At 73.9% G+C, this 56,915-nt stretch carries 54 protein-coding genes (2 of these 54 running past the window's edge); 35 read left to right on the forward strand and 19 right to left on the reverse strand.

The window, feature by feature from the left end; all coding sequences use genetic code 11:
- Both ABT354_RS10005 and ABT354_RS10010 read left to right on the forward strand, forming a co-directional pair.
- A protein-coding gene (locus ABT354_RS10005) for a S9 family peptidase (protein ID WP_351491437.1) crosses the window boundary here: on the forward strand, positions 1-58 show its end. 1,970 nt of this gene lie to the left of the window's left edge; 58 of the gene's 2,028 nt are visible here — the last part of the coding sequence; the start codon falls outside the window, past its left edge; it ends in the stop codon at positions 56-58.
- Entirely contained in the window at positions 55-996 is a 942-nt protein-coding gene (locus ABT354_RS10010; protein ID WP_351491439.1) for a S66 peptidase family protein, read from the forward strand. Before ABT354_RS10005 ends, ABT354_RS10010 begins: the two co-directional genes overlap by 4 nt.
- 91 nt (positions 997-1,087) lie before the next feature.
- Here ABT354_RS10010 and ABT354_RS10015 read toward each other — a convergent pair whose 3' ends face one another.
- On the reverse strand, positions 1,088-2,158 hold the full coding sequence (locus ABT354_RS10015; protein ID WP_351491441.1) for an adenosine deaminase: 1,071 nt from the start codon (positions 2,156-2,158) through the stop codon (positions 1,088-1,090).
- Positions 2,159-2,263: 105 nt separating this feature from the next.
- Positions 2,264-3,010 carry a GntR family transcriptional regulator gene (locus ABT354_RS10020; protein ID WP_351491443.1) on the reverse strand — a complete coding sequence of 249 codons (747 nt, stop codon included), beginning with the start codon at positions 3,008-3,010 and terminating at the stop codon, positions 2,264-2,266.
- Positions 3,011-3,184: 174 nt separating this feature from the next.
- On the opposite strand from ABT354_RS10020, the gene ABT354_RS10025 reads away from it, so the two are divergent.
- The 3 genes from ABT354_RS10025 (at position 3,185) to ABT354_RS10035 (ending at position 6,219) form a co-directional block, all read left to right on the forward strand.
- Positions 3,185-3,442 (forward strand): lipopolysaccharide assembly protein LapA domain-containing protein, encoded by a 258-nt coding sequence (locus ABT354_RS10025; protein ID WP_351491445.1) that lies wholly within the window; start codon positions 3,185-3,187, stop codon positions 3,440-3,442.
- Between the two features lie 92 nt (positions 3,443-3,534).
- A complete protein-coding gene (locus ABT354_RS10030) occupies positions 3,535-4,134 on the forward strand; it encodes a GNAT family N-acetyltransferase (protein WP_351491447.1) in 600 nt (199 codons plus the stop codon).
- A gap of 96 nt (positions 4,135-4,230) precedes the next feature.
- Positions 4,231-6,219 carry a DUF5107 domain-containing protein gene (locus ABT354_RS10035; protein WP_351491449.1) on the forward strand — a complete coding sequence of 663 codons (1,989 nt, stop codon included), beginning with the start codon at positions 4,231-4,233 and terminating at the stop codon, positions 6,217-6,219.
- Positions 6,220-6,223: 4 nt separating this feature from the next.
- Here the strand turns inward: ABT354_RS10035 and ABT354_RS10040 are convergent, their stop codons facing one another.
- The 3 genes from ABT354_RS10040 to ABT354_RS10050 form a co-directional block, all read right to left on the reverse strand.
- Positions 6,224-6,598 (reverse strand): VOC family protein, encoded by a 375-nt coding sequence (locus tag ABT354_RS10040; protein ID WP_351491451.1) that lies wholly within the window; start codon positions 6,596-6,598, stop codon positions 6,224-6,226.
- Between the two features lie 94 nt (positions 6,599-6,692).
- Entirely contained in the window at positions 6,693-7,502 is an 810-nt protein-coding gene (locus ABT354_RS10045) for a methyltransferase domain-containing protein (protein WP_351491453.1), read from the reverse strand.
- 169 nt (positions 7,503-7,671) lie between these two features.
- Positions 7,672-9,264: a bifunctional phosphatase PAP2/diacylglycerol kinase family protein gene (locus tag ABT354_RS10050; RefSeq protein ID WP_351491455.1), complete on the reverse strand. Its 1,593-nt coding sequence runs from the start codon at positions 9,262-9,264 to the stop codon at positions 7,672-7,674.
- Positions 9,265-9,636: 372 nt separating this feature from the next.
- On the opposite strand from ABT354_RS10050, the gene ABT354_RS10055 reads away from it, so the two are divergent.
- Complete coding sequence (locus ABT354_RS10055) at positions 9,637-10,878, forward strand: sulfite oxidase (RefSeq protein ID WP_351491457.1); 1,242 nt, start codon at positions 9,637-9,639, stop codon at positions 10,876-10,878.
- Positions 10,879-10,969: 91 nt separating this feature from the next.
- On the opposite strand, the gene ABT354_RS10060 is transcribed toward ABT354_RS10055, so the two are convergent.
- The 3 genes from ABT354_RS10060 to ABT354_RS10070 are packed head-to-tail and all read right to left on the reverse strand — an operon-like array spanning position 10,970 to position 12,865.
- On the reverse strand, positions 10,970-11,371 hold the full coding sequence (locus ABT354_RS10060; protein WP_351491459.1) for a hypothetical protein: 402 nt from the start codon (positions 11,369-11,371) through the stop codon (positions 10,970-10,972).
- A gap of 58 nt (positions 11,372-11,429) precedes the next feature.
- Positions 11,430-12,098, reverse strand: coding sequence for a DedA family protein (locus ABT354_RS10065; protein ID WP_351491461.1), 669 nt, complete (start codon positions 12,096-12,098; stop codon positions 11,430-11,432).
- Complete coding sequence (locus ABT354_RS10070; protein WP_351491464.1) at positions 12,095-12,865, reverse strand: MBL fold metallo-hydrolase; 771 nt, start codon at positions 12,863-12,865, stop codon at positions 12,095-12,097. The genes ABT354_RS10065 and ABT354_RS10070 overlap by 4 nt, the downstream gene beginning before the upstream one ends.
- Before the next feature lie 198 nt (positions 12,866-13,063).
- Between ABT354_RS10070 and ABT354_RS10075 the strand changes: the two genes are divergently transcribed.
- The 6 genes from ABT354_RS10075 (at position 13,064) to ABT354_RS10100 (ending at position 18,338) form a co-directional block, all read left to right on the forward strand.
- Complete coding sequence (locus ABT354_RS10075; RefSeq protein ID WP_351491466.1) at positions 13,064-13,468, forward strand: recombinase family protein; 405 nt, start codon at positions 13,064-13,066, stop codon at positions 13,466-13,468.
- Between the two features lie 174 nt (positions 13,469-13,642).
- The gene (locus tag ABT354_RS10080) at positions 13,643-15,775 is read left to right on the forward strand and encodes a phage holin family protein (protein ID WP_351491468.1); all 2,133 of its coding nucleotides are present in this window, start codon (positions 13,643-13,645) and stop codon (positions 15,773-15,775) included.
- An 80-nt stretch (positions 15,776-15,855) separates the two neighbouring features.
- Complete coding sequence (locus ABT354_RS10085) at positions 15,856-16,911, forward strand: zinc-dependent alcohol dehydrogenase family protein (protein ID WP_351491471.1); 1,056 nt, start codon at positions 15,856-15,858, stop codon at positions 16,909-16,911.
- A gap of 277 nt (positions 16,912-17,188) precedes the next feature.
- Positions 17,189-17,539 carry a hypothetical protein gene (locus ABT354_RS10090; RefSeq protein ID WP_351491474.1) on the forward strand — a complete coding sequence of 117 codons (351 nt, stop codon included), beginning with the start codon at positions 17,189-17,191 and terminating at the stop codon, positions 17,537-17,539.
- A gap of 73 nt (positions 17,540-17,612) precedes the next feature.
- Positions 17,613-17,771 (forward strand): hypothetical protein, encoded by a 159-nt coding sequence (locus ABT354_RS10095; RefSeq protein WP_351491476.1) that lies wholly within the window; start codon positions 17,613-17,615, stop codon positions 17,769-17,771.
- A gap of 147 nt (positions 17,772-17,918) precedes the next feature.
- Entirely contained in the window at positions 17,919-18,338 is a 420-nt protein-coding gene (locus ABT354_RS10100) for a hypothetical protein (protein ID WP_351491479.1), read from the forward strand.
- Here the strand turns inward: ABT354_RS10100 and ABT354_RS10105 are convergent.
- The 6 genes from ABT354_RS10105 to ABT354_RS10130 all read right to left on the reverse strand — a co-directional run bounded on the left by ABT354_RS10105 (position 18,328) and on the right by ABT354_RS10130 (position 24,642).
- Positions 18,328-19,134, reverse strand: coding sequence for a helix-turn-helix domain-containing protein (locus ABT354_RS10105; protein ID WP_351491481.1), 807 nt, complete (start codon positions 19,132-19,134; stop codon positions 18,328-18,330). The two genes, ABT354_RS10100 and ABT354_RS10105, sit on opposite strands and share 11 nt — an antisense overlap.
- Before the next feature lie 111 nt (positions 19,135-19,245).
- Positions 19,246-19,674 (reverse strand): SsgA family sporulation/cell division regulator, encoded by a 429-nt coding sequence (locus tag ABT354_RS10110; RefSeq protein ID WP_351491483.1) that lies wholly within the window; start codon positions 19,672-19,674, stop codon positions 19,246-19,248.
- Positions 19,675-19,789: 115 nt separating this feature from the next.
- The gene (locus ABT354_RS10115; protein ID WP_351491484.1) at positions 19,790-21,217 is read right to left on the reverse strand and encodes an FAD-dependent monooxygenase; all 1,428 of its coding nucleotides are present in this window, start codon (positions 21,215-21,217) and stop codon (positions 19,790-19,792) included.
- The gene (locus ABT354_RS10120) at positions 21,214-22,512 is read right to left on the reverse strand and encodes an MAB_1171c family putative transporter (protein ID WP_351491486.1); all 1,299 of its coding nucleotides are present in this window, start codon (positions 22,510-22,512) and stop codon (positions 21,214-21,216) included. The genes ABT354_RS10115 and ABT354_RS10120 overlap by 4 nt, the downstream gene beginning before the upstream one ends.
- A 5-nt stretch (positions 22,513-22,517) precedes the next feature.
- On the reverse strand, positions 22,518-23,066 hold the full coding sequence (locus tag ABT354_RS10125; protein WP_351491488.1) for a hypothetical protein: 549 nt from the start codon (positions 23,064-23,066) through the stop codon (positions 22,518-22,520).
- Between the two features lie 403 nt (positions 23,067-23,469).
- The gene (locus tag ABT354_RS10130; RefSeq protein WP_351491491.1) at positions 23,470-24,642 is read right to left on the reverse strand and encodes an MAB_1171c family putative transporter; all 1,173 of its coding nucleotides are present in this window, start codon (positions 24,640-24,642) and stop codon (positions 23,470-23,472) included.
- Between the two features lie 547 nt (positions 24,643-25,189).
- On the opposite strand from ABT354_RS10130, the gene ABT354_RS10135 reads away from it, so the two are divergent.
- A complete protein-coding gene (locus ABT354_RS10135; RefSeq protein WP_351491493.1) occupies positions 25,190-26,779 on the forward strand; it encodes an ATP-dependent DNA ligase in 1,590 nt (529 codons plus the stop codon).
- Positions 26,780-26,839: 60 nt separating this feature from the next.
- Here the strand turns inward: ABT354_RS10135 and ABT354_RS10140 are convergent, their stop codons facing one another.
- A complete protein-coding gene (locus tag ABT354_RS10140) occupies positions 26,840-27,766 on the reverse strand; it encodes a Rossmann-fold NAD(P)-binding domain-containing protein (RefSeq protein ID WP_351491495.1) in 927 nt (308 codons plus the stop codon).
- Positions 27,767-27,846: 80 nt separating this feature from the next.
- Between ABT354_RS10140 and ABT354_RS10145 the strand changes: the two genes are divergently transcribed.
- Positions 27,847-28,785 carry an AraC family transcriptional regulator gene (locus tag ABT354_RS10145; protein WP_351491497.1) on the forward strand — a complete coding sequence of 313 codons (939 nt, stop codon included), beginning with the start codon at positions 27,847-27,849 and terminating at the stop codon, positions 28,783-28,785.
- Positions 28,786-28,951: 166 nt separating this feature from the next.
- Positions 28,952-29,923, forward strand: coding sequence for a class I SAM-dependent methyltransferase (locus ABT354_RS10150; RefSeq protein ID WP_351491499.1), 972 nt, complete (start codon positions 28,952-28,954; stop codon positions 29,921-29,923).
- An 88-nt stretch (positions 29,924-30,011) separates the two neighbouring features.
- Here ABT354_RS10150 and ABT354_RS10155 read toward each other — a convergent pair whose 3' ends face one another.
- Positions 30,012-30,470: an RICIN domain-containing protein gene (locus ABT354_RS10155; protein WP_351491501.1), complete on the reverse strand. Its 459-nt coding sequence runs from the start codon at positions 30,468-30,470 to the stop codon at positions 30,012-30,014.
- 83 nt (positions 30,471-30,553) lie between these two features.
- A complete protein-coding gene (locus ABT354_RS10160; RefSeq protein WP_351491503.1) occupies positions 30,554-31,387 on the reverse strand; it encodes an aldo/keto reductase in 834 nt (277 codons plus the stop codon).
- A gap of 369 nt (positions 31,388-31,756) precedes the next feature.
- On the opposite strand from ABT354_RS10160, the gene pqqA reads away from it, so the two are divergent.
- The 13 genes from pqqA (at position 31,757) to ABT354_RS10225 (ending at position 46,678) form a co-directional block, all read left to right on the forward strand.
- Complete coding sequence (pqqA, locus tag ABT354_RS10165; RefSeq protein WP_351491505.1) at positions 31,757-31,858, forward strand: pyrroloquinoline quinone precursor peptide PqqA; 102 nt, start codon at positions 31,757-31,759, stop codon at positions 31,856-31,858.
- A gap of 11 nt (positions 31,859-31,869) precedes the next feature.
- The gene (gene pqqB / locus ABT354_RS10170) at positions 31,870-32,775 is read left to right on the forward strand and encodes a pyrroloquinoline quinone biosynthesis protein PqqB (protein ID WP_351491507.1); all 906 of its coding nucleotides are present in this window, start codon (positions 31,870-31,872) and stop codon (positions 32,773-32,775) included.
- On the forward strand, positions 32,772-33,578 hold the full coding sequence (gene pqqC, locus ABT354_RS10175; protein WP_351491510.1) for a pyrroloquinoline-quinone synthase PqqC: 807 nt from the start codon (positions 32,772-32,774) through the stop codon (positions 33,576-33,578). The genes pqqB and pqqC overlap by 4 nt, the downstream gene beginning before the upstream one ends.
- Complete coding sequence (gene pqqD, locus ABT354_RS10180) at positions 33,575-33,937, forward strand: pyrroloquinoline quinone biosynthesis peptide chaperone PqqD (RefSeq protein ID WP_502983377.1); 363 nt, start codon at positions 33,575-33,577, stop codon at positions 33,935-33,937. The genes pqqC and pqqD overlap by 4 nt, the downstream gene beginning before the upstream one ends.
- Positions 33,934-35,025, forward strand: a complete 1,092-nt coding sequence (pqqE, locus tag ABT354_RS10185) for a pyrroloquinoline quinone biosynthesis protein PqqE (protein ID WP_351491512.1) — start codon at positions 33,934-33,936, stop codon at positions 35,023-35,025. Before pqqD ends, pqqE begins: the two co-directional genes overlap by 4 nt.
- A gap of 275 nt (positions 35,026-35,300) precedes the next feature.
- Positions 35,301-36,602 carry a glycoside hydrolase family 88 protein gene (locus ABT354_RS10190; RefSeq protein WP_502983388.1) on the forward strand — a complete coding sequence of 434 codons (1,302 nt, stop codon included), beginning with the start codon at positions 35,301-35,303 and terminating at the stop codon, positions 36,600-36,602.
- Positions 36,603-36,607: 5 nt separating this feature from the next.
- Positions 36,608-37,435 carry a Tat pathway signal sequence domain protein gene (locus tag ABT354_RS10195; RefSeq protein WP_351491517.1) on the forward strand — a complete coding sequence of 276 codons (828 nt, stop codon included), beginning with the start codon at positions 36,608-36,610 and terminating at the stop codon, positions 37,433-37,435.
- 10 nt (positions 37,436-37,445) lie between these two features.
- A complete protein-coding gene (locus tag ABT354_RS10200) occupies positions 37,446-39,494 on the forward strand; it encodes a glycosyl hydrolase family 28 protein (protein ID WP_351491520.1) in 2,049 nt (682 codons plus the stop codon).
- A complete protein-coding gene (locus ABT354_RS10205) occupies positions 39,491-41,671 on the forward strand; it encodes a discoidin domain-containing protein (protein WP_351491522.1) in 2,181 nt (726 codons plus the stop codon). Before ABT354_RS10200 ends, ABT354_RS10205 begins: the two co-directional genes overlap by 4 nt.
- A complete protein-coding gene (locus ABT354_RS10210) occupies positions 41,668-43,416 on the forward strand; it encodes a carbohydrate-binding protein (RefSeq protein WP_351491524.1) in 1,749 nt (582 codons plus the stop codon). The genes ABT354_RS10205 and ABT354_RS10210 overlap by 4 nt, the downstream gene beginning before the upstream one ends.
- A gap of 71 nt (positions 43,417-43,487) precedes the next feature.
- Positions 43,488-44,594, forward strand: a complete 1,107-nt coding sequence (locus ABT354_RS10215; protein WP_351491527.1) for a PQQ-dependent sugar dehydrogenase — start codon at positions 43,488-43,490, stop codon at positions 44,592-44,594.
- 239 nt (positions 44,595-44,833) lie between these two features.
- Complete coding sequence (locus ABT354_RS10220; protein WP_351491529.1) at positions 44,834-45,394, forward strand: RNA polymerase sigma factor; 561 nt, start codon at positions 44,834-44,836, stop codon at positions 45,392-45,394.
- Positions 45,395-45,400: 6 nt separating this feature from the next.
- Positions 45,401-46,678, forward strand: coding sequence for a CU044_5270 family protein (locus ABT354_RS10225; protein WP_351491531.1), 1,278 nt, complete (start codon positions 45,401-45,403; stop codon positions 46,676-46,678).
- A 148-nt stretch (positions 46,679-46,826) separates the two neighbouring features.
- Here the strand turns inward: ABT354_RS10225 and ABT354_RS10230 are convergent, their stop codons facing one another.
- Positions 46,827-48,650, reverse strand: a complete 1,824-nt coding sequence (locus ABT354_RS10230) for an AMP-dependent synthetase/ligase (protein ID WP_351491533.1) — start codon at positions 48,648-48,650, stop codon at positions 46,827-46,829.
- Positions 48,651-48,951: 301 nt separating this feature from the next.
- Between ABT354_RS10230 and ABT354_RS10235 the strand changes: the two genes are divergently transcribed.
- Positions 48,952-49,347: a (2Fe-2S) ferredoxin domain-containing protein gene (locus ABT354_RS10235; protein WP_351491535.1), complete on the forward strand. Its 396-nt coding sequence runs from the start codon at positions 48,952-48,954 to the stop codon at positions 49,345-49,347.
- 79 nt (positions 49,348-49,426) lie between these two features.
- Here ABT354_RS10235 and fdhD read toward each other — a convergent pair whose 3' ends face one another.
- Positions 49,427-50,269, reverse strand: a complete 843-nt coding sequence (gene fdhD / locus ABT354_RS10240; protein WP_351492032.1) for a formate dehydrogenase accessory sulfurtransferase FdhD — start codon at positions 50,267-50,269, stop codon at positions 49,427-49,429.
- 290 nt (positions 50,270-50,559) lie between these two features.
- On the opposite strand from fdhD, the gene ABT354_RS10245 reads away from it, so the two are divergent.
- From ABT354_RS10245 to ABT354_RS10270, 6 genes are all read left to right on the forward strand, one after another.
- The gene (locus ABT354_RS10245) at positions 50,560-51,507 is read left to right on the forward strand and encodes a beta-ketoacyl-ACP synthase III (RefSeq protein ID WP_351491537.1); all 948 of its coding nucleotides are present in this window, start codon (positions 50,560-50,562) and stop codon (positions 51,505-51,507) included.
- Between the two features lie 68 nt (positions 51,508-51,575).
- Positions 51,576-52,184, forward strand: a complete 609-nt coding sequence (locus ABT354_RS10250) for an NUDIX hydrolase (protein WP_351491539.1) — start codon at positions 51,576-51,578, stop codon at positions 52,182-52,184.
- Positions 52,185-52,402: 218 nt separating this feature from the next.
- Positions 52,403-53,584, forward strand: coding sequence for an ROK family protein (locus tag ABT354_RS10255; protein WP_351491541.1), 1,182 nt, complete (start codon positions 52,403-52,405; stop codon positions 53,582-53,584).
- Positions 53,585-53,726: 142 nt separating this feature from the next.
- Complete coding sequence (locus ABT354_RS10260; RefSeq protein ID WP_351491543.1) at positions 53,727-55,244, forward strand: sugar ABC transporter ATP-binding protein; 1,518 nt, start codon at positions 53,727-53,729, stop codon at positions 55,242-55,244.
- 31 nt (positions 55,245-55,275) lie between these two features.
- Positions 55,276-56,391 (forward strand): ABC transporter permease, encoded by a 1,116-nt coding sequence (locus tag ABT354_RS10265; RefSeq protein ID WP_502983378.1) that lies wholly within the window; start codon positions 55,276-55,278, stop codon positions 56,389-56,391.
- Positions 56,392-56,450: 59 nt separating this feature from the next.
- A protein-coding gene (locus tag ABT354_RS10270) for a substrate-binding domain-containing protein (RefSeq protein WP_351491545.1) crosses the window boundary here: on the forward strand, positions 56,451-56,915 show its 5' portion. The gene runs 600 nt beyond the window's last position; only the first 465 of its 1,065 coding nucleotides appear in the window; the start codon lies at positions 56,451-56,453; its stop codon lies beyond the right edge, outside the window.

Genomic DNA, 56,915 nt, shown 5'->3' on the forward strand with positions numbered 1-56,915 from the left:
TCTCCATGCCTTCGGCATCGACCGCCCCGACACCGCCCCCCTGGAGCTGAGCACATGACCACCGCCGGACTGACCCCGCTGACCCGCCCCCGCAGACTGCGGCCCGGGGCCAGGGTCGCCGTCGTCGCCCCCTGCGGCCCCGTCCCCGAGGACCGGCTGGAGGCGGGGCTCGCGATCCTGCGCTCCTGGGAGCTGGAGCCGGTGGTGGCGCCGCATGTCCTCGACCGCCACGGCCAGTTCGGCTATCTCGCCGCCTATGACGGCGACCGCGCCCGGGACCTCACCGAGGCCTGGTGCGACCCCACCGTCGAGGCGGTCCTCTGCGCCCGGGGCGGCTACGGCGCCCAGCGGATGGTGGACCGGGTGGACTGGAGCAGCATCCGGGCCGCCGGGCCGAAGATCTTCGTCGGCTACAGCGATGTCACCGCGCTGCACGAGGCGTTCGCCGCCCGGCTGGGCCTGGTCACCCTGCACGGGCCCATGGTCGCGTCCCTGGACTTCCTCAAGGACGACACCTCCCGCGAGCATCTGCGGTCCACCCTCTTCGCACCGGAGTCGGTACTGACCATCGGCCTGGAGACGGCCCGCCCCCTGATACCCGGACAGGCCCGGGGCATCACCTTCGGCGGCTGTGCCAGCCTGCTCGCCGCCGACCTCGGCACCCCGGCCGCCCGCCGGACCGGCGAGGGCGGACTGCTGCTCCTGGAGGACGTCGGCGAGGACGACTACCGGCTGGACCGGATCCTCACCCAGCTGCTGCGCGGCGGCTTCTTCGACGGGGTCACCGGAATCGCCCTGGGCTCCTGGGCGGACTGCGGACCCTATGAGCGGATCCGGGAGGTGCTCCGCGACCGTCTCGGCGGACTCTGCGTCCCGGTGGTGGAGGAGCTGGGCTTCGGTCACGGGGGCCGCAATCTCACCCTGCCCCTGGGCGTCCCGGCGCTCCTGAACGCGGACGCGGGCACGGTCACCCTGGACGGGCCCGCCCTGAGCTGATCCGATCCGAGCCGAGCTGATCCGAGCTGATGTGAGCCGGGGCGCCGGGTCCGGGAGCACGCGCTCCCGGACCCGGGCCCGGCCGGGCGGGTCAGCCCTGGCGCAGGGCCGCGTACCCGGGGCGGATCACCTCGTCGATCAGCCGCCGCCGCTCCGGCAGCGGCAGGAAGGCCGACTCCACCGCCGCGACGGTGAACTCCTCGAAGACCTCCGGGCCGTAGCCGAACGCCTCCACCAGATGCGCGAACTCACGGCTCATCGTGGTCCCCGACACCAGCCGGTTGTCGGTGTTGAGGGTGACCCGGAAGCCGAGGCGGCGCAGCAGGTCGATGGGGTGGCTCGCGTAGTCCTTCGCCGCACCGGTCTGGAGGTTGGAGGTCGGACAGACCTCCAGCGTGATCCGGTTGTCGCGGATGTACGCGGCCAGATGCCCGAGGCTCGCCGTGCCGTCCTCGTGCACGGTGATGTCGTCGGTGATCCGGACCCCGTGGCCGATCCGCTCGGCCCCGCAGATCTGCACCGCCTCATGGACGGACTCGGCGCCGACCGCCTCGCCCGCGTGGATGGTGAAGTGGCAGTTGTTCCGCTTCAGATGCTGGAAGGCGGCGAGGTGGCGGGCGGGCGGGTTGCCGATCTCGCCACCCGCGATGTCGAAGCCGACGACCCCGGTCTCCCGGTGGGCGACGGTCAGGGCGGCTATCTCGGCGGAGCGGTCGGTGTGCCGCATCCCGGTGAGCAGGGTCCGGACGGCGATCCGGCCGCCGGAGCGACGCTCGCCCTCGCGGAAGCCCGTGTTCACGGCGGTGACGACCTCGTCCAGGGTCAGCCCGCGCTCCAGGTGCTGCTCGGGGGCGTACCGGACCTCGGCGTAGACGACCCCGTCCGCCGCCAGGTCCTCGGCGCACTCGGCGGCGATCCGCTCCAGCGCCTCACGGGTCTGCATCACCGCACAGGTGTGGGCGAAGGTCTCCAGATACCGCTCCAGCGAACCGGAGTCGGCCGCCTCCCGGAACCAGACGCCGAGTGCGGCGGGATCCTCGGTGGGCAGCTTGTCGTACCCGTACTCCCGGGCGAGTTCGATGATGGTGGAGGGACGCAGACCGCCGTCGAGGTGGTCGTGCAGGACTGCCTTGGGGGCGCGGAGGATGTCAGACAAGTGCATGCCCCGGGAGTGTACGGCACCCCCGGGGCGCGGGCCGAGAAGGGATCCCTGTGACGCGCACGACAGCCGGGCGGTCGCGGCAGGGCGCCGCCGCCGCGCGGGGCCTCAGCCCGACTGGAGCACCGGCAGCGCGGGGGCGCCCGTCGGCAGCATGTGCTTGGCCGCGAGGACCGGGGTCCCGCCCGCCAGCACCACCTGGGTGACCAGCACGGCGGGGGTGTCCGGGGCCCGGTCCAGCTGACGTCCCCGCCGCCGCCCCAGCAGGGTCGCGCCGACCTGGCTGTGCCCGCTCACCGCCACCCCGCGGGCGACCCCGGCCAGCACCGCCAGCATCGAGCCGCCGCCCGCCCCCGGGGCGCCCAGCGCCTCGGCGAAGGCCGGATGCGCCGCCCGGAGGGTCTCCTCGGGGGCGGCCCACTCCTGGCTCAGCACCCCCGCCGCACCCGGAGCGGTCAGCACCGACTCCCAGAAGCGCAGCTCGGACCCGGCCGGGGCGAGCAGATGCTGGGTGGTGAAGTCGGTCGGCTCCTCCACCGCCCGCAGCAGCGCGCCGACCCTGACCGGACCGCCGCCCGCCAGCAACTCCTCCAGCGGCCGCAGCCGTTCGTAGCCGCGCCGGGGCGGGGCGTCGTTGACCGTGCGGCCCACCCCCCGCCGCACCGTGACCAGCCCGTCCTCCTGGAGCAGCAGCAGCGCCTCGCGGAGCGCGGGTCTGCTGACCCCCAGCTCGGCGGCGAGCCGGGGCTCGGACGGCAGGGTCGACCCCGGTGGATAGGTGCCGTCGTGGACGGCGTCGGCGATCCGCTCGTACAGGGCGACGACCGGTCTGCGCTGCGGCCGGCTGACTGCCACGGGTTCCTCCTGTGCTCGCTGTCGGGCCCGGCTGTCGGGCGGGGTCCCTGACCGGGCTGTCAAGCTTGTCAGACAGGAGCATCTCGGTACGGTGAGGGGCCGATGCCCCCGCCCTCTCACCCGTACGGCCCGCTCCACCGCTCCCCGGGCGGTACCCCGGCCCATTCTGGTGCCATGAGCGCCAAGGGCACATCGAGGGGTACACGGTCGCGCCGGACGGGCGAGGGTCTGCGGGAGTGGTTCACCCCCGGGCGGATCGCCGTCACCGTCCTGGCGGTGCTGGCGATCGTCTTCATCTTCGAGAACACCGACCAGGTACGGATCCGGGTCCTCATCCCCGTCGTCACCATGCCGCTCTATCTCGCCCTTCTCGCGATGTTCGTCATCGGGGCGCTCTGCGGCGGCTATATCTTCCGCCGCCGGGCGCGCTAGCCGGGTCGAGCCGAGCCGAGCCGGGCCGGCCCCAGCAGAGCCGAGCCGGGCCGATCAGAGCCGGACCGAGCCGGGCCGCGTAACCTGGGCCGATGCCAGGAACCGCCGCCGTGCCCGACCCCTGCGCGCCGCCCGAGGGGCCCTGGACCGCCATCGGGCCCCGGGTCGCGCTGCGCCCCTTCACCCCGGAGGACGGGCCCGGGTTCACGGCCGCCGCGCGGGCCTCCACCGCCCTCCACCACCCCTGGCTCGCGCCGCCCCGTACCGCCGGGGAGTACACCGCCTACCTGGACCGTCTCGGGGAGCCGGCCCGTGCGGGCTTCCTCCTCTGCGCGCGGGACACCGGCCGGATCGCGGGCTTCATCACCGTCAACAACATCGTCCACGGCGCCTTCCGCTGCGGTGCCCTCGGCTATGGCGTCTTCGCCCACGCCGCCGGGCGCGGACTGATGGGCGAGGGGCTGCGGCTGCTGCTCCGGCATGCCTTCGGCCCTCTCGGGCTGCACCGGCTGGAGGCCAATATCCAGCCCGGGAACGCCGCGTCGCTCCGGCTGGTGCGCCGGGCCGGCTTCCGGCTGGAGGGCTTCTCGCCCGCCTTCCTCCTGGTGGACGGCGCCTGGCGGGACCATGAGCGCTGGGCTCTCACCGCCGATATGCCGGTCCCGCCCGCCGGGGACTTTGCCGAAGAGTGACCGGCCGGGCCCCTGTCCGTCGCCGCGGTGGTCCGCTTCCATGGTCGTCGGCCGCCCGACCGGGCGGCCGCCCCCGCAGAGCGAAGCGAGGCTGTCTTGGCCACGACCGTGCGGCGTACCGTCCTGACCCTCCCCGCGGCCCCTCTGGGCCCCGCCAATCCGCTGCCCGCGCTCCGGCCCCTCACCCGGCTCCACACCGTCGACGAACGGGTCCGCGCCGAACTCCCCCGGGACATGGCCCGGCAGATGGAGTGCCCGCCGCCACGCACCGTACTGCCGGTACGGCTGCTCGACGGGTACGGCCGCGACCGCGCCCCCGCCGACCTCGACGCCCTGGTCATCGAGAACGACCTGCTCCGGGTCACCGTCCTCCCCTCGCTCGGCGGCCGGGTCCACTCCCTGTACCACCGGCCCACCGGCCGGGAGCTGCTCTACCGCAACCCCGTCCTCCAGCCCGCCGCCTTCGCCCTCAACGGCGCCTGGTTCTCCGGCGGCATCGAGTGGAACATCGGCTCCACCGGCCACAGCACCCTCACCGCCGCCCCGCTGCACGCCGCCGTCGTCCCCGCCCCCGACGGCGGTGAGATGGTCCGGCTCTGGGAGTGGGAACGCCTGCGCGACCTCCCGTTCCAGATCGATCTCTGGCTCCCCGAGGACTCCGCCTTCCTCCATGTCGGCATCCGGATCCGCAATCCGCACGAGCGGGCCGTCCCCGTGTACTGGTGGTCCAACACCGCCGTCGAGGAGCACCCCGCCACCCGGGTCCTCGCCCCCGCCGACGAGGCCTGGCACTTCGGTTACGACCGGGCGCTGAAGCGGGTGCCCGTCCCCGACTACCGGGGCGAGGACCGTACCTACCCCCAGCGCGGCGAGCACCCCGCCGACTACTTCTACGAGATCGACGCGGGCACCCGTAAATGGATCGCCGCCCTCGACGGCTCGGGCCGCGGACTCGTCCAGACCTCCACCGACGCGCTGCGCGGCCGGAAGCTCTTCCTCTGGGGCTCGGGGCGCGGCGGCAGGCGCTGGCAGCGCTGGCTCACCGAGCCCGGCACCACCGGATACGCCGAGATCCAGGCGGGGCTCGCCCGTACCCAGTTCGAACATCTGCGGCTGGCCGAGGGGGCCGAACTGGGCTGGCTGGAGTGTTACGGGCCGCTCGCCGCCGACTCCGGCACCGTCCACGGGAACACCTGGGCCGCCGCCTGCGCCGAGGTCGAGTCCGCACTCGCCGCCGTACTGCCCCGGCGGGCGGTGGAGGAGGCCCATCGCGCCTGGCTCGCCACCGCCGACACCGCGCCGGTCCGCACCCTCGCCACCGGATCCGGCTGGGGCGCGCTGGAGCAGCTCCGCTCCGGTACCGAGCTGCCCGGCACCCCCTTCGACATGTCGACCCTCGGCGAGGAGCAGCGGCCCTGGCGGGACCTGCTCACCACGGGGGCGCTGCCCGCGCCGGGCGCCGTGTCCCCGCCCGGTCCCTCGCTGGTGGCCCCGTACTGGCGGGACATGCTGGAGACCGCCCCCGCCGATCCGCTCACCGAGTACCACCTGGGGGTCGCGCAGTGGCACGCCGGTGACCGGGCCCAGGCGGTCCGCAGCTGGGAGCGGGGTCTGGCGCTCGCCTCCTCCCGCTGGCCGCTGCTGCGCTGTCTCGCCGTGGCGGACGAGGAGGACGGCCACCCCCGGCGGGCCGCCGACCGCCATCTGGCCGCCTTCGACGACCTCTGCCGTGAGCGCCGTGAGGACGGGGCCTGGCCGGCGGCGACCGCGGCGCTCGGCCGGGAGGCGATCGAGGCGCTGCTGCACGCCGGACGGGCCGCCGACGCCCGCTCGGTGTGGCTGCGGCTGGGGGCCGGGATCCAGCGGCGCGGGCGCTTCGCCCTGCTCCACGCCCGGCTGCTGCTGGCCGAGGGCCATCCCGAGCGGGCCCGCGCCGTCTTCGAGGAGGGGTTCGAGGTGCCGGACCTCCGCGAAGGGGGAGCCCGGGAGCTGGTGGAGGTCTGGAGCGCGCTGACCGACGATCCGCTGCCGGAGGCGTACGACTACCGCACCCAGGAGACCCCGGCCGGAGGGACGCCCCGGTGACTTCCTAGGGGACGCGCCCCGGGACGGAGCCGGCCGGCTTGCGGTCCACGTACTCGAAGACCGAGCCGTCGGGGTGGACGGCGATCAGATTCCGCCCCGCCGGGGTCGGGAGCGGGCCGGCGACGATCCGCGCGCCGACCTCGGAGAGGGTGGCGCAGGCCTCGTCCACATCGCTGACCGCGATGGTCGCGGTGACCTTGCGCAATACCTCAAGCTCCGCTTCGTCCCCGCTCATCAGCAGAAAGCAGCCGACGGCCGCCACCTGGACCCCGCCGCGTTCGAACCGCTGCGGGGTCCTGCCGGTGATGCGCTCATAGACCGTGGCCGCCGCGTCCAGATCGTCGACACAGATACGCAGCGTGGTTCCCAGGATGTCCATGGCCCGAGCCTAGTGCCGCGACCGTGCGAGGGTCACCCGAAGTGCCGGGACGCCAGCGGGGAGTGACGGTCCGTCCGTCGGGCAGCCCGGGTGATCAGGCGCGGCAGAGCAGTTCACCGTGGGGTACGAGGAACCAGGCGTCGTCGTGGCCGGCCCACTCGCGCCAGCCGTCCGCGAGGGCGGTGAGCCCCTCGGCCGTGGTGTGGCCGCCCGCCACGGCGATCTCCGCATAGCCGGAGGCGCAGGTCCGCTCCGCCCAGAGCCCGCTCCACCACTCCCGCTCGGCCTCCGACGCGTAGCACCAGGTGCCCGCCGTCGCGGTGATCGCGGTGAAGCCCGCCGCCCGCGCCCAGGAGAGCAGCCGCCGTCCGGCGTCCGGCTCGCCGCCGTTGTCGCGCGCCACCCGCCGGTACAGCGCCAGCCAGTCGTCCAGCGCCGGGATCCCGGGGAACCAGGTGAACGCGCCGTAGTCCGCGTCCCGTACGGCGACCAGACCGCCCGGCCGGCAGACCCGGCGCATCTCCCGCAGTGCGTGCACCGGGTCGCCCAGATGCTGGAGCACCTGATGGGCGTGGACGACATCGAAGGAGTCGTCCGGGAAGTCCAGGGCGTTGACATCGGCGACCGCGAAGTCGGCGTTGGCCACGGACTGTTCGGCGGCGTGCGCACGGGCCCGCGCCACCACTCCCGGGTCCCGGTCGACCCCGGTGACCCGGCCGTCGGGCACCAGACGGGCCAGATCGGCGGTGATGGTGCCCGGACCGCAGCCGATGTCCAGGATCCGCATGCCGGGGGTCAGTTCGCCGAGGAGATATCCGGCGGAGTTGGCGGCGGTGCGCCAGGTGTGGGAGCGGAGCACCGACGCGTGGTGGCCATGGGTGTAGACGGCGGTTTCCTGGCGCATGGCGGATCTGCCTTCCTCAAGAGCCCGTGGGGGCGCTGTGGATCACCGGTCGGGGGACCGGGATCACCCGAAGGCCTTATTCATATGCTGAGACGAATCGTCTTGTCATGTGGATACCACTATCTGGACCGGCCCCCCGCCACGGAGGTCCGTGGCGGGGGGCGAGGGCTCAGCGCAGGGTCCGGGGGCGGTAGACGGTGAGCGCCTCCGGTGCCTTGTCCAGCGTCAGTTCCGCCGGGGCGGGGACGACTTCGCCGTCGTACGCCATCCGGGTGCCCGGCGCCAGACCGGTGATCCGGAGGGTGTGCAGCTGCTCGGCCGCGTGGACCGGCGAACGGCTCAGCGGGCCGGCCAGTGCGGCGGCGAGCAGCCGCAGCCCCGGCCGGCGGCCCCCGTGCACCACCCGGACATCCAGCAGCCCGTCGGCCAGATCCTCACGATGGCCCGGGGTCGGGCCCACCGGCCGGTAGATCCCGTTCCCGGCGAAGAGCAGCCAGAGCGGGCGCCGCCGCCCCTGGACCACCGCCTCCAGGGGCCGGCCGTGGCGCAGGACGCGTGCCGCCGCCAGCACCCCCGCGGGCCAGCCGCCGATCCGGGGCGACCAGCGCTCCCTGATCCGTACCAGATCCGGATAGACGCCCAGGCTGAAGGTGTTGAGGAAGTACCGGGGCCGCTCCTCCGTGCCGGGTGGCCGTTCGGTACCGGGTGTCCCCTCCGTGCCGTCCCGGTCCGGGGCCGCCCCGGCCCCCGGGTGCGGCGCCCCCGGGTTCCGTGCCGGGCCCGGTCTGAGGCGGCCCAGGTCGACCCGGACCGCGTCGCCCTCCGCCAGCGCCCGGCAGGTGTCCGCGACCTCCTCGACGCCCAGGTCGTACGCGAAGTGGTTGAAGGTGCCACCGGGGAAGACGGCCAGCGGCAGACCCCGTTCCACCGCCACCGCCGCCGCCTGGTTGATCGTCCCGTCCCCGCCGAAGACGCCCAGCGCCCGGCCCCGCCCGGCGGCCCGTTCCAGCGCCGCGGTCAGCTCGTCCGGCTCGCACTCCACCACTTCGGCCAGCGGCAGCGCCCGGCGTACCTCGTCCGCCGAATCCGCCGAGCCGGAGCGCTGGTTGACCACGACCACCAGGCCCTCGCCGCCGGGGAGCGCGGGGGCCGCCGCCACCGGCCGCCCCGGTGACGGCAGCTGGTTCCGGGTGGGCACCAGCTCCCGTACCAGCAGCGCCGCCCCCGCCCCGAGCGCCAGGCCCACCAGGACATCGCTCGGGTAGTGCACCCCGGTGTAGACCCGGGAGAAGGCGACCGACGCGGCCACCGGCGCCACCACCGCCCCCCAGCTCCTGGACTCCAGGGCCACCCCGGTCGCGAACGCCGCCGCCGAGGCCGCGTGCCCGGAGGGGAAGGAGGTGGTGAACGGCTGCCGCTTCAGCTGCCTCATCACCGGGACCCCGTCCAGCAGCGGCCGGGCCCGGCGCACCGACCGCTTGCCCACGGTGTTGATGACGGCGGAGGCCACCGCGAGCGAGGCGACCCCGCGTACGGCCGCCCGGCGGGCCCGGGCGCCCCGGCCCACCAGCGCGATCCCGGCCGCCGTGCCGAACCAGAGCAGCCCGTGGTCGGCGCCCCGGCTCAGCCGGGGCAGCACGGGTTCGGCCCCCGGCCACCGGACGGCCGCCACGGTATGGAAGATCCGCCGGTCCCAGCGGCTGAACGGTCCGGCGGAACCCGGTCGGCGGTGGGCGACACCCTGTGGGTACGGAGATGACATGGGTCGCGGGTACCCCGTCGGAGGGCGGGCCACGCGCACCGACCCCCGTTCGCCACCGGCCGGGGCCCGGACCACGCACCGAGGGGGAGGCCCGCGGGCCCCGGACCCGTACCCCACCGGAGACCCGCCGGTCCCGGGCCCGTACACCTTCAGGAGCCCCGCCGGACCCCGCCCGCGCGCCCTACCAGGCCGCCCGCCGGGGCCCTAGGATCGCGCGCATGGCCGACGCCGCAGCAGCCCAGCCCCATGGAGCGCACCGTCGTTGTCGCTGACCCGCCGGCTCCCTTCCGGATCCCCGCGGCCACCGTGCCCCACCCCCCTCGGGCACCCCACCCCACCCCGTCGGCATACCTTTCCGCTCAGGAGGCACCCTTGTCCGCAGCACCCGGCCGTCGTGCGCTGCTCCGTCTGCTCTCGGCGGCCCCCCTCGCCGCGACCTCCCTGGGCACGGCCCCCGCCGCGCGGGCCGGCGCCGTACGGACCGAAGCCGGGGCCCGGGGCGTGGGAACCGCCGACGCGCCCGCCGCCGCAATCGCCCCCGGCATCGAGAAACCCCTGCCCTCCGATGTCTTCACCGTGCGCGGCACCAACGCCGAGACCCGGTTCCCGATGCTCCGCCACACCGGGCCGCTGACCCCGAACCCCCTCTTCTTCGTCCGCAACCACACCCGTACCCCGGTCCTGGACGAGAACGGCTGGCGGCTGACCGTCTGGGGGAGCGGGCTGCGCGGCGGACCGGTCCACTTCGGCTACGGCGAGCTGCGCTCGATGCCCTCGGTCACCCGGACGGTGGTCCTGGAGTGCGCGGGCAACGGCCGCAGCCTCTTCACCAGCCAGCAGGGCCAGACCGTCAGCGGCACCTCGTGGACCATGGGCGCGATCGGCGCCGCCTCCTGGCGCGGGGTCCGGCTGCGCGATGTGCTCCACCGGGCGGGCATCACCGGGTCGGCGGTGGATGTGATGCCCCGGGGTCTGGACGACGAGTTCATCAGCGAGGGCGTCTCGCTGGGACGGGTGCGCCGGCCGCTGCCGGTCGCCAAGGCGCTGGACGATGTGATCCTCGCGTACGAGATGAACGGCGAGCCGCTCCCGTACGACCACGGGTTCCCGCTGCGGGTGATCGTGCCGTCCTGGATCGGGATCGCCTCCATCAAGTGGCTCGGTGACATCGAGGTCAGCGACACCCCGCTCACCTCGCCCTGGAACACCCGCTTCTACCGGCTCTTCGGCGACGCCTATCCGCCCGGCGGCAGTGCGCCGCTCACCCGGCAGACCATCAAGAGCGCGCTGGAACTCGACTGGGGCCAGAGCCTGGAGGCGGGCCGGCGGGTACGGCTCACCGGGCGGGCCTGGTCGGCGGCGGCGCCGATCCACCGGGTCGACATCAGCACGGACGGCGGGGGGCGCTGGCGCCCGGCCCGGCTCCTCGACCCGCCGCGCCGGCACGGCTGGGTGCGCTGGAGCGCCGACTGGGTCCCGCGCGAGACGGGCCCGGCGACCCTGCTCACCCGGGCGACCGACCGGCGCGGCACCACCCAGCCGACGGAGACCGTCCACAACACCCAGGGGTATCTCTTCGACGCGGTGGTCCGCCATCCGGTCACGGTGGTGTGAGCCCTACCCCCCCCGGGGTAGGGGAGGCGGGTACGGGGCCGGGGGCCGGGCGGTCAGCCGGTCAGCGTGTCAGCGGGCCGGGGCGGATCGGTCAGGGGCGTACGGGTGGCGGCAGCGCCCGCTGGAACGCCCAGGGAACGGCCGTACTCACCGTCACCGCCGCTCCGGCCAGGATCAGCTCCCCGGGGCCGGTCTCCCCACCGCCCGCCATCGCCACCACCAGGGCCACCGCCGTGCCCAGCGGCATCCCGAGGGTCACCCGCCAGTCGCCCGCCGGGCCGGTGCGCACCAGCGCGACCACCAGCAGCAGCGCCCCGGAGAAGATCCCGCCGAAGCCGAGGGCGAGCCCCCGCCCCGTGCCGGGCGGTGCCTCGCAGCGCCGCCGCCCCGGGCCCTCGCCGGGGCAGCCCGGCAGGGACAGCAGCTCCGAGACGCCGAGGACGAGCACGGCACAGCCGACGGCGGCGAGCAGGAAGAGCCCCTTGGCGATCATGGTGGCCACGGTAGCCGGGCCCGGCCCGTCCGCACAGGGGCCGGGGACCGGGTTCGGGTCAGGCGGCCTGCCCCGGGGAGTCCGGGCGGCCCCGGCGGAAGCGGCGCCAGAGCGCCGGGCCCGCGCTGACGATCACCGTCAGGCCGACCGCCACCGCGACGCCCTGCCATGCCTCCTGGAAGAGGGAGCCGCCGAGGACCCCGATGAGCTGGTAGGTCGCGGCCCAGGCCAGACAGGCGGGCAGATTCCCCCGGGCGAAGACCGCGATCGGCATCCGCGCCAGCAGACAGGCCAGCATCACCGGTATCCGCCCCGCCGGGATCAGCCGGGAGAGCACCAGCACCGCCGTGCCGTGGTCCGCGAGCCGGGCCTGCGCCTGCTCCAGCCGGTCCGGCGCGGCATGTCCGCGCAGCTCCTCCAGCCACCGGGAGCCGTTCTTGGAACGGACCCCGCGCCGCCCCAGCCAGTACAGCGTCATGTCGCCCAGGAAGGCGGCGGACGCGGCCACCACGAAGACCAGTCCGAGCGCCAGCGGATCGCTCTGGTGCAGGGCGACCACCGCCGCCGAGCTGACCACCGCGCCCGTCGGCACCACCGGCACCAGGGCGCCCACCGCCACCAGCAGGAAGAGCGAGGGATAGCCCGCCGCCCGCTGGGTCGACTCCGGGGGCAGCCCGGCCAGGAGGTCCGACAGCCCGCCGAGCGTCTCGGAGACCAGGGAGCTCACCGTGCGCCCTCCGGACGGATCCGCTCCCCGTGCCCCAGCCGGTGCACCGAGACCCCGGGCGCCAGCCGCGCGGCCTTGCGGACGAACTCGTCCCCCGGCGAGTGGAACTCATGCGGGCGGATCCCGTCCATCCCTATCGGCCAGTACGTGCCGTAGTGCACCGGGACCGCCGCGCGCGGCGCCAGCGCGGCCAGCGCCTGGGCCGCCCGGCCCGGGTCCAGATGGCCATGGCCGAGGAAGGGGCCCCAGCCGCCGACCGGCAGCAGCGCCAGATCCACCGTGCCCACCTCGTCGGCCATCGAGTCGAAGAGCCCGGTGTCCCCGGCGAAGTACGTCCGGGCCTCGCCGATGATCACAAAGCCCAGCGCGGGGCAGCGCCGGGGCCCCATCGGCAGCCGCCGCCCGTCGTGCAGCGCCGGAACGACCCGTACCGTCAGCGGACCCACCGCCACCTCGTCACCGGGGGTCACCTCCCGCACCCGCAGCCCCAGCCGGGCCAGTGCGGGCACCGAGCGGACCGTGCCGCGCGGCACCACCACCAGGGTCCCCGGCGCCAGCCGGGCCAGCGACGGCAGATGGAGATGGTCCGAGTGGAGATGGGAGATCAGCACCGCGTCGGCGACGGCCGCCTCGGGCGGCGGCAGCTCCCCGCGCCGCCGCCGCAGATGGGCGAGGCGGCGCGCGAAGAGGGGATCGGTGAGCACCCGCGTACCGGAGTCCTCGACCGTGCAGGTGGCATGACCCCACCAGGTGACCTCCACCGGCACGTGACCACTCCTTTACGGCGATGTTCCGGCGACCCGCCCGGCTCCGGGGCGGCCTCCCGCCCGGGGCGCCGGGCACCCGGTCCGGGGCCGGGTACGGCGCCCGTACGCTGCGGCCGCCGCGCCGACGACACCCGTACGAGCCTATGCCCTCGGCGGAGTAGGGTCTCCCGCGAACCATCGAGAGCAGGGTGAACGATCATGAACGGCTTACGCGTGGCGGCCATCGCCAGTCTGACCCCCCTGGAGGAGCTGGACCGGGAACCCTTCCTGGTCGACACCCGGGGACAGCAGGCCATGTGCGCGCGCTGGGCGGCGGACCGGGGACACACGGTCACCCGGCAGCTCCTGGTGTACGGGGTGCGCCCCGACCACCAGGGACTCTGGTCCGACGTCGACGAGGGACAGGTCGATCTCTTCGTCGTCGCCAATGAACGGGTGCTGGAGCGCGCGCTGGCCTCGGTGCCCGAGTTCACCGCCGAGTGCCGCCGCCGGGGGGTGCCGCTGGAGACGGCGGGGCTGGACGAACCGGTCTACGACTCCGCGATGAAGGCCGATGTGCACCGCAGACTCTCCATGCCGACGGCGGGCTACGACGGCTGCTGAGCCGGGGCCGGACGCCGGTCGCACGGGCGGCGGACCCCTCTCACGCGGGCGACGGTGACCCTCTCACGCGGCCGACGGGACCCCCTCGTGCGGGTGGCGGGACCGCCCGTGGCAGGGGAACCCTCGCCGCTATGCCAGGCTTGACGCCTGATCCGAGGACGAGGTGAGTACGGCGTGCGCGACGGCCGATGGCGCAGGGCGGGCGGTGCCCTGCTGCGGGTGACCGTGGTCTGGGCGGTCTCCACCCTGACCATGCTGGTCCTGGCGGCGGCCCTGCCCGACTTCCGGCTCCAGTCCCCCGACGGGGACAGCCTCACCCGTACCGCACTGACCGCGGCCTGGGGTGCGGGCGTCTTCGGCCTGCTCACCGCGTTGGTGTGGCCCCTGGTGGTGCGGGCGCTGCTGCTGGTGCCCGCCTTCGTCCTCGGGCTGCTGGTCTTCTTCCTCAACGGCTCGCTGCTGCTGCTCGCGCTGCGGCTGATCCCCGACGGGCGCGGCGGCGCCGCCCCCGAGACCGCCGTCGTGGTGGCCGCGGTGATGTCCGCCGTCGCCTCCGCCACCTCCACCGCGCTCGCCGTCCGCGACGACGACGCCTACCGGCGCAGGCTCTCCCGGCTCGCCACCCGGCGCCGCCGCCGGGCGGGCCCCGGCGGCCCCGGCCAGGACTGCCCCGGCGCGGTCTTCCTCCAGCTCGACGGGGTGGGCCACGAGGTCCTGCTGCGGGCCGCGAAGGACGGCGTGATGCCGACCGTCGCCGCCTGGCTCGACGGCGGCCACCGGCTGGTGCCCTGGCGTACCGACTGGTCCAGCCAGACCGGCTCCAGCCAGCTCGGCATCCTGCACGGCAGCAACCACGATGTGCCCGCCTTCCGCTGGTACGAGAAGGACACCGGCCGGCTGATGGTGAGCAACCGCCCCGCCAGCGCGGTGGAGCTGGAGCGCCGGGCGGTCGAACGCACCGGCGACGGCGGGCTGCTCACCGGGGACGGCGCCAGCCGGGGCAATCTCTTCAGCGGCGGGGCCGACCAGGTCGCGCTGGTGCTGACCGTCTCCACCCGGCGCGCCCGCTCCAACCGCTCCCGCGCCGGGTACTTCGCCTACTTCTCGGACCCCGCCAACGCGGTGCGCACCGCGCTCTCCTTTGTCTCCGAGGTCGGCCGGGAGATCCGCCAGTCCACCCGGGCCCGGCTGCGCGACGAGGGGCCGAGGGTGCCCCGGGGCGGGCTCTACCCCCTGATCCGGGCCTTCGCCACGGTGGTCTCGCGCGATGTGGTGGTCGCCGCCGTCCTCGGGGACATGCTCGCCGGGCGCCGCGCCGTCTACGCCGATCTGGTCGCCTATGACGAGGTCGCCCATCACTCGGGGCCGCACAGCGCGGACGCCACCCAGGTGCTGGCCTCGCTGGACCGTTCGCTGGCGCTGATCGCCCAGATCGCCGAGCACGCCCCCCGCCCCTACCGGATCGTGCTCCTCTCCGACCACGGCCAGACGCCGGGGGAGACCTTCGAGAGCGCCTATGGCCTCGACATCCGGGATCTCGTCCGGGCCGGGTGCGGGCTGCCCGTACCGCGCCGCGCCGGGCGCACCCACAGCGGCGCCGAGGCCCGGGACGCGGCCCGGAACGCGCTGCGGGCCGCGCTGCACCGCCGGGAGGCGGACGGGGAGCCGCCGCCCCCGTCGGGGCCCGACGCCGAGCCGATCGTGCTGGCCTCGGGCAATCTGGCGCTGGTCTCCTTCCCCGACGGGCCCGGACGGCTCAGCCGGGAGGAGATCGACGCCCGGCACCCGGCGCTGCTGACCACGCTGGCCAACCACCCCGGTATCGGCTTCCTGCTGGTCCGCAGCGAGCGGCACGGCTCGGTGGTGCTCGGCCCCGGCGGGGTCGAGGTGCCCCTCGCCGAGCTGACCGACGACCGTCCGCCGCTCGCGGTCTTCGGCGCGGGCGCCGCCGACGCGGTGCGCCGCACCGACACCTTCCCGCATGTCGCGGACATCATGATCAATTCGATGTACGACCCGGGGACGGGCGAGGTGCACGCCTTTGAACGCCAGGTCGGCTCGCACGGCGGCCTGGGCGGGGAGCAGTCGCAGCCGTTTCTGCTGGCGCCCCCGGACCTCTCCCCGGCGGTGCCCGACGGTGGTGAACTCATCGGCGCGGAGGAGGTCCACCGGGTGCTCCGCCGCTGGCTCCACGAGTGCGCCCCGGACACCCCGGCGTCGGACACCTCTGCCCCGGGCACCCAGGCCCCCGGCCCCGCGCCCGAGCCCGTGCGGGGCGCCCGCCTCCCGGACGCCCCCACGCCCTAGTCGCTCCCCGGCCGTCGGGGCCCTGTGGTGGCGGGGGCGGGGCGCCTACAGTGGGGCTCCGGCCGAGGCGAGGGGGACCCGTGCGCGCGGTGGTGTTCGAGGAGTTCGGCGGAGAGCTGGGTGTGCGGGAGGTGCCCGATCCCGCACCGGCGCGGGACGGCGCCGTGATCCGGGTCGAGGCCGCCGGCCTCTGCCGCAGCGACTGGCACGGCTGGCGCGGCCATGACCCCTCCATCGCCCTGCCCCATGTCCCCGGACATGAACTCGCCGGAGTGGTCGAGGCGGTGGGCGCCGATGTGGTCCGGGTACGGCCGGGCGAGCGGGTCACCGTCCCGTTCGTCTGCGCCTGCGGCCGCTGCCCCGCCTGCGCGCGCGGTGCCCAGCAGGTGTGCGAGGACCAGCAGCAGCCGGGCTTCACCCACTGGGGCTGCTTCGCCGGGTACGTTGCCCTGCGCCATGCCGATGTCAATCTCGTGCCCCTGCCCGAGGGGGTGACCACCACCGCCGCCGCGAGCCTGGGCTGCCGTTTCGCGACCGCCTACCGGGCCGTGGTGGAGCGGGGCGCGGTGCGGCCGGGGGAGTGGACCGCGGTGCACGGCTGCGGCGGTGTCGGGCTCTCCGCCGTGATGATCGCGGCGGCGGCCGGGGCCCGGGTGATCGCGGTCGATATCGCCCCCGGCGCCCTGGAGCTGGCCCGCCGCTTCGGCGCCGAGGTCTGTCTGGACGCCTCCGCCGCGACCGGCGCCGCCGCCGACGCGGAGGTCGCCGAGGCGGTCCGGGAGGCCTCCGGCGGCGGCGCCCATCTCTCCCTCGACGCCCTCGGCGCCCCCGGGACCTGTGCCCGCTCCGTGGCCGGCCTGCGGGCCCATGGCCGCCATGTGCAGGTCGGGCTGCTGCCCGGGGGCGCTCCGCTGCCCATGGACCGGGTGATCGCCCTGGAGCTGGAGATCCTGGGCAGCCATGGCATGGCCGCGCACGCCTACCCGGCCCTGATGTCCCTGGTGGCCTCCGGCACCCTCCGTCCCGATCTCCTGGTCACCCGTGAGCTGCCGCTCACCGGCGCCCCGGCGGCGCTGGCCGCGCTGGACGGGCCGGGGACCCCCGGGGTCACGGTGATCACCCCGCACCGGGGCTGAGCCCCCGTACCAGGGCCGACCGGACGCGCCTGGGCTGAGGTCTCGCGCCGGCGCTGGGACCCGTACCGGGACCGAGCCACCACCCCCGGCCCGATGAGCCACCACCCCGGCCCCGGCCGGGCGCGCGCCCCGCCGGGGCCGTTCGGCGTACCCGGTGTCGCCCGAGCGGGCGGACCTCCCCCGCTCCCGGCGGCGGCCGGGTCCCCGGTGGGGGAAGGTGACAGGTCCAGGAGGTCCGCTCACCCGCGGGCCACCCGGACACCCGAGGTGTGCACCCATGCGTCTGCTCCCGGCCCCCGTCGCACGCGCCCTGGCGGCGCGCGGCGCCCCCCTGGCGCTGGCGGTCCTGCTGGCGCTGTTGGCACCGGCCCAGGGAGCGGGGGGTGCCACGGCGGACGGGCCGGGCCGGCCGGCCGCGCCCGCCTCCGTGCCGTACGACGCCCCCGCACAGCCCGAGGAGAGCGAGAACGCGGGCGCCCCCGCCGCCCGGGCGCGCACCTCGGTCCGGACCCCCGGTCACCGGCGCCGCGCCCGGGTCCGGCCGACCCCCGGCCGGGCCGCCGCCGCCCGGCCGCACCGGCACCCGGCCCCGCCCGCCGCCGTCCGCCGTACGGTGCTGCGCTGCTGAGAGCCGTCCCGTCCCGGTTCCCCGGGCGCCCGACGGTCCGTCAGCCCTCTTCAGCGTACGAGGTGTGTCAGCCATGCCCATCGACCCGTTCACCGCGCTCAACGCCCTGATCCGCGCCGAGGTGGCCCGTTCCGCGCGGCCCGCCGACGAGCCCCCGCCCGTCGAGGACCGGGACCGGCCGCCCGCCGATCCCGCCCCGCCGCCCCTCGGGGAGCCGACCCCCGGGCCATGAGCCCGGGGCCATGACCTCGGGGGTAATCGACCGGCCCCGTCCCCGGGCGGCAGGCTGAGGACACCGGAACCCGGGCGGCGCACTCCGACCGGGCTCCGGCTCCCATCCCGCAGACCCGACACCCGCAGAACCGACGGAGGCCGTGCCATGTCCGCCACCACCCTGTACGCCGGAATCGCCCGCACCACCGAGCCCCGCACCGCGCTCCGCCGGCTGCTGGCCCTGGACGCCGTGGTCACCGGCGTCAACGCGGTGGCCTATCTGGCGGCCTCGGGCCCGCTGGCCCGGCTCCTCGGCGTGGACCGCGGCCTGCTGCTCGCGCTCGGCGCCTTCCTGGTCCTCTACGCCGCCGCCGTCGGCGCTCTCGCCGCCCGCCGCCGGCCCGCCCCCGCCCTGGTCACCGCCGTGATCGACGCCAATCTGGCGTACGCGGTCGTCAGCTTCCTCGCCCCGTTCCTGTGGCTGGACCCCTCCACCGCCGGTGCCGTCTGGACCCCGCTCCAGGGCGCGGTGGTCGGGCTGCTCGCCGTCCTCCAGCTCTCGGCGCTGCGCGCGGTCAGCCGATGAGTTCCCGCAGCGCCTCGGCGGTCGCCCCGTCGGCCGGGATGAAGGTCTCGATGGCCAGCTCCGCGACGGTCACGTCCATCGGGGTGTTGAAGGTCGAGATCGAGGAGAGGAACGACAGGGTCCGCCCCCGGTGCTCGACCACCATCGGCAGCGCCAGATAGGGGTACGGGGTCGGGTCCTCCCGGTCCGTGTCGCCGCCCGCCCCCACCACGGGGTAGGCGGCGACCTCGTCGTACAGCTCCCGCAGCGCGTCCGAGCGGGCCAGCGCGATCTGACGTTCCATCTGGTGCAGCAGATGGCCCCGCCACTCCCGCAGATTGCGGATCTTGGGGGCGAGTCCCTCGGGGTGGAGAGTGAGCCGCATCGCGTTCAGCGGCGGCGTGAGCAGCCGCTCGGGCACCCCCTCCAGCAGGGCCAGGATGCCCCGGTTGGCGGCGACCACGGTGTAGAGGGCGTCCACGACCAGCGCGGGGAAGGGCTCGTACCCGCGCAGCAGGCGGTCGATCCCCTCCCGCAGCCCTCTCATCGAGGGGTCGTCCAGCGCGGTCTCGGCGTACCGGGGCGCGTACCCGGCCGCCAGCAGCAGCGCGTTGCGCTCCCGGACCGGTACGTCGAGATGTTCCGCCAGCCGCAGCACCATCTCCTCGCTGGGGCGGGAACGTCCGGTCTCGACAAAACTGATGTGCCGCGCGGACGAATCGGCGCGCAGGGCCAGTTCCAGCTGGCTCACCCGTCGGCGCTCCCGCCAGCCGCGCAGCAGAGTGCCGATCCTCAGGTCAGGGGCAGTGGTTGTCATGATCCGACCGTAGTACGGCCTCGTACCGGTGCGGGACCGGCGCCGGGCGCCCGGGGGGAGGCGGGGTCCCGCCGCCGGGGGTCCGCCCGGGGCCGCCGGGGACCGGGGCGTTCACTCCTGTCCGTCCCGGGCGCCGCGCAGCAGCGCCGCGAGCCCTCCGTCGAGATCGAGGGCGCAGGACTCCAGCTCCACCGGGACCGCGGCGTAGGTGTCCGCGAGGAAGTGCCGCAGCAGTCCGCTGGCGAACCGCAGCAGGGCCACGCCCTCCACGGAGCGCAGCTCGACCAGGGTCCGCGACCCCTCGCAGGGCCGGAGGCGGACATCGCCCCCGCCGGCCGCCGTCCGCAGCCCCTCGTCCAGCAGCGAGCGGGCGAAGGTCCAGGTCACCTCGGTACCGCTGAGGGAGACCGAGGGCGGGAAGACCATACGTACCGCGAACGGGTCATCGGCGCCGTAGAGCAGACTCACCGTCACGGGCGTGGGCAGGGGTGCCCCGCTGATGAGGTGGGCCGGGATCGACTGTTCGACGGTGCGGAACATCGCCGCTCCTTCGCTGCTGGGTCGAGGCTGCGTGTCGTCGTGAGCTACGACTGGTACGACGCTCGCCGCCCCCCGGCTCACTGCGTGATGAGCGACCCAGCTGGTGTGACGTACATCACACCGTGCTGCGGGCCCCCGCGCCGCCGATCCTCAGCTCCTCGCCGGTCAGCGGAGGACCGTCCAGCGGACGCCGCCCCGGTCCCCGCGCCACCCCCACCAGGACATCGGGGTGCAGCCAGGAGGAGGCCGGCCGGGAGAGCGTGATGACATCGATGTACGCCCGGGTGAGCAGGGCCCGTCCGGTGGCCGCGTACGCCAGCCGGTCGACATAGCGGTGCGCCAGGACGGAGCCGGGGCGCGGCTGCCGCCCCACGGCCCCCGGATAGAGGATGTCCGTACCGGTGGCCAGGTCCCAGGCGACCGAGACCGGCCGGGCGATGGCCCGCTGGGCCCGGCGGGCCAGGCCCGGCTCCCCGATCCCGGTCCGGGTGAGCACCTCCCGCAGTGCGGTCGACCCCTGCGCGGCCACGCTCATGCCCTGCCCGTAGACCGGGTTGTAGGTGGCCACCGCGTCCCCGACCGCGACGAACCCCTCCGGCCACCGCTCGGCCCGCTCGTAACAGCGGCGGCGGTTGACCGTACTGCGGGAGAGGGTGACCCCGGTGAGCGGTTCCCGGCGGGAGATCAGCTCCCCGACCACCGGGTGGCGCATCGCGGTCCGGGCGAACTCCTCGAAGGACTCCGCGTCCGAGGGCGGCTCACCGCCCCGGGTGCCCGAGAGGGTCACCATCCACCGCCCGCCCTCGATCGGGACGATGGTGGCGGTGCGCCCCGGTACCGGACGGCCCGGATCCGACTGCACATTGACGACGGGGAAGTCCTCGCTCCCGGCGGGTGCCCGGTAGAGCCGGGTCGCGTAGACCAGACCGGAGTCGACCCGCTCCTCCTCGACCGGGTCGAGGCCGAGGTCCCGCAGCCAGGTGGCGGCGCGGGAGCCGCGGCCCGCCGCGTCCACCACCAGATCGGCCGTCAGGGTCGACTCCCGGCCGTCCGGTGCGCCCAGCCGGATCCCCCGGACCCGGTCCGCCGAGCCGAGCAGGCCCCGTACGGTACGGCCCTGGAGGACGGTGACGGCGGGCAGGGCGAGCACCCGCTCCCGGACCACCCAGTCCAGCAGATCGCGACTACAGGCGATCATGAACTGCATCTCCGGCCAGCGTCTGATCCAGCCCTGCGCGGAGAGGGTCACCAGACCGGTCGGCAGCGGGATCCGCCGGGCCCCCGCCGCCAGCCAGCGGTCGGTGATCCCCGGCAGCAGCTCCTCGAACGCCCGTACCCCGCCGGACCACAGCAGATGGGTGTGGCGGGCCTGCGGGAGCGACACCCGGGGCGTCGGGCCCGGGGGCAGGGTGTCGCGCTCGACCACCGTGATCTCGTCGGCGAAGCCGTCCAGGGCGGCGGCGGCGAGCATGCCCGCGAGACCACCGCCGATCACGACGGCCCGGCGGGGCGGGACGGAACCGGTGCGGGTGGGGCGGGTCATCGCGTACGGGTCTCCGCGTTCTGTGAGGGGACGGGACTCACCACCGGGGACGGACCCCCGGCCGCCGGTGATTCTGCGCGACGATCCCGCCCGGCGGAAGTACGCCGCGCCATCCGCCGTCCCGGCCCCCGCCGTTCCGGGGGGAAATGCCCGTGCAGCGCGGTGGAGAGGCGGACCAGCCGCTCCCGTCCCCGGCCCAGCGCCGCCCGCAGGGTCTCCGTACCCGCTCGGGCGTGTTCCTCCTCCTCGGCCGGTTCGCGCCCGGCGCGCCGTGACTCCACGGCGGCGGCCACCATCGCCGCGACCCCCGCCGTCCGGGCCCGCCGCTCGCTGGCGCCCACACCGAGCGCCGCCTCGTACGCCCGGTGCCGCACCCGGTCGTCCAGATAGGGCTGGAGCCGCAGCAGCTCGTCGTGGATCAGCGTCTCCCGTACGGTCAGCCGCAGTTCGGCCGGTGCCCACCAGGGGATGCTGGGCACCGGGGGGCGCCACTCCCCGGCCCCCGGGCGCAGCTGCCGCCAGAGCGTGCCCAGCCGGGTGTACATGCGCCAGGACTGCCACAGCCCGTCCAGCCGGGGCCCCACCAGCGGCAGCAGGAAACCGGCGGTCAGCGTCAGCCCGCCGACGGCGGCCAGCGGCGGGGCCACCGTGGTGCTGAGCCCGTCGTACTCGGCGCCGGCCCACCGGGCCGCCACCGCCGTCAGCTTCGCGGAGCCGAAGGCGAGATTGAGGACCAGACCCACCACCAGGACGAGCAGCCCCAGCCGCAGCCAGCCGCCGACCGCCCGCGCCCAGCGCAGACACATCACCGTGGTGACCACGGCGGAGACGGCGTTCGCCAGCAGATAGAGGACCACCATCTCCCGGATGTACGGGGTGGTCGCGTAGTACGTGTCGAAGTCCCGCAGCCGCTCGACGGGGGTGTCGCCGAGCGCGAACAGCACCGGCAGCGCCACGATCACCATGCCGTACAGGGTGATCCAGGCGAGGGAGGCGCACCGCACCCGCTCCCGGGGGCCGCCGCGCCAGTTGACGATCAGGACCATGCAGGCGCAGCTGAAGGCGGACATGATGCAGTAGACCAGCGGGGCCGAGAGATTGGGCACCCCGAAGAGGCTGTTGACCCGGACGATGGTCGGCGGGGCCGCGAAGAGAAAGCACAGGGCCGCCGTGACCAGCAGGAACAGCACGGATCGCACCAGGGGATCGCGCCGGTCCCGGCGGAGCGCGGGCACCTTGGCGACCAGGGCGATGAAGAGGGCGACGGCGGGGACGTAGTAGTCGCTGTTGCGCATGGGGCTCAGATCCGGTGGTGCCCGAGCAGTTGCTGGATGCGCCGGACGTCCGGGGTGCTGGGGGCGGCGGGGGGCCTCTCCAGCCAGTGGCGCAGATGGGCGCCGAGTTCCAGGCCGAAGGTCTCCGCCTCGTTCTCCTCGGTCTCCCGGAAGTCGGTACGGGCGGCCAGATGCTGTACGGGGGCGCGCTCGCCCGGCCGGGCGGCGGCCGGGGGCTCCGGGGCGGTGGCGTCCTCGGCGGCGAGCCGGGCCGCCTCGGCCTGGTGCCCCTCATGGCGTCCGCCGTGCCCGGCGACCATGTGCCAGACCTCATGCCCGAAGATGATCAGCTGATGCACCGGTGGGGTCCCGGCCTGGACGCAGATGACATCCCGGTCGGCGAGGTCGAGATAGAGCCCGCTGGCGGTCTGCGGGGGGAAGTCCACCATCCGCAGGACCACCGGCCGGCCGCGCCGCTCGGCGAGATGGGCGCAGAGCGCCGCGAACACCTCCTGCGGGTCCTGGGGCCGGGCCTGTTCCAGGGCCCGCGCGAGGTCGTCGCGCAGTCGGCGCATGGCGCTCCTGGTGCCCAATGCACACTCTCCCCCGGGTCGGTCAGTGGCCTCAGCCTGGCACCACACCGTACAGAGCGATCGGCGCGGCTTCGCGAGGTGCTGGCCACCTTGCGAGTTTTCAGGACAGGCTCACAGCGTGTCAGCCAACCGCCGCGTCGGGCGCCCCTCGCCCACCACAGGGTGATTGCGCAGGTGAGCGGGGTGGCAGCACATTCGATCGCCGGTGGACCGACCCCGGGCGCGCCGCCCCCGTGGGATCCGGGCGGTCCCGGACGTTTGGCGGAATCCCGCTGGCCACCCCCGCCACGGCCGACCGGACCGCCCCGGACCGTGATCCCCGCTCCGGGGGCGACGGGGGGCGCCGGTCCCCCCGGTGGGATCGGGCGTCCCGGCCCGGGTGGGGTCAGGCGTCGGAGAGGGCGCGCCGGTGGACCTCGTGGACCAGCGGGGAGCCCCGCAGCGCACGGGAGATACGGACCAGATCGTCCGGGCCGCTCGCGGGCTGGAGCGGTGACCCGTCGCAGACCGGCGCGGTCCGCCCCGGCTCCGCCGCCCGGGCCCGCCCGGCCGCCGCGATCATCGCCGCGTCCGCGATCACCCGCGCCCGCTCCGGCGGCTGCCCCTCGGCCAGGGCGCGCGCCAGGGCGTCCGCGTACACCCCCTCGTCGTAGTAGGGCCGCAGACCGATGATGCCGTCGTGGATCGCCGCCTCCCGGCGGATCAGCCGCAGCTCCAGCGGGGCCCAGCGGCCGATCGCCACGGTGGAGGAGCCGGGCGGGGCGCTGCGGCGCAGCAGCCGGGCCAGCGGGCCGAGCCGCAGATAGCGCAGGGCGGCGCGGCGGCCGTCACCGGCGTACCGGGCGAGCAGCGGCAGCACGAAGCCGCCGCCGATCAGGGGGGCGCCCAGGGCGGCCAGCGGCGGGGCCAGCTCGGTGCCGAGCCTGTCCCAGTCCTGCCCGGCCCAGCGGGCGCCCACGGCGGCGAGCTTGGCGGTGTCATAGCCGAGGTTGAGGAGATAGCCGCAGCCGATGAGGGCCAGTCCGGCCCGGGGCACCCCGGTGACCAGGCGCGACCAGCGCCAGCAGAAGACCGCCGTGACCACCGACGCGACCGTGTGCGCCAGCAGATAGAGCACGATCAACTCCCGGATGTACGGGGTGGTCGCGTAGTAGGTGTCGAAGTCGCGGAGGCGTTCGGTCGAGGCGTCGCCCAGGACGAACAGGACGTTCAGGCTGACGGCGACCGATCCATAGGCCAGGGCGCACCGGCGGGCCAGCCGCCGGGTCCGGGGGGTGACCCCGTCCCGCCACAGGGTCAGCAGCACCAGACAGGCGCAACTGACGGCGGTGAGCGCGCTGTAGAAGAGGGGGGCGGCGAGATTGGGGATCCCGGAGACCCGGTTGATCGCGGCGAGCGTCGGAACCGCCGCCAGCGAGAAGAGCAGCCCGGCCATCAGCAGCAGCCCGCACACGGAGGCGAGCAGGATGTCCTGCGGATGGCGGATCAGCGCGGGCAGCTTGAGGAGGAACGCCCCGAACAGCAGTGCCGCCGGGACGAGCATACTGATCTCGGTCATCGACGGCCGGCCTTCACCCCTGCCGGAATCCGTTGCCGTCCGTCCTCCGGATCCGCCGTCCGCGGACGTGCTCCACCCAGTCCACCGCGCACCGTCGCCCCCACCCCGTCCGAGCCGCGTCCCCGTCGTGACACCGGCCGGCCCGGCGCGGTGTCGATGGGCCGTCCCCGGTGCTCAGCGCATCCGGTCGGCCGCCCCCCTGCGTAACCGTACTGTGTGCGAGTCTGTCCGGGGACGACGGTCTCCCAACTCATCGGACCGGCACACCCCCGGGTGGCCTCAGGCTCTGGCGTCCGTCAAAGCCTGAGGGGGGTGCGAAAGCCGCGTAACCGAGTCAACCGGGAGAGAGCTCCGCCCGGGGCGAGCGTCGAGATCACGCCATCGGCCCGGGGTCGCCGCCGCACCGCTCCGCGTCCGGTCCGTGTCCGGTCCGCGCTCGGTCCGCGTCCGGGCCGTCCTGTCGACGGGGTCGGTGGGGCTGGTGGGGCAGGGGTGGACAGCTGCGGTGCGCGGTGCGCGATGGCCGGTTCCGGGGGAGCATGGGCGCATGGACGCGGGTACCGAGGCGGCGGGCGAGGGGCTCTCCCTGGCCCGGGTCGCCGCGGTCTCCCGGGCCGTGGCCGGGACCTCCTCCCGCTCCCGCAAGACCGAGCTGCTCGCCGAGGTCTTCCGCGCGGCCCGCCCCGACGAGGCCGCCCTGGTCATCGCCCATCTCTCCGGACGCCTGCCGCAGGGCCGGATCGGCATCGGCTGGAGCGCCCTGAGGGACCCGCCGCCGCCCGCCCCCGCGCCCCGGCTCACCCTCGCCGGGGCCGATGCCGCGCTCACCCGGCTCGCCGACCTGCGCGGCCCCGGGTCCCGGGCGGCGCGCCGTACCGCACTGCACGCCCTGCTGGCCGCCGCCACCGCCGATGAACAGCGCTTCCTCACCCGGCTGCTGCTCGGCGAGGTCCGGCAGGGGGCGCTCGACGCCCTCGCCCTGGAGGCCGTCGCCCGCGCGGCGGACACCCCCGCCGACGCCGTCCGGCGGGCGGTCATGGTCGACGGCTCGCTGCCCCGGGTGGCCCGCGCCCTGTTCGCCGGGGGACCCGCCGCCCTCGAAGGGTTCCGGCTGACGGTCGGCACCCCCGTCCAGCCGATGCTGGCGCACACCGCCCCCTCGGTCACCGACGCGGTACGGACCCTGGGGGTGCCCTGCGCCGTCGAGGAGAAGCTGGACGGGATCCGGATCCAGGTGCACCGGGACGGACCGGCGGTCCGGGTGCACACCCGCTCCCTGGACGACATCACCGCGCGGCTGCCCGAGGTGGTGGCGGCCGCGCTGGGCCTCGACGGCACCGGCTTCGTCCTGGACGGCGAGGTCATCGCCGTGGGCGCGGACGGGCGGCCGGTCCCCTTCCAGGAGATCGCCGCCCGGGTGGGCTCCCGCTCGGACGTGGCCGCGGCCCGGGCCGCGCTGCCGCTGTCACCGGTCTTCTTCGATGTGCTCGCGGCGGACGGCGAACCCCTGGTGGACCTGCCCGCGCGGGAGCGGCACACGGTGCTCGCCCGGCTGGTGCCCGAGGGGCTGCGGGTCGCCCGGACCGTCGTCACCGACCCCGGGGACGCGGAACAGCTCGCCGCCGCCGAGGAGTTCCTCGCCCGGGCCCTGCGCCGGGGGCAGGAGGGCGTCCTCGTCAAGGCGCTGGAGGCGCCCTACGCGGCGGGCCGCCGGGGCCGCTCCTGGCTGAAGGTCAAACCGGTGCACACGGCCGACCTGGTCGTGCTCGCCGCCGAGTGGGGCCATGGCCGCCGTACCGGGCTGCTCTCCAACCTCCATCTGGGGGCGCGCGCCGCCGACGGCGGGTACGTCATGCTCGGCAAGACCTTCAAGGGCCTCACCGACGCGATGCTGCGGGAGCAGACCCGGCGCCTCGGCGACCTCGCGGTCGCCGACGACGGGCACACCGTACGGGTCCGGCCCGAACTGGTGGTGGAGATCGCCTACGACGGGGTGCAGCGCTCCCCGCGCTATCCGGCGGGGGTGGCGCTGCGGTTCGCCCGGGTGGTCCGCCACCGCCCGGACAAGCGGGCGGCCGACGCGGACACCCTGGAACGGGTCCTGGAGACCGGCCCGCCACCCGCCCCCGAGCGGTGACCGTGCCGGGCGCGGTGCCGGTGGCGGGCTCGGTGGCGGTGTGGCGGGGGGTGGCCGCGATCACGGGCGCCAGACACCCGACGCCGCCGCCCGGCGGGCGAACTCCGCGAAGTCCCGGGGCGGCCGGCCCAGCACCGCCCGTACATCCTCCGTGGTGGCGGCGTTATGACCGTCCATCAGCCCGACACAGAGCTCCGTGAGCCAGGCGACATCCTCGGCGGGGAGTCCGGACCCGGTCAGCACCCGGCCGAACTCCTCGCCGGAGACCGGGATGTACCGCACCGCGTGCCCCGCCGCCAGGCTCAGCTCCCCGGCGGCCTGGGTGAAGGTGAGCAGCCGGGGGCCGGTCGCCTCGTAGATCCGGCCCCGGTGGCCCTCCTCGGTGAGCGCCACCACCATCATCTCGGCCAGGTCGTCCGTGTCCACGAAGGGTTCGGGGGTGTCCCCGGCGGGGAAGGCGATCCCCCCGTACCGCACCGCGTCCCGCAGCAGCCCCTCGGAGAAGTTCTGGGCGAAGAACGCGCCCCGCACCACGGTCAGATCGACCCCCGAGGAGCGCAGGGCCTCCTCCGCCGCCACCGCGCCCGGCTCGCCCCGTCCGGAGAGCAGCACCAGCCGCTCCACCCCGGCGTCGGCGGCGGTGGTACCGAAGAGCTTCAGCGCCTCGGCGGCCACGGGGACCGACAGATCCGGATAGTACGAGAGCTGCGCGGCCCGCACCCCGCGCAGCGCGCCGGGCCAGGTCGCGGGGGACGCCCAGTCGAAGGCCACCCCCTCGGCCCCATCGGTGGAACGGGGGGTGCGGGAGCCCGCCCGTACCGGCACCCCCCGCTCGGTGAGCAGGGCGGCCACCCGGCGGCCCGTCTTGCCGGTCGCCGAGGTGACCAGCACCGTCCCCCCGGTGCTCCGCGTGCCATGCGTGCTGTCTGCGCGGTCCGTGCCGTGCGTGCCGTTCGCGCTGTTCGTGTGGTGTTCGTTCGTTGTCATGTCACCAGATTCCCCCGGGAGTTGTGGACGCTCCATGCTCCGGAGGCTCATCCCCATGCGTCTGCGTCTACGCTGTCGGGGTGGACGCTCTCGCCGGACTGCTGGACGGGCCCCGTGCCCGGGATGCCTTCCTGCTCCAGATGGTGATGGAGCCGCCGTGGTCGGTCCGGGTCGAGGACGAGGCCCCGCTCACCCTGCTCTGTGTGACCTCGGGCGAGGCCTGGATCGTGCCCGGCTCCGGCGCCCCGGTACGGCTGCTCGTGGACGAGGTGGCGATCGTGCGCGGCCCGGCCCCGTACACCGTCGCCGACAGCCCCACCACCGTGCCGCAGGTGGTCGCCGGGCCGGGCGGGACCTGCCACGATCCGCTCGGCGCACCGCTGATGCGCTCGATGGGGCAGGGCGTACGCCGCTGGGGCAATGACCCCGACGGCTCGACCGAGGTGTACATCGGCACCTACGCGATGCGCGGCGAGGTCAGCGGGCGGCTGCTGGACGCGCTGCCGGGGCTGGTCCATCTGTCGGCCGACGCCTGGCAGTGCCCGCTGATGCCCTTCCTCCGGGAGGAGATGGGCCGGGACGAGCCGGGGCAGCGGGCCATGCTCGACCGGATGCTGGATCTGGTGCTGATCACCGCGCTGCGCTCGTGGTTCGCCCGCCCCGAGGCCGACACCCCCGGCTGGTACCGGGCGCTGGGCGATCCGGTGGTGGGGCCCGCGCTGCGGCTGATGCGGGAGGCCCCCGCACACCCCTGGACGGTGGCCTCGCTCGCCGCCGGGGCCGGGGTCTCCCGCGCGGGGTTCGCCCGGCGCTTTCCCGAGCTGGTGGGGGAGCCCCCGATGTCCTGGCTGACCCGGCACCGGCTGGACCTCGCCGCCGATCTGCTGCGGGAGACGGACGCGACCGTCGACGCGGTGGCCCGGCGGGTGGGGTACAGCGGTTCGTTCGCGCTGAGCGCCGCCTTCAAGCGGGTCCGGGGCGTCAGCCCGCAGGAGTACCGGGGGCCGCGCCGGGTCTGACCGCCCGTGCCCCCCCCCGCGATCCGTGCCACCGCACCCGCCCCGGCGGTCCGTGCCGCCGCACGTGCCTCCGTGGCCCGTGTCCCCGTACACGCTCCGGCGGCCCGATTTGCCGAAGCGGCAACGATATTTTGCTCCCCGGGGCCCGCCCACCACCATGACGATCATGAGCGATGAGCAGCAGTCCCCGGTACCCGGCCAGGTCACCCCGGTGCATGACCAGAGCCCTCACGCACCGCACACACCCCACGCATCCCCTGCCCACTCCGGGCATCACCACGATCCCCATGTCATGGACTGGGACGAGATGGGCCCGCTCCTGGAGCGCGGCGCCGAGCTGGAGACCCCCCTGTACCGCCGCGCCGCCGAGTGGCTCGGCGGGATCGCGGAGCCGACCGGGGTCCGCCGGATCATCGATGTCGGCAGCGGGCCCGGTGTGCTGACCGGCGTACTCGCCGAGGCGTTCCCCCGGGCGCGGGTGGTCGCCGTGGACGCCACCCCGCAGCTGCTGGAACGGGCCCGGGACCGCGCGGCCCGTTCTGGGTACGCCGACCGCTTCGAGGCCCACCACGGGGAACTGCCGCTGCCGTCCGGTGCGGTGGAGGCCCTGGGCGGCGCCGATCTGGTCTGGGCGGGCAGTGTCGTCCACCATCTGGGGGACCAGCGGGCCGCCCTCGCGGAGCTGGGCGCGCTGCTGCGGCCCGGCGGGGTGCTCGCCGTGGTGGAGGGCGGGCTGCCCACCCGCGCCCTGCCCCGGGACATCGGCATGGGCCGGCCGGGTCTGGAGGCCCGGCTCGACGCGGCCCACGCCGACTGGTTCCAGTCGATGCGGGCGGCGCTGCCCGGTGCCACCGACGCCGTCGAGGACTGGCGGGCGCTGCTGGCCGCCGCCGGGCTCACCCCGGGCGGCAGCCGGTCCTTCCTGCTGGATGTCCCGGCCCCCGCCCCGGAGCCGGTCCGCGACCATCTGGCGCGCGGCTTCGCCCGGGCCCGCCAGGCCCTGGCCGGGGTGCTGGCCGAGGACGATCTCGCCGTACTGGACCGGCTGCTGGACCCGGCGGACCCCCTGGGTCTCGCACTGCGGCCGGACCTCCATCTGCTGACCGCCCGTACGGTGCACATCGCCCGCCGTCGCTGATCCCGCCGCCACTGATCCCGTCGTCGCTGACCCCGGCGCCGGGGTCACCCGGGTCCGGCAGGGCCCGGCAGGGTCCGGACGGCAGGACTCACGCGCCGCCGGGTTCGAGCCGCCACTGCTGGCCGGGGGAGTCGGTGTCCTCCCACTGCCGTACCGGGGCGCCCTGCTCCCGGCTGCCGTCGGCGACCTCCAGCAGCAGTCCGCTGATGAAGCTGACGATGGAGACGGTGCCCGGGTCGTCCAGATGGTTCTCGATGATCCACTCCTGGGCGCCGTAGTTGTTCGGCCGCCACTGCTGGATCCGGGCGCCGTTCTCCGTGGAGGCGTTGGCGACATCGAGCCGCTTGCCGCTGGCGACACCGACGATGTGGTACAGCCCGCTGCCGCCCGGCACCGGCTCGATCCGCCACTCCTGGGTGGCGGCGCCGCTCTCCGCGCCCTGCCGGACGGCGGCGCCGCTGCCCTGGGACGCGCCGGGCGCCTCCAGCAGCAATCCACTGCCGACATTGCGCACCCGGTAGTGGCCCGGTCGAAACGCCCCACTCACTGTTGTGCTGCTCCTCGCCCGGCGGCACCCTGCCGCTGTCGAACAAGTGTACGAGAAAAGAAGGGGCGAAGGCGGCGGGCGACTCAGAGGCCGGTGAAGGTCGCCGGGTCCGGGCCCAGCCGTCTCCCCTCGTCCAGCGCCGCCAGGGCGGCCATGTCCTCCTCGTCCAGCTCGAACCCGAACACATCCAGGTTCTCCCGGATCCGTGACGGGGTCGACGACTTGGGGATCACCACCAGACCCAGGGCCAGATGCCAGGCCAGCACCACCTGGGCCGGGGTCCGGCCGTGCTTGCGGCCGATCGCCACCACCGTCGGGACCTCCAGCAGCCCTCTGCCCTGCCCCAGCGGGGACCAGGACTCGGTGGCGATGGAGTGCAGCGCGTGGAAGGCGCGCGCGTCGGTCTGCTGGAGCTGTGGATGCAGCTCGATCTGGTTGACCGCCGGAACCACCCCGACCTCCCCGATCAGCCGTTCCAGATGCTCCGGCAGGAAGTTGGAGACGCCGATCGCCCGGACCCGGCCGTCCGCCAGCAGGGACTCCATCGCACGGTAGGTGTCGACATAGCGGCCCGCGTCCGGCATCGGCCAGTGGATGAGATAGAGATCCACCCGGTCCAGGCCCAGCCGCTCCAGCGAGGCGTCGAAGGCGCGCAGGGTGGTGTCGTACCCCTGATCGGTGTTCCACACCTTCGTGGTGACGAACAACTCCTCGCGGGGGATGCCCGATCCGGCGAGAGCGCGGCCCGTGCCCTTCTCGTTCTCGTACACCGCCGCCGTGTCCACACTGCGGTAGCCGGCCTCCAGCGCGGTCGACACCGTCGCCGTGGCCTCGTCGTCGGGCACCTGCCACACACCGAAGCCCAGCTGGGGCATGGCGACACCGTTGTTGAGGGTGATCGAGGGAACCTTGGTCACGAGTGGAAGATCCTTACGTCGTCGGGAGCCGCCGGAGCCGCCGGAGCCGCCGGGAGCCGCTGGGGCCATCGGGAACCGCTGGGGCCGGCCTCGGCCGACCGTCGCCACCGGCACGGTGTTCCGGCCAGCGAGGCCGGGGAAGTTGGCGCGATCCGGACCGGCCGCCTGTTCGTACCATTGACCGGTTCCCCACAAGCCGCGACCCTATGACACACATAGCTGAACTCCGGTCGCCCTTGTGAACGGACGTCAGTGGCGGCACCCCCGGCGCCCACTGTGCGCCACCCCGTGTCATCGCACGATCCCATCGCACGACCATCCTGCACCACTCCCCACCCCCACGCACGCCAGGAAGGCAGGAGAGCGCCGATGAACGCCGAAACCACGCAGGTCAGCACCGGCTGGGAGACCCCCGGGTTCGAGGTCGTGGAGACCGCGCTCGAAGTGACCGCCTACTACCTCACCGACTGAGCCCACCCGCCATGCTTGTCCAGGTGCTCGGCACCGCGGCGGGCGGCGGGCTGCCCCAGTGGAACTGCGCGTGCCCCAGCTGTACCGGGGCACGCGCCCATCCCCATCGGCGCCGCAGACACGCCTCCCTCGCCCTGAGCGCCGGGGACGGCCGTTGGTTTCTCGTCAACGCCACCCCCGACATCGGCGACCAGATCGAGGACACCCCCGCACTCCGCCCGGGGCCGGGACCCCGGCAGACCCCCGTGGCCGGCATCCTGCTCACCGACGCGGAACTCGACCACACCCTCGGCATCGCCCGGCTGCGCGAGGCCGACGGCTTTGACGTCCTCGCCACCCGGCCGGTCCGCCACGCCCTGCTGGAACGGCTGCGCCTCGGCACCACCCTCGCCCCCTACACCCGGATCGTCTGGAGCGAACTGGGCACCGCGCCGCGCCCCCTCACCCCCGGCGGGACCGTGGAGGTCGCCGCCCTCCCCGTTTCGGCCAAACGCCCCCGCTACGCCGTCGACCTGCCCCCCGACCCGCCCGGCCAGGACGGCTGGGTCGCCGCCCTCTCCCTGCGCGACACCGTCAGCGGGCGCACCCTGCTCTACGCCCCCGCCCTCGCCCGCTGGAGCGACACCTTCCAGCGCGCCGCCGAGGCCGCCGACTGCGTCATCGTGGACGGCACCTTCTGGGACGACGACGAACCGATCCGCACCGGGATCTCCCCCCGCACCGCCACCGGCATGGGCCACCTCCCCATCGAAGGGGAGAACGGCACCGCGCACCGGCTCGCCCGGATGCGGGCCCGCTGCCTCTACACCCATCTCAACAACACCAACCCCCTCGGGGACCCGGACGCCCCCCAGCACAAGCTGCTGCGCGACCGGGGACTCGAAGTCGCCGCCGACCGAATGGTGATCGAGCTGTGAGCACCCTCGCTGTGCCCCACGCGGGCACCGGTGAGCTGTGGGGCCCGGAGGAGTTCACCGCACGGCTGCGCGCCGTGCCCGCCGAGCGCTACCACGACCGCCACCCCTTCAACGTACGGATGCACCAGGGCGCCCTCACCCCCGCCGAACTGCGCCGCTGGATCGTCAACCGGTTCCACTACCAGCGCCATATCCCCGTCAAGGACGCCCTGATCCTCGCCAAGTTCGACGACAGCGCGCTGCGCCGCTCCTGGCTGCGCCGGATCCAGGACCACGACGGGGTCGCCGACGGCGAGGGCGGGATCGAGCGCTGGCTGCGGCTGGGCGAGGCCGCCGGGATCAGCCGCTCCCGGCTGACCTCGGGCGAGGAGGTCCTGCCCGGGGTACGGCTCGCCGTGGACGGCTATGTCAACTTCTGCCGGCTGCGCCCGGTGCTCGAAGCCGTCGCCGCCTCGCTCACCGAACTCGCCGCGCCGACCATCATGCGCACCCGGATCGACGCCTTCGAACGCCACTACCCCTGGATCGAGGCGGACGGGCTCGCCTACTTCCGTACCCGGATCGGGCAGGGGCGGCGGGACAGCAAGGAGGCGCTGGCCCTGGTGCTGGCCCGGTCCCGCACCCGCCAGGAGCAGGAGGCGGCGGTCGCGGCGCTCCGCTTCAAGTGCGAGGTGCTCTGGTCCCTGCTCGACGCGGTCGCCGCCGTCGACACCCCCGTCGTCCCCGTCGCCCCCGTCGACAACGCCGCCGACCGGGGCCGGTCCGGCGCCGCCCCCGACCCGGCGCCCCAGGGGGCGGCGTGACCGGCCCCGCCGGGGCCCGCGCCGACGGCGGCCCGTACACCCCGAAGGACCAGGCGCCGCCCGGGAGCACGTACACCCCAGAGGACCAGGCACCCCCGGGGAGCGACGGATGGCGGCCCGTGCTCGCCCGCTCCGCCGTGCTCCGGTACGACCGGGTCCGCGCCACCGATCTGCTGCTCCTGCCCGAACGGGTCGTCGTCCTCAAGGGCGCCGCCGGAGCGATCCTGCGGCTCTGCGACGGAACCCGCGACACCGCCGCCCTCGTCGCCGAACTGACCGCCCGCCACCCCGGCGCCCCCGTCGCCGCCGAGGTCCCGGTCTTCCTCGCCCGGATGCGGGAGAGGGGCTGGCTGACATGACGACCATCGCCCCGCCCTGGGCCCTGCTGGCCGAGCTGAGCCATGGCTGCCCGCTGCGCTGCGCCTACTGCTCCAACCCCGTCGAACTGATCGGTCGGTCAGATGAACTGACCGCCGACGAGTGGGCCGATGTCTTTGCGCAAGCCGCTGACCTGGGCGTTGTGCAGAGCCATCTCTCCGGTGGGGAGCCCCTGCTGCGCCGCGATCTGCCCGCGATCGTCGCCGCCGCCGACCGGGCCGCGATCCACACCCAGCTGGTCACCAGCGGGGTCGGCCTCAGCGAGCGCAGACTCGCCGGGCTGGTCGGCGCCGGGCTCCGCAGTGTGCAGCTCTCCGTCCAGCACGCCGACCCCGCCGCCTCCGAACACATCGCCGGGGCCCGTTCCTTCGCCGCCAAGGAGCGCGCCGCCCGTGTGGTCACCGCCGCCGGGCTCCCGCTCGGCCTCAATGTCGTCCTGCACCGGGGCAATCTCGACGCCCTCGACGCCCTGGTCGCCCTCGCCCTCGACTGGGGCGCCTCCCGGATCGAGCTGGCCAACACCCAGTTCTACGGCTGGGCCCTGCTCAACCGGGACGCCCTGCTGCCCTCGCGGGAGCAGATCGCCGCCGCCCGGGACCGGCTCGACCACTGGCGCACCCGGCTCGCCGGGCGGCTGGAGCTGGTGTGGGTGGTGCCGGACTATGTGGACGCCGTCGCCAAGCCCTGTATGGGCGGCTGGGGCGCGCTCTCCCTCACCGTCGCCCCCGATGGCCGGGTCCACCCCTGCCCCGCCTCCGCCGCGCTCCCCGGGCTCGAAGCGCCGTCCGTACGGGAGCACTCCCTGGAGTGGATCTGGCGCGACTCGCCCGCCTTCAACCTCTACCGGGGCGAGTCCTGGATGTCCGACCCCTGCCGCAGCTGCGAGCTGCGCACCCGGGACTTCGGCGGCTGCCGCTGCCAGGCGTACGCGCTGACCGGCGACGCCGCCCGTACCGACCCGGTCTGCTCCCGCTCGCCCGACCACCCGCTGGTCCGCTCGCTGGTGGACTCCGCCCCGGCCGCCCCGGCGACCGTACCGGAGTACGCCTACCGCCAGGAGGGGCCGTGAAGCGCTGGACCACCCTGCTGCTGGCCGTGGTGCTCGCGGGCAGCGCGCTCTCCGCCCCCTCCGCGAGGGCCACCACCCCCTCTGTACGGGCCACCGTCCCCGAGGGGCCCCGGGTGCCGCTCGCACCGGTCCGGTACGAGGCCGAGGACGCGGCGATCGTCCGGGGCGCCGTGGAGAGCGATCACCCCGGCTTCACCGGCCGGGGCTTCGTCGACTACGACAATGTGCCCGGCGGACATGTCGAGTTCACCGTGGACCGCCCCGCCGCCGGATCCGTGCCGGTCACCCTCCGGTACGCCAACGGCACCACCGCCGACCGGCCGCTCGATCTCGCGGTCGGCGGCCGGACCGTCGCCGCCGGACTCTCCTTCGGCCCCACCGGCGGCTGGACCGGCTGGCGCACCCGGACCGTCACCGTCCCCCTGGAGCGGGGCGCCAACACCGTACGGCTGACCGCCACCGGCGCCGACGGCGGGCCCAATCTGGACTCCCTCACCACCGACGGCGGCCCCGGCACCACCGACTGGTCCACGGCGGTGGTCGAGTCCACCATGGCCCGCTTCACCCCCGCCTCCATCGGTGGCTGGTCCTACCCCGTCGGCCTCTACCTCTACGGCCAGTACCTGGTCCACCGGCGCACCGGCGACCCCCGTCTGCTGGCGTACATCAAGAGCTATGTGGACCGGTTCGTGGACTCCGCCGGGAACATCGGCCAGAGCTTCGGCCATCTGGACAGCATGCAGACGGGCCGGCTGCTGACCGTGCTGCACCGGGAGACCGGCCACGCCCGCTACCAGCGGGCCGCCCGCACGATCCGCGACCGGCTGAACACCTACCCCCGTACCACCGAGGGCGGCTTCTGGCACTCCACCTCCGCCTCCCGCCACCATCAGCTGTGGGCCGACGGCGTCTATATGGTCACCCCCTTCCTGGTGGAGTACGGGAAGCAGTTCGGCGACGCCGGCTACGCCGCCGACGAGGCCACCCGCCAGCTCGCCGTCTACGGCACCCGGCTCCAGACGGCGAACGGGCTGCTCCGGCACGCCTGGGACGAGTCCCGGCGGCAGCCCTGGGCGGACCCCCGGACCGGGCTCGCCCCCGAGCACTGGTGCCGTGCCATCGGCTGGTACTCCATGGCCGTGGTCGATGTCCTGGACGCCGTCCCCGGCGGCCACCCCCGCCGGGAGCGGCTGCTGACCCTGCTGCGCGATCTCGCCGCCGGGATCGAGCGGTACCAGGACCCGGCCACCGGCCGCTGGTTCCAGGTGGTCGACCAGGGCGGCCGGAGCGACAACTGGACCGAGACCTCCTGCTCCAGCATGTTCACCTTCGCCCTCTTCCGCGCCGCGCGGCAGGGCTATGTGGACGCGCGCTACGAGACCGTCGCCCGCCGGGGGTACCAGGGGGTCCTGGCGAAGCTCTCCCTCGGCGCCGACGGCCGGACCCGGCTCGCCGACATCTCCATCGGTACCAACGTCGGTGACTACGCCTACTACGTACAGCGCGAGCGCCGGACCGACGACCTCCATGGCCTCGGCGCGTTCCTGATCATGAATGAGCAACTCGCGATGAGGTGATCAGCATGAACACATCACGCAGGACCCTTCTCGGCGCGGCTGTCGGCGGCGCGGTCGCGGTGGGACTCCCCAACCTCGCGGCCCCCGCCCACGCGGTCCCGGCCCACGCGGCCCCCGCCCTCGCGACGCCCGCCCCCGCGGCCTCGTGGCAGCTGAAGTGGTCTCCGTCCGCGAGCCGCGACGGACTGCGTGCGTTCGAGACCCTTGAGGACGACCGCGCGGACTCCCACACGTCCTACGGCCCCCACATCACCACCGAGGGCGACAACTTCCGGTTCACCATGCACACCCGGGACCGGGACACCAGCACCGACCGTCAGCGCCACGAGGTCACCGGCTGCCGCAGCGGCGACTCCTTCCTCCAGTGGAGGCAGGGCGAGACCTGGCGGGTCAGCTACTCGATGTACATCCCCAGCAGCCTCAAGGCCACCACCACCTTCACCCACATCATGCAGATGAAGCAGCCCGGCCCGGGGACCGGACCGATCGTGGTCCAGTCGCTGCGCCGGGTGAACGGGCAGCAGACCATCGAACTCAAGATCTTCGAGCCGAACATCCTGGTCGGCCGGACCGCGCTCGCCCCGCTCCACAACACCTGGACCGATGTGGTCTTCGACCTCAAGATCGGCAACGGCACCTCCGGCTCCGCCCGCTGGGCCCTCTCCCAGCGGGGCTCCACGATCGTCGACACCACCCGGACCGGCGTCGACACCTTCCTCGCCGACCGGGTCCGGCCCAAGTGGGGCATCTACCGCTCCCTCGGCGACAGCTCCGGGTCGCTCCAGGACTGTTATCTGCTCCTCACCAACATGCGTGGCTACCAGCTCGTCTGAGGAGGACGGCATGAAGAGCCTTCGCACAGCCGCCGCGACGGCGGTCCTCGGGATCGCGATGGCGGTGGGCGCCCTCCACCCCCCGGCCACCGCGGCGGTCCCGGATCCCGTGGCCGCCCCGGGCCCCGCGGCCCTCCCGGCGTCCGCCGCCGTGACCCCCGCCGGCCCGGCCGCTCCCGCCCGGGACGGCCGGACCGTGACCTCCGCGGCCCCCCTCCGGGGCGGCGACCATGTCACCGTGCCCCCGCCCCGCGCCGCCGAGTTCAACGTCCGGGACCACGGCGCCGTCGGCAACGGCTCCACCAACGACACCGGCGCCATCAACCGCGCCATCACGGCGGCCAACAGCGCGGGCGGGGGCATCGTCCGCTTCCCCTCCGGGACCTATGAGTCCAAGAACACCATCCATCTGAAGAGCCGGGTCACCCTCCATCTGGACGCGGGCGCCACCATCAGCGGCAACGCCGCGGACACCTACGACCCGCCCGAGAACAACCCCTGGGACGACTACCAGGACTACGGCCACAGCCACTTCCACAACGCCATGATCTACGGCGACAACCTCACCGACATCGGCTTCACCGGCTCCGGTGTCATCGACGGCGACGGCGCCCTGATCACCGGCAACCCCAAGTCCGGGGAGGCAGACAAGATCATCTCGCTGACCCGCTGCAAGAACCTCACCCTGAGCGGTATCACGCTGCGCGAGGGCGGCCACTTCGCGGCCCTCATCAATGACTGCGACAACGTCGTCTCCGACCGGCTGGTCATCGACACCGCCATGGACCGTGACGGCTGGAACGTCATCAACACCACCAATGTCCGCATCACCAACGCCCACTACGAGGCCAACGACGACGCCCTCGCCTTCAAGAGCGACTACGCCCTCGGCGCCAAGCTCACCAACGGCCATGTCACCGTCACCGACTCCTATCTCTCCGCCGGCTGTTGCAACGCCCTGATGTTCGGCTCCGAGACCTGCGGCGACTTCACCGACTACCGATTCGAACGGATCACCATCAAGGGCTCCGACAAATCCGGCCTCGGCATGGTCTCCATGGACGGCTCCAAGATCTCCGATGTCCACTACAAGGACATCACCATGACGGACGTCAAATCGCCCATCATGCAGAAGGTCGGCACCCGCAAGCGCTGCGGCAACAACCCCGGGGTCGGCTCCATCAGCGACATCACGTACACCAACATCCGGGCCAACGGAAAGGCCGCCGGCTTCTCGCCGACCCTCTGGGGCGAGTCCGGCAGCGGCCGGATCAGGAACATCACCTTCGACAACGTCGACATCACCGTCCCCGGCGGCAACGGCACCATGGCCACCACCCCGCCCAGCAACCAGCCCACCAACTACAACCCCAACTCCATCGGCACCCGCCCCGCCTACGGCTGGTACATCAGAAACGCCGAGAACCTCCGCTTCATCGACAGCGAGCTGCGCTTCGGCGCCAACGACGGCCGCCCCGCCGTCATCGCCAGCAACAGCAGCCGCATCCGCTTCGACCGTCTCACCGCCCAGCGCGGCAGCGCCAGCCCCGCCGAGCTGATCTTCCAGAGCGTCGCCGGCTACTGCGTCACCGGCGGCGCCAACACCTCCGGCGGCGCCCTGCGGGTCTCCCCGACCGGCTCCAGCCAGAACTGCGAACCCACCGGACCCACCCCCCGCCGGTACGAGGCCGAGAGCGCCGCCTACGCCGCCGGATCCACCGTCGACTCCAACCACACCGGCTACAGCGGCAGCGGCTTCGTCAACACCCCCAACGCCACCGGCGCCTATGTCGAGTGGACCGTCACCGCCACCACCGCCGGTACCGCCAACCTCGCCCTCGGCTACGCCAACGGCACCACCACCGACCGTCCCCTGGACATCACCGTCAACGGGACCACCGTCGCCACCGGGGTCTCCTTCGGTGGCACCGGAGCCTGGACCAGCTGGCGCACGGTCACCGTCCCCGCGGCCCTCACCGCCGGGACCAACACCGTCCGGGCCACCGCCACCACCGCGAACGGCGCGCCCAACCTCGACTATCTGGACGGCCCCGCATGATCCGTCGCCCCTGGGCGATCCTGCTGACGGTGGGCGCGCTGCTGCTCGGCGCGCTCACCGTCACGGCCCCCGCCCACGCCGAGGTGGAGCACCCGCGCCAGAACTTTCTGCGCGGAGCCACCGCGGGGCTCTTCCTCCACTGGGGACTGCGCACCGCCCCCGCCCACACCAGCTGCTCCGCCTGGGAACGCGATGTCACCGCCGGCGGCTGGAACGCCGACTACTGGGTGCGGGAGGCACAGAAGCTGCACGCCCAGTACCTGGTCCTCGCCACCTTCCACAGCAGACTCGGCTACGCCCGCCCCTGGCCGTCCCGGATCCCCGGCAGCTGTGCCACCCAGCGGGACTTCCTCGGCGAGGTGATCGAGGCGGCCCGCGCCAAGGGGCTGAAGACCATCCTCTATATGACCGACGACCCCCAGTGGCACAACGAGGGCGGCCATGAGTGGCTCGACTCGGCCGCGTACTCCCGCCACAAGGGGCGCACCGTCGATCTGCACACCCGGGACGGCTTCGGCGAGTACTCCTACGACCTCTTCTTCGAGGTGATGGAGCGCTATCCGGAGCTGGCCGGTTTCTGGATCGACAACGACAACGCGTACTGGGAGCGGAACGACCTCTACGCCAAGGTCTACCAGCGCCGCCCGCACTACACGATCAGCAACAACAACGAGGACACGCCGATCATGGACATGATCAGCAATGAGCAGAAGACCGGCATGTCCCCGGCGTACGACTACCCCCAGGCCGTCTACACCGCGGCACCCCGGCTGATCGAGGCCGACTTCAAGCTCCCCGCCACCGGGGCCTGGTGGTACGACGGCTCCAACCCGGCCGTCGACCGCAAGCTCACCCTGGGCCGTCTGATCACCAACGCCGGATCCTCCGTCAAGGCCCTGATGGCCGAGACCGCGCAGGTCAACGGGGTGTTCCCGAGCAATCAGGCGGCCTTCAACACCTTCGCCGACGGCTATCTCGACGCCATCCGGGAATCCCTGGCCGGCACCGAGGGCGGCGGCTATCTGCACGGCGGGCTCACCCCCGGCTTCTGGAACGACGGCGCCCATGGCGTCACCACCGTCAGCCGCGCCGACCCCGACCGGCATTACATCCATGTGCTGACCCCGCCCACCGGCTCCACCCTCCGCCTCCGGGACAACGGCTACCGGGTCACGGCCGTCAGCGATCTGCGCACCGGCGCCCCCGTGGCGTACACCCAGGGCGACGGCACCCTGACCCTCACCGGGCTCACCGCCTGGGACCCGTACGACACCGTCCTCAAGGTCACCACGCAGGGCCGTGAGGGCATCCTCCCCCGCTCCTCGTACACCCTCGGTGCCAGCGCGTCGGCGAGCGGCCATGGCGCCCCGGCGGCCGCCGACGGCGATCACCGCACCTACTGGGACAGCGACCGGAGCACCCCCGTCTCGCTCCGCTTCGACCTCGGCGGCCCGCGCCCGGTCCGCTATCTCGCCCTCAACCAGCGCGAGGACTCGGTCAGTTACGCCCGCTCCGCCACCGAGCAGTCCGCCCGGATCAAGGACTACCGGATCTATCTCAGCCAGGACGGCAGCTCCTGGGGCAGCCCGGTGAAGAGCGGGACGCTGGCGAGCCGCAGGGGCGTGGTCACCCTCGACATCCCCGCCGCCACCGCCCGCCATGTCCGGCTGGAGGTCGTGAACACCCATGCCGCCGCCAGTGACACCAGCCGGTACAAGCGGCTGCGGATCGAGGAGGCCTGGATCGGTACCGCCTACGCCGGTTCCGGTTCCGGCCCCGGACCGGGCCCGCGGCGGTACGAGGCGGAGGACGCCGCCTACGCCACCGGGTCCACGGTCGACTCCAACCACACCGGCTACAGCGGCACCGGCTTCGTCAACACCCCCAACGCCACCGGCGCCCATGTCGAGTGGACGGTGTCGGCGGAGCGCGCGGGGGACGCGGCGATCTCGCTGCGGTACGCGAACGGGACGGCGGCGGGCCGTCCGATGGATATCGCGGTGAACGGGACGGTGGTCGCGGCGGGTCGTGCCTTCGACCCGACCGGTACCTGGACGGGGTGGCGGGACGTCACCCTCACCGTGCCGCTGAAGGCGGGCACCAACACCATCCGTACCACCGCCACCACCGCGAACGGCGCACCCAACCTCGACCGACTCGATGTGGAGTCCCCATGACAGCGATCAGAGCCGCGCTGGGCCGCTGTGCCCTCGCCGTCGCCCTCGCCCTGCCGCTCGCGGCCACGGGCCAGTCCCTCGCACCCCCGCCCGCCGCCGCCTCCGACAACGGGCTCTCCCTGCGGCCCGCCATGGGCTGGTCGAGCTGGAGCTTCGTACGCCGCTGGCCCACCGAGGCCAAGATGAAGGCCCAGGCGGACGCGCTGATCGCGAGCGGCCTCCACGAGAAGGGGTATGTCTACGTCAACCTGGACGACTTCTACCAGAAGTGCGACGCCAACGGGTTTGTCGTGGACCAGTACGGCCGCTGGGCCGTCGACGAGGCGAAGTTCCCCTCCGGGATCAAGGCGCTCGCCGACTACATCCACTCCAAGGGGCTGAAGTTCGGCTTCTATGTCACCCCCGGCATCGCCAAGAACGCCGTCACCCGCAACACCCCCATCGAGGGCACCTCCTACCGGGCCAAGGACATCGCCGACACCACCCGGCAGGAGAAGAACTACAACTGCAAGAACATGTACTACATCGACTACAGCAAGCCCGGCTCCCAGGAGTTCGTGAACTCCTGGGCCCGCCAGTTCGCCGACTGGGGGGTCGACTACCTCAAGATCGACGGCGTGGGCAGCCATGACATACCCGATGTCCGCGCCTGGGACCGGGCCCTGCGCGCCACCGGCCGCCCCATCAACTACGCGCTCTCCAACAACCTCGCCATCGCCGACGCCCCCACCTGGCGGCAGCTCGCCAACAGCTGGCGCACCCAGGGCGATGTCGAGTGCTACTGCGGCCCCGGGGCCAACGGCAGCGGCTTCCCCCTCACCAACTGGTCCAAGATCACCTCTCGCTTCACCTCCGCCGCCAACTGGCAGCAGTACGCCGGACCCGGCGGCTGGAACGATCTGGACTCCCTCCAGATCGGCAACGGCGACCAGATCGGACTCACCTCCGACCAGCGCCGCAGCCATATGACCCTCTGGGCGATGGCCGCGTCCCCGCTGCTCATCGGCTCCGACCTCACCCAGCTCACCGCCACCGACCGGGCCATCCTCGGCAATGAGCGCCTGATCGCCGTCAACCAGGACGGCATCGCCGCCCGCCGTGTGGTCAACTCCGGCAACCAGCAGGTCTGGCTCAAGCGCCAGGCCAACGGCGACACCGTCATCGCCCTCTTCAACACCGGGACCACCGGCAACCAGACCGTCGCCGTCACCTGGGCCCAGGCCGGTATCAGCGGCCCCGCCAGGATCACCGACCTCTGGTCCGGCCAGAGCACCGGAGTCGTCAACGGCTCCTACAGCGTCACCCTCCGCCCCGGCGAGACCCGTCTGATCCGCGCGACCCCGGGCGACGGCGGCCCCGCGCCCCAGCGGTACGAGGCCGAGACCGCCACCTACAGCGCCGGATCCACGGTCGACTCCAACCACGCCGGCTTCAGCGGCACCGGCTTCGTGAACACGGCGAACGCGGTGGGCGCCTATGTGGAGTGGACGGTGTCGGCACCGAGCGCGGGGGACACGGCGGTCACCCTGCGGTACGCGAACGGGACGGCGGCGGGCCGTCCGATGGATATCGCGGTGAACGGGACGGTGGTGGCGGCGGGTCGTGCCTTCGACTCGACCGGTACCTGGACGGGGTGGCGGGACGTCACCCTCACCGTGCCGCTGAAGGCGGGCACCAACACCGTCCGGGCCACCGCCACCACCGCCGACGGGGCGCCCAACCTCGACTACCTCGAACGGTCCTGACCGCCTCGGCCTGCCTGGTCCCGACCACCCCGACCGGTCCTGCCCCCCTGTCCCCCCACTGGAGGCCCCGCATGACCCCGACCCCCCGGAGCGGACTCGCCGCCCTGGCGCTGACCGGAGCGGCGGCCCTGCTCGCCGGGCTCGTCCCCACCGCGGCCGCCGGCGAGCCGGCGCCCCCGGCACCCGCCGCCACCCGCGGCAACCCCGGCGCCGTCGCCACCGTCTCCAACGGCTGGACCATCCCCTGGGGAGCCGCCTGGCTCCCCGGCGGATCCGCCGCCCTGGTCACCGAGCGCAACTCCTTCAAGGTGTTCTCCGTGACCCCGTCCGGGACGAAGAAGGAGATCGGCACCGTACCCGAGTCCCAGACCACGGGCGGCGAAGGCGGCCTCATGGGCATCGCCGTCGACCCCCAGTGGTCCGCCAACCGCTTCGTCTACCTCATGCACACCTCCTCCGAGGGCAACCGCATCGCCCGTATGACCTACGACGGAAGCACCCTCGGCGGCTACCGCAAGCTCGTCGGTGACATCAAGAAGGCCAGATTCCACAACGGCGGCGCCCTCGCCTTCGGCCCCGACGGCCATCTCTACGCCGCCACCGGCGACGCCCAGGTCCCCGCCCTCGCCCAGGACCGCAACTCCCTCAACGGAAAGATCCTCCGCCTCACCCGGGACGGCAGGCCCGCCCCCGGCAATCCCTTCGACAGCGCCGTCTTCAGCCTGGGCCACCGCAACCCGCAGGGCCTCGCCTTCGACTCCCGGGGCAGGCTCTGGTCCGCCGAACTCGGCCAGTCCACCCGGGACGAGCTGAACCTCATCAAGTCCGGCCACAACTACGGCTGGCCCAGCTGCGAGGGCGACTGCCAGGTCGCCGGCATGACCAACCCCAAGCGGACCTGGGGCGTCGCCGAGGCCTCGCCCAGCGGCATCGCCATCGTCGACAACGCGGTGTACATGGCATCGCTGCGCGGCAAACGCCTCTGGCAGATCCCCATCGACCCGGCGAACGAGAACACCGGCACCCCCAAGGCGTACTACACCAACTCCTACGGCCGGCTCCGGTCCGTCACCAGGACGCCGGGGAAGAACGAGTTCTGGATCTCCACCACCAATACCGACGGCAACGGCGGCCAGCCCGCCGGATCCGACCGCCTGCTCCGGGTCACCGTCGGCTGACCGCCCGGTGACCGCCTGCCCGGGGTCACCGTCGGCTGAGCGCCTGGTACGGGCCACCGTCGGCTGACCCGTACCGTCCGGCACCACCTCTTCGATCACTGGGAACGGGTCCGCCTCCTGGGGCGGGCCCGTTCCCGTGTGCCGGGCCGGAGGATCTTTTCCCGGTCGTCGGTAACGTTCGGCCCCGCCGGACCACTTCCTGGTGACCGAGGAAAAACCCGAGGACGGAGGTGCGGGCGGTGGCAGACGAAGCGGACCGCTTCACCACGATGTACGACGCCTGCCGTGGGCGTGTATGGGCCTATGTGGTCAGCAGAGCCGGACGGCAGGTGGCCGACGAGGTGGTGAGCGAGACCTTCACCATCGCCTGGCGGCGACGGGCGGATCTTCCCCCCGCCCCGCTGCCCTGGCTGCTCGGTGTCGCGCGGAATGTTCTGCGCGACACCGTGCGGGCGGAGGTGAGAAGGGAATCACTGGCGGCCGAGTTCCGCGACTGGACCGAACGGTCCGACCACGACAGCGCGGCCGACATCGCCGACGACGTGGCCGACCGCAACGCCCTGCTGACGGCGCTGGCCACCCTCCCCGACGAGGACCGCGAGATCCTCGTCCTCACCGCCTGGCACGGACTGCGGCCCGCCGACGCGGCGAAGGTCGTCGGCTGCTCCGCGGCCACGCTCAGGGTCCGGCTCCACCGGGCCCGCCGACGGCTCACCCGGGCCGCCGGCGCGGGCACCGGCACCGCCCCCGCCGACCGTCCGGCGCCCGCGGAGAGCGCGCGGGTACGAGAGAAAGTGTGAACCACCATGGAACGCGAACGTGATGTCCTGCGGCGGCTCGCCGCCGCCCGGCCCCCGCATCTCGACGGGAACGCGCCCGTCGACCCCGCGGTCCGGACCCGGGAGCTGACCGCCGCCATGACCGCCGGGCCCGAGGGCCGTACCAAGCCGGCCGAAGCGGCCCTCTCCCGCCCCCGTACCCCGCAGTGGCTCCGCCCCCGCTGGGGTGTGGGGCTGGTATCGGCCGCCGCCGCCACCGCCATCGCGGTGACCTTGATCCCCTCCGGCGGCGGTTCCGGTCCCGACTCCGGGGACGACCCGGTGAGCGCCGCCCCCGGTGCACGGCCGACCGCGCGGGACTTCCTGCTCGCGGCGGCGGCGAAGGTCGAGAAGGAAGGAGACGACAAGACCGGGGCCTACTGGTACCGGTCGGAGCACTCGGGTCAGTTCGCCCAGGTCCGGGGGAAGGACGGCGGCGTCCGCTACCGCCTGGACAAGCGGACCGGCAGCCGGACCTGGACCGCCCGGGACGAGAACAAGCGCTGGTCCGAGTACACCGACACGGGCACCCGGCCCGCCTCCGAGGCGGACGAGGCGGCCTGGCGGGCCGCCGGGGCGCCGAAGAACTGGCCCGAGCTGCGCCTCAGCTGGAAGGGCAAGGGCCTGCTGGCCCAGGACGCGCCCGGCGGCTCCGGCGACACCGTCCCGATGGGCGAGATCGACATCGCCGAACTGCGCAAGCTGCCCACCGGAACCAAGGAGCTGAAGGCCCATCTGCGGGCGCTGGTGGAGAAGGAGTTCGACGCCCCCGAGAAGCATCTGCGGGAGCTGACGGTCTGGAAGGCGATCGAGATCGCCACGGCCATGCCCGCCGGACCCGAACTCCGGGCCGCCGCCTACCGGGTCCTCGCCGAGGAGCCCGGGGTGCGGGCGCTCGGCACCGTCAAGGACCGCTCCGGCCGTGAGGGCCATGGCGTCGCCATCCGGACCTGGGACGGCAACGAGGAGCTCCAGCTCGTCCTCGACCGGAAGACCGGGGTCGCGCTCGGCACCCTCACCCTGGCCACCAAGAGCGACGGCTACCACAACAAGGGGCAGCTGAAGGGCTACACCACCATCGTCGACAACACCTGGACCGACACCCCGCCGCCGTTCGACAAGGATCTGGACCCGCCCCGGTCGGAGATCGACCACGACCCGGACAAGGCCCCCGAGCCCGGACCGGTCGACGGTGGCGGCGATGGCGACGGCGACGGCGACGACGACCGCAAGGGTGGCGAGGAGAAGACCGACCGGCGCGGCTGACCACCGCGCCCTGGGACCTCGCGCCCGGCCCGGCGCGGTGTGCGACCCGACCCACGGGGGGCCGGTCGCCCGCCGCGCCCAGCGCGCACCCGCCGCCCGGGACCCCCTTCCCGGGCGGCGGGTGCCGTGTCCCCCCATCCCGACCGGGTCAGGGGTACAGCGCCGCCACCTCCCGTGCGTAGGTCGCCTCGATCGCCTTCCGCCGCAGCTTCAGCGACGGGGTGAGCAGCCCCTGCTCCTCGGTGAACGGCCGTGCCAGTATCCGGAAGGTACGGATCGACTCCTGGTGGGAGACCCGGGCGTTCGCCGCGACCACCGCACGCCGTATCTCCGTCTCCAGACCGGGATCCCGCACCAGCTCCGCCGGGGGCGGCACCGGCCGCCCCTGGATGGTCAGCCAGTGCTCCACCGCCTCCGGGTCCAGGGTGACCAGCGCCGCCACATACGGCCGGTCGTCACCCACCACCAGACACTGCGCCACCAGCGGATGGACGGCGACCGCCTGCTCCAGCGGCTGCGGTGACACACTCCGGCCGCCGGAGGTCACCAGGATCTCCTTCCGCCGGCCCGTGATGGTGAGATAGCCGTCGTCGTCCAGCGACCCCAGATCCCCGGTGGCCAGCCAGCCGTCCCGCAGCACCGCCTCGGTCTCCCGCCGGTCCCCCAGATACCCCGAGAAGACATGGGGGCCGCGCAGCCAGACCTCGCCGTCGTCGGCGATATGGACCGAGGTACCGGGGAGGGGACGGCCCACGGTGCCGAAGCGGGGCCGGTCCGGCGGGTTCGCCGTGGCCGCCGCCGTCGACTCGGCGAGCCCGTACCCCTCGATGACCGTGACCCCCGCGCCCGCGAAGAACAGCCCCAGCCGCCGGTCGAGACCCGAACCGCCGCACATCGCGTACCGCACCCTGCCGCCCATGGTCCGGCGCAGCCCGCCGTAGACCGCCCGGTCGAAGAAGCGGTGGCGGGCCCGCAGCCCCGCCGACGGGCCGGGCCCCCGGTCGAACACCCGCTCCTCCCGGGCCTCGGCATAGCCCACCGCCACCTCGACCGCCCGCTCGAACGACTCGCCCCTGCCCTCCCGTTCCGCCCGCCGCCGTGCCGCGTGGAAGACGGCCTCGAAGACCGCGGGCACCCCGAGGAGGAAGGTCGGCCGGAACGCGGCCACCCGCTGGAGCAGTGCCTCGTCGCGGATCAGCGGATGATGGCCGAGCCTGATCCCGCCGCGTACCGCCGCCACCTGCACCACCCGGCCGAACGCATGCGCGAGGGGCAGGAACAGCAGGGTCGCGGGATCCTCGCCCGGCCCGGAGCGGAACACCGACTCCCAGCCCCCCACCAGCGTGTCCGCCTCGAACATCAGATTGGCGTGGGTGAGCACACACCCCCGGGGCCGGCCGGTGGTCCCCGAGGTGTAGACGACCGTCGCCGTGGACTCCGGGGTCACCGCCCGCCGGTGCCGGTGCACCACCTCGTCGTCGATCGGGGCCCCCGCCACCATCAGGGCCCCGACCGCCCCCGCGTCCAGCTGCCAGAGCCGCTTCAGCAGCGGCAGCCGGTCGATCACCGATCCCACGGTCATGGCGTGGTCCTCGTGCTCGACCACGCACGCGGAGACCTCCGCGTCGTACAGCGTCCACAGCACCTGCTCCGCCGAGGCGGTCGGATGGACCGGCACCGACTGCGCGCCCACCGCCCAGAGGGCGAAGTCGAAGAGGGTCCACTCGTAACGGGTACGGGACATCAGGGCCACCCGGTCGCCGAACCGCACCCCCTCCGCGAGCAGCCCCTTGGCCAGCGCCAGCACCTCGTCCCGGAAGACCGCCGCGCTCACGTCCCGCCAGTGGCCCGTGGCGTCCGCGCGTCCCAGGACGATCCGCCCGGGATCACCCCCGCCGCGGTCGAAGACGGTGTCGGCCACCCCGCCGACCAGCGGTGGCGCATCGAGAGGAGGGACAGAGAAGTCGCGCAAGGCCAGCTCCTTGTGGTGCTCCGCACAGCGCCGCGACGGTACCCCAGGACGGTGGCCGCCGGGTGGTACTTGGCGAAGTGCTGGGGAACGGGCGTCCGCCCGGGTCACCACAGGTCATCGCGGGTCGGGACGGGAAACACGAGCCCACTCGGGGGGCGGGAGGGGCACGGCGGGCCGGGGTGTGGACAAGCGGTGAGAGGGGGCCGGGGAACGTCCACACAATCGCCACCACCGGACGCGGCTCCCCCTGCCGGGCGGGCGCCCCGTACCGCACCCCGGCCCCGCCTGAGAGGATCACCCGGTGACCAGCTCAGGCATACGCTCCTTCCGCTCCCGCCCCTGCACCGTCGTCGTCTGCCGGGGCTGCTGCTGCGGCGACGCCCGCAAGCACCCCGGCACCGACCACGAGGGTCAGCTGCGCCGGGTGCGCGAGGCGGCGGCCGCGTCCGGTGGCCGGATCGCGGTCCGCACCACGGACTGCCTCGGCCCCTGCGGCCAGGCCAATGTGATCGTGGTCCAGCCCTCCGCCGAGGCCCGCCGCCGGGGCGCCCGTGCCACCTGGATCGGCTGGGCCCTGGACGACGACGCCCTCGACGACATCCTCGACTGGGTCCGCGCGGGCGGCCCGGGGTGCGCCGAACTCCCGGCCGCCCTGGCGCTCCAGACCATCCCGGCCCCCACCACCGACCGGCGCTAAGGGTCCCGCCGTCCCGACCACCGACCAGCGCTGAGGGTCCCGCTGTCCCGACCGCCGGCCGGGACAGCGGTCCGTACCGCTATCCCGGGTGCTCCTCCAGAACGATCCGTTCCTCACCCGTGTACACGTTCATGTGCGGACCGCGCAGGAAGCCGATCAGGGTCAGCCCGCTCTCCGCCGCCAGGTCCACGGCGAGCGACGACGGCGCGGAGACCGCCGCCAGCACCGGCACCCCGGCCATCACCGCCTTCTGCACCAGTTCGAACGAGGCCCGCCCCGAGACCAGCAGGACCGACCGGGAGAGCGGCAGCCGCCCGTCGGTCAGCGCCCGCCCGATCAGCTTGTCGACGGCGTTGTGCCGCCCCACGTCCTCCCGCGCGTCCAGCAGTTCCCCGTCCTCCGAGAACAGCCCGGCGGCGTGCAGCCCGCCGGTCCGCTCGAAGATCCGCTGGGCCGCCCGCAGCCGGTCGGGCAGCTCCGACAGGAGCGCGGGGGTCAGCCGCAGCCGGGGGGTGTCGGCGACGGGGTGGCGGCCCGCCGTCCGGACCGCGTCCAGGCTGGCTTTGCCGCAGAGCCCGCACGACGAGGTGGTGTACACCCGGCGCTCCAGCTCCGGCCCCGGCTCCGGAACCCCCGGGGCGAGCCGGACGTTCACCACGTTGTAGGTGTTGACCCCCTCCTCGGTCGCCCCCTCGCAGTAGGTGATCCCCCGCACCTCGTCGGCCGCCCCGATCACACCCTCGCTGACCAGGAACCCGGTCGCCAGCGCGAAGTCGTCGCCGGGGGTGCGCATGGTGATCGCGAGCGGGCGCCCGTTCACCCTGATCTCCAGAGGTTCCTCCGCCACCAGGGTGTCCGGGCGGGCGCTGGCCCGGCCGTCCCTGATCCGGAGGGTGCGGCGGCGCTCGGTGACCCGTCCCATGTATCGGTTCCGCTTCATGTCGTGTGGCAGGCTGGACCCGTCCCATTCTCCCGTACCGCTCCAGCCGTCCCCCAGGCCCGCCCCACGGTGCAACCCCACCGGGCGCGGGTCCCATCGCCATGGACGGCCGGGTCGGCGCAGGTGGCGGGCAGGACGGCCGCGCCGGGTCAGCACACTCCGGGAAGCTCCAAATAACCGCGGTGGAACCTGTGGGATCGCGTGCCGTCGTACCGGGCGGTAGCAGCGAAGACTGGGGCATTCACCTGCCCGCACGGAGGGGACTCCCAACCATGACCGGCTCACGCATCGCCGCACTCGGGCACTACCAGCCCGCCGGAGTGCTGACCAATCACGACCTTGCGGCGCTGGTCGACACCAGCGACGAGTGGATCCGCAGCAGGGTCGGGATCAATACCCGGCACCGGGCCGAGGAGGAGGAGCCGGTCGACGAGCTGGCCGCCCACGCCGCCGCCAAGGCCCTCGCCTCCGCCGGGCTCACCCCCGCGGACATCGATCTCGTCATGGTGGCCACCTCCACCGCCATCGACCGCTCCCCGAACATGGCCGCCCGGGTCGCCGCCCGGCTGGGCATGGAGTCGCCCGCGGTCATCGATGTGAATGTGGTCTGTGCCGGCTTCACCCATGCGCTGGCCACCGCCGACCACGCGGTACGTGCCGGGGCCGCCCGGCGCGCCCTGGTGATCGGCGCGGACAAGATGACGGCCGTGACCGACTGGACCGACCGCACCACCTGTGTCCTCGTCGGCGACGGCGCGGGGGCCGCCGTGATCGAGGCGGTACGGGAGGGCGAGGAGCCGGGCATCGGCCCGGTGCTCTGGGGCTCGGTGCCCTCGATGGGGCACGCGGTACGGATCGAGGGCACCCCGCCCCGGTTCGCCCAGGAGGGCCAGAGCGTCTACCGCTGGGCCACCACCCAGCTGCCGCCCATCGCCCGCAAGGTGTGCGAGCGCGGCGGAGTGCGCCCCGAGGATCTGGCGGCGGTCGTCCTCCACCAGGCCAACCTCCGGATCATCGAGCCCGTCGCCCAGAAGATCGGCGCCGTGAACGCGGTCATCGCCCGCGATGTGGTGGAGTCGGGCAACACCTCGGCGGCCTCCATTCCGCTGGCCCTCGCCAAGCTGGTCGAGCGCGGCGAGATCCGCTCGGGCGACCCGGTGCTGCTCTTCGGCTTCGGCGGCAACCTCTCCTATGCCGGCCAGGTAGTGCGCTGCCCCTGACCTGCCAAAACGCCTCCGGCCGGTAGAGCCGGCGGGCCCGGTGACGGGGCCGCGCGCAGACTGGGGGGATGGCGGAGAAGCGAAGCGCGGGACTGCTGCTCTTCCGGGAGCGGACCACGCCCGGCGGGACCACCAGGGGAAACGATCCGTCGGGTACGGGTACGGGGGTCTCCGCAGCTGGTCCGGGCGGCGCCCCGGTGTCCGCGGGAGTCGGTACGGGGGCCGGTGCGCGATCCGGCGCGGCCGGCCTGGAGGTCCTGCTCGGTCATATGGGAGGGCCCTACTGGCAGGGCCGTGACGCCTCCGCGTGGTCGATCCCCAAGGGGCAGTACACCCCCGAGGAGACGCCCGAGGCGGCGGCCCGCCGGGAGTTCGAGGAGGAGCTGGGTCTCGCGCCGCCCGCCGGACGGTGGCTGCCGCTCGGCGAGGCCCGGCAGAGCGGCGGCAAGATCGTCACCATCTGGGCGCTCGCCGGCGATCTGGACACCTCCCTGGTGGTACCCGGCACCTTCACCCTGGAGTGGCCCCCGCACTCCGGGCGGACGGAGGAGTTCCCCGAGATCGACCGTGCCGAGTGGTTCGGGATCGCCGAGGCCCGGGAGAAGCTGGTGGCCGGGCAGCGGGTCTTTCTCGACCGGCTGGTGGACGAGGTCGCGCGGGGGCTGCCCGGGGCCTGAGCCCCGGGTGTCGTCCTCCTGGGGCATACGTGGTCCCTCTGGTCGTGAAGGCCCCTTTCCCGCCCTTCTTTGTCCCGGGTGTGGAAGAAGTCTGTAGTCAACTCCGCTGAAGTTCTTCCCCCTTGGGTCGACCGCTGCTACGTTCCATCGAAAGAACGACCACCGTCGGCAGCGGGGAAGCCCCCTGCCCGGGGCCAGGGGAGGGGCAGTTGAGACGCATGACCGCTCGACCCGCCAACGCCCATCAGGCGCGGCTGCTCCGGCTGCTGCGCGACGGCGGGCCCAGCTCCCGTGCCCAGCTCGGCGATCTGGTCGAGCTGTCCCGTTCCAAACTGGCCGTCGAGGTCGAGCGGCTGCTGGAGACCGGGCTGGTGGTCGCCGACGGACTCGCCGCCTCCCGGGGCGGGCGGCGCTCCCACACCATCCGGCTCGCCCCCCGGCTGCGCTTCCTCGGGATCGACATCGGCGCCACCTCCATCGATGTCGCCGTCACCAATGCCGAGCTGGAGGTGCTGGGCCACCTCAACCACCCCATGGATGTCCGGGATGGCCCGGTCGCCGTCTTCGAGCAGGCACTGTCGATGGCGGCGAAGCTCAGGGCCACCGGGCTCGCCGAGGGGTTCGACGGCGCCGGTGTCGGTGTGCCGGGCCCGGTCCGCTTTCCCGAGGGCGTGCCGGTCGCGCCCCCGATCATGCCCGGCTGGGACGGTTTCCCGGTCCGTGAGGCCCTCAGCCAGGAGCTGGGCTGCCCCGTCCTGGTCGACAACGATGTGAACCTCATGGCGATGGGGGAGCAGCACGCCGGGGTGGCCCGCTCCGTCGGTGACTTCCTCTGCGTGAAGATAGGCACCGGCATAGGCTGCGGGATCGTCGTCGGCGGTCAGGTCCACCGGGGGACGACCGGCAGCGCCGGGGACATCGGGCATATCCAGGTCGACCCCTCCGGCCGTCCCTGCGCCTGTGGCAACAAGGGCTGTCTGGAGGCCCACTTCAGCGGCTCGGCGCTGGCCCGGGACGCCGAGGACGCGGCCCGTTCCGGCCGTTCACCGGGGCTCGCCGACCGGCTGGCGGCGGCGGGCCGGCTCACCGCCGCCGATGTGGCCGCCGCGGCGGCGGCCGGGGACACCGTCTCCCTGGAGCTGATACGGGCGGGCGGCGACCGGGTCGGCCAGGTCATCGCGGGGCTGGTCAGCTTCTTCAACCCGGGCCTTGTGGTGATCGGCGGCGGGGTGACCGGTCTCGGCCACACCCTGCTCGCCAGCATACGGACCCAGGTCTACCGGCAGTCGCTGCCGCTGGCCACCGGGAATCTGCCGATCGTCCTCGGTGAGCTGGGGCCGATCGCCGGGGTGACCGGGGCGGCCCGGCTCATCAGCGACCATCTGTTCTCGCCCGCCTGACCCGTAGCAGCACCAGCACGGGCAAGGCCGTGGCGGCGCACCTCGTACCCCCGTACCGCCGTACTGCCTGCCGTACCGCCGCATCCGAAGTGTCCGCGCACACGACACCGCTCACCGGCCGCCAACGCCGAGGAGATTCGTCATGGCACCGGAACCATCCCTGCTCACCATGGACGGCATCACCAAGTCCTTTCCCGGGGTCCGCGCCCTCGACGGCGTCGATCTGGAGGTACGGGCCGGAGAGACCCACTGCCTCCTCGGCCAGAACGGCGCCGGGAAGTCCACCCTGATCAAGGTGCTCGCCGGGGTCCACCGGCCCGACGGCGGTACGGTCCGCTGGCGGGGCACCCCCTTCGCGCCGCGCTCGCCGATCGCGGCCCTGCGCCGCGGCATTGCCACCCTCCACCAGGAACTCGACCTGGTCGAAGGGCTCTCCGTCGCCGAGAACATCCACCTCGGACAGGAGCCCACCACCGCCGGGTTCCTGGTCCGCGCCTCGGTCGCCCGCGCGGCCACCGCTCGGCTCCTCACCCGCCTCGGCCACCCCGGGATCGACCCGGACGCCGCCGTCGGCTCGCTCTCCGCCGCCCGGCGCCAGATCGTCTCCCTGGCGCGCGCCCTCTCCCATGACGCCCGGCTCATCGTCATGGACGAACCCACCGCCGCCCTCGACCCCGACGAGGTGGAGAACCTCTTCCGGGTGGTCCGCGACCTCACCGCCGCCGGGGTCGCCGTCGTCCACATCTCCCACCGGCTGGAGGAGATCCGCCGGATCGGCGACCGGGTCACCGTCCTCAAGGACGGCCGCTCCGTCGCCACCGGGCTGCCCGCGCGGACCACCCCCACCCGGGACATCGTCGCCCTGATGACCGGGCGGAACGTCGAATACGCCTTCCCGCCCCGGCCCGCCGCGCCCCCGGCGGCGCGGGACCCGCTGGAACCCGTGCTCCGTGTGCGCTCCCTGACCCGCGCGGGCGAGTTCGCCTCCCTCGACCTCGAACTGCGCCCGGGAGAGATCGTCGGCCTCGCGGGCCTGGTCGGCTCCGGCCGCTCCGAGATCCTGGAGACCGTGTACGGTGCCCGCCGCCCCACCGCCGGAGAGGTCCTGGTCGACGGGGTGCGGCTGCGACCCGGCAGCGTACGGTCCGCGGTCCGCGCCGGGATCGGACTCGCCCCCGAGGAACGCAAGGCCCAGGGGCTGCTGCCGGCCGAGAGCGTCACCCGCAATGTCACCCTCGCCTGTCTGGACCGCTTCTCCCGGGGCGGCTGGATCGACCGCGCCGCCGAACGCGCGGCGGCGCGCGGCGCCACCCGCTCCCTCGCGCTGCGCCCCGACGACCCCGGCATCCCCGTCCGCAATCTTTCCGGCGGCAATCAGCAGAAGGCCGTCCTCGCCCGCTGGCTGCTGCGCGGCTGCAAGGTACTGCTGCTGGACGAGCCCACCCGGGGCGTCGATGTCGGGGCCCGTGCCGAGCTGTACGCCGTGATCCGCGCGCTCGCCGACGACGGGCTCGCCGTCCTCCTGGTCTCCAGTGAGGTGCCCGAGGTGCTCGGTCTCGCCGACCGGGTGCTGGTCCTGCGCGAGGGCCGGGTCGTGCACACCGCCGCCGCGGCGGACCTGGACGAACACCGGGTGCTCGACCTGGTGATGGCCTCATGACCCCCTCGCTGACGGAAGGGAGCCCGTCGGAATGAGCCAGCCCGCCGACCCGGTACGGCCGCACGCCCCCGGAAACCCGGACATGCCACCGATGGACCCGGGCAAGCCGGCGGTGGCCCCGGACATGCCGCTGGTGGATCCGGGCAAGCCGTCGGCGGACCGGGGGGAGGCCGCCGGGGCACCGCACCGCCCGCGCGCCCCCCTGTTCCGCGCCGACCTCCGCACCCTCTCCCTGCTGGGCGTCCTCGCCGCGCTGATCGCCCTCGGCGGGATCACCGAGCCCGACGCCTTCCTCGACACCGGCAATCTCCAGCTCATCCTCACCCAGGCGTCCATCATCGGCGTCGTCACCGTCGGCATGACCTTCGTCATCACCGGCGGCGGCATCGATCTCTCCGTCGGCGCGATCGTCGCCCTGGCCTCCGTCTGGGCCACCACCGTCGCCACCCAGGAGTACGGCTTCACCGGCATCCTGTTCACCGCCGTCGCCGTCGGTACCGGCTGCGGACTGGTCAACGGGGTCCTCATCGCCTACGGCGGACTGGTCCCCTTCATCGCCACCATCGCCATGCTCGCCTCGGCCCGCGGTCTCGCCCTCCAGATCACCGAGGGCAGGACCCAGATGGTCACCGTCGACTCCGTCCTCGACCTCGGGGTCAAGGACTCCTATGTCCTCGGGATCCCCCCGCTCGTCCTGGTCTTCGCCGGCGTCGTCGCCGTCGGCTGGCTGCTGTTCAACCGGACCACCTTCGGCCGCCGCACCCTCGCCGTCGGCGGCAACGCCGAGGCGGCGCGGCTGGCCGGGATCGACATCCACCGGCACCGGCTGCTGCTCTATCTGTTCTCCGGCCTCTGCTGCGGTATCGCGGCCTTCATGCTCGTCGTCCTCTCCGGCTCCGGCCAGAACACCAACGGCAATCTGTACGAGCTGGACGCCATCGCCGCGGTCATCATCGGCGGCACCCTCCTCAGCGGCGGGCGCGGCACGGTCACCGGCTCCGTCCTCGGCGTCCTGATCTTCACCACCATCACCAATATCTTCGCCCTCAACAATCTGGAGAGCGCGGTCCAGCAGATCGCCAAGGGCGCCATCATCGTCCTCGCCGTGCTGATCCAGCACCGCGCGCTGCGCGGCCGGGACGGCTGAACCCACGACCGCCGCCGCCGCTTCTGTTCCGCGACCCCTTTGGAAGGGCTGGTCCACCCATGCCGGAAATCCCCCTCCCCAGCCGCCTCCCCAGCCGCAGGGGCATGCTCCTCGGCACCGCCGCCGTCTCCGCCACCGCCGTGCTCACCGGCTGTACCGGCAATGAGCCCAAGGAGCGGAAGGACCCCGCCGGCGACCGCGCCGCCCCCGTCGCCGACGACCGCCCCGGCAAGCCCGTCACCATCGGCTTCGCCGGACCCCAGGCCGACCACGGCTGGCTCGACGCCATCAACGACAACGCCCGCTCCCGCGCCGGGAAGTACTCCGATGTCACCCTGGAGATCACCGAGGGCTCCAATGACACCGCCGCCCAGATCGGCCAGATCCAGACCCTCATCAACAAGAAGGTCGATGTCCTGGTCGTCCTCCCCGCCGACGGCAAGGCCCTCACCCAGGTCGGCCTCCAGGCCATGAAGGCCGGCATCCCGGTGGTCAACCTCGACCGGGTCTTCGCCTCGCCCCAG

The sequence above is a fragment of the Streptomyces sp. NPDC000594 genome (assembly GCF_040299965.1).
Taxonomy (GTDB): domain Bacteria; phylum Actinomycetota; class Actinomycetes; order Streptomycetales; family Streptomycetaceae; genus Streptomyces.

Bases quoted from the DNA above. Each gene is read 5' to 3' on its own strand.
- ABT354_RS10010 (WP_351491439.1), top strand. From the start codon at position 55: ATGACCACCGCCGGACTGACCCCGCTGACCCGCCCCCGCAGACTGCGG.
- ABT354_RS10015 (WP_351491441.1), bottom strand. From the start codon at position 2,158: ATGCACTTGTCTGACATCCTCCGCGCCCCCAAGGCAGTCCTGCACGAC.
- ABT354_RS10025 (WP_351491445.1), top strand. From the start codon at position 3,185: ATGAGCGCCAAGGGCACATCGAGGGGTACACGGTCGCGCCGGACGGGC.
- ABT354_RS10030 (WP_351491447.1), top strand. From the start codon at position 3,535: ATGCCAGGAACCGCCGCCGTGCCCGACCCCTGCGCGCCGCCCGAGGGG.
- ABT354_RS10040 (WP_351491451.1), bottom strand. From the start codon at position 6,598: ATGGACATCCTGGGAACCACGCTGCGTATCTGTGTCGACGATCTGGAC.
- ABT354_RS10045 (WP_351491453.1), bottom strand. From the start codon at position 7,502: ATGCGCCAGGAAACCGCCGTCTACACCCATGGCCACCACGCGTCGGTG.
- ABT354_RS10050 (WP_351491455.1), bottom strand. From the start codon at position 9,264: ATGTCATCTCCGTACCCACAGGGTGTCGCCCACCGCCGACCGGGTTCC.
- ABT354_RS10060 (WP_351491459.1), bottom strand. From the start codon at position 11,371: ATGATCGCCAAGGGGCTCTTCCTGCTCGCCGCCGTCGGCTGTGCCGTG.
- ABT354_RS10075 (WP_351491466.1), top strand. From the start codon at position 13,064: ATGAACGGCTTACGCGTGGCGGCCATCGCCAGTCTGACCCCCCTGGAG.
- ABT354_RS10090 (WP_351491474.1), top strand. From the start codon at position 17,189: ATGCGTCTGCTCCCGGCCCCCGTCGCACGCGCCCTGGCGGCGCGCGGC.
- ABT354_RS10095 (WP_351491476.1), top strand. From the start codon at position 17,613: ATGCCCATCGACCCGTTCACCGCGCTCAACGCCCTGATCCGCGCCGAG.
- ABT354_RS10100 (WP_351491479.1), top strand. From the start codon at position 17,919: ATGTCCGCCACCACCCTGTACGCCGGAATCGCCCGCACCACCGAGCCC.
- ABT354_RS10105 (WP_351491481.1), bottom strand. From the start codon at position 19,134: ATGACAACCACTGCCCCTGACCTGAGGATCGGCACTCTGCTGCGCGGC.
- ABT354_RS10110 (WP_351491483.1), bottom strand. From the start codon at position 19,674: ATGTTCCGCACCGTCGAACAGTCGATCCCGGCCCACCTCATCAGCGGG.
- ABT354_RS10115 (WP_351491484.1), bottom strand. From the start codon at position 21,217: ATGACCCGCCCCACCCGCACCGGTTCCGTCCCGCCCCGCCGGGCCGTC.
- ABT354_RS10120 (WP_351491486.1), bottom strand. From the start codon at position 22,512: ATGCGCAACAGCGACTACTACGTCCCCGCCGTCGCCCTCTTCATCGCC.
- ABT354_RS10125 (WP_351491488.1), bottom strand. From the start codon at position 23,066: ATGCGCCGACTGCGCGACGACCTCGCGCGGGCCCTGGAACAGGCCCGG.
- ABT354_RS10130 (WP_351491491.1), bottom strand. From the start codon at position 24,642: ATGACCGAGATCAGTATGCTCGTCCCGGCGGCACTGCTGTTCGGGGCG.
- ABT354_RS10135 (WP_351491493.1), top strand. From the start codon at position 25,190: ATGGACGCGGGTACCGAGGCGGCGGGCGAGGGGCTCTCCCTGGCCCGG.
- ABT354_RS10140 (WP_351491495.1), bottom strand. From the start codon at position 27,766: ATGACAACGAACGAACACCACACGAACAGCGCGAACGGCACGCACGGC.
- ABT354_RS10150 (WP_351491499.1), top strand. From the start codon at position 28,952: ATGAGCGATGAGCAGCAGTCCCCGGTACCCGGCCAGGTCACCCCGGTG.
- pqqA (WP_351491505.1), top strand. From the start codon at position 31,757: ATGAACGCCGAAACCACGCAGGTCAGCACCGGCTGGGAGACCCCCGGG.
- pqqB (WP_351491507.1), top strand. From the start codon at position 31,870: ATGCTTGTCCAGGTGCTCGGCACCGCGGCGGGCGGCGGGCTGCCCCAG.
- pqqE (WP_351491512.1), top strand. From the start codon at position 33,934: ATGACGACCATCGCCCCGCCCTGGGCCCTGCTGGCCGAGCTGAGCCAT.
- ABT354_RS10195 (WP_351491517.1), top strand. From the start codon at position 36,608: ATGAACACATCACGCAGGACCCTTCTCGGCGCGGCTGTCGGCGGCGCG.
- ABT354_RS10200 (WP_351491520.1), top strand. From the start codon at position 37,446: ATGAAGAGCCTTCGCACAGCCGCCGCGACGGCGGTCCTCGGGATCGCG.
- ABT354_RS10205 (WP_351491522.1), top strand. From the start codon at position 39,491: ATGATCCGTCGCCCCTGGGCGATCCTGCTGACGGTGGGCGCGCTGCTG.
- ABT354_RS10210 (WP_351491524.1), top strand. From the start codon at position 41,668: ATGACAGCGATCAGAGCCGCGCTGGGCCGCTGTGCCCTCGCCGTCGCC.
- ABT354_RS10215 (WP_351491527.1), top strand. From the start codon at position 43,488: ATGACCCCGACCCCCCGGAGCGGACTCGCCGCCCTGGCGCTGACCGGA.
- ABT354_RS10225 (WP_351491531.1), top strand. From the start codon at position 45,401: ATGGAACGCGAACGTGATGTCCTGCGGCGGCTCGCCGCCGCCCGGCCC.
- fdhD (WP_351492032.1), bottom strand. From the start codon at position 50,269: ATGGGACGGGTCACCGAGCGCCGCCGCACCCTCCGGATCAGGGACGGC.
- ABT354_RS10245 (WP_351491537.1), top strand. From the start codon at position 50,560: ATGACCGGCTCACGCATCGCCGCACTCGGGCACTACCAGCCCGCCGGA.
- ABT354_RS10250 (WP_351491539.1), top strand. From the start codon at position 51,576: ATGGCGGAGAAGCGAAGCGCGGGACTGCTGCTCTTCCGGGAGCGGACC.
- ABT354_RS10255 (WP_351491541.1), top strand. From the start codon at position 52,403: ATGACCGCTCGACCCGCCAACGCCCATCAGGCGCGGCTGCTCCGGCTG.
- ABT354_RS10260 (WP_351491543.1), top strand. From the start codon at position 53,727: ATGGCACCGGAACCATCCCTGCTCACCATGGACGGCATCACCAAGTCC.
- ABT354_RS10265 (WP_502983378.1), top strand. From the start codon at position 55,276: ATGAGCCAGCCCGCCGACCCGGTACGGCCGCACGCCCCCGGAAACCCG.